Raw genomic sequence first — 57,671 nt, forward strand, 5'->3', positions numbered from 1 at the left:
GCAGCCAGAAGCACATTCTGTAAGCGGGTTCGGGACTCTTCCTCCCGCCGCCGCTCAAGCATGCGAAGCAACTTCCCGGTAACCACCCCATCGGCCGCCAGAACCACCAGCGCCAACAGGCCAACCATCACCATGGACCGGTACCAGGACGACAGGGCCTCATCCCGGGCAATGGTCACCATGATAATCAGGGGAAAGCCTTCAATCCGCCGTTCGGAATAGATGCGTATGATGCCATCAAGGGGTGATCTCAACTCGGCTGTCCGGCGGTCTACAATCACGCCGCGCCGGTTCACAATACTCGGGACCACCTGCCCAATGCGTACCCCCATTTCCGGAACCCGCACCATCAGGATGCCACTGGCATGGAACAACGCAACCGTGGCCGACTGATTTTCCAGGATCGCCCCATAGGCGTCGGCGAAGCTTTTCTGGTCGATCAGGGCCACCACCGCGCCGCCATAGCTCCCATTGGCCGTCATGATCGAATGACTGACAGCAAAGACCCACCGCCCACCATCATCTGGAGATCGGAACAGGGGAGAGATCACGGCCCGAGGTGAGTCCCGCAGGGCCGAGAGGGCCTTCGCCTCGCTGAAGACTTCGGTCCCGGACATGGGAAGGGGGCGTGTCCAATTGACCACGCGATCCGAGGCGTCCAGGATCAACATTTCCAGGATCAAATCGTTGCCATCGACCACCTGCCGCATCGCCGCCTGAACGTCGAAGGAAGAGCCCTGCCCCCCCTTCTGCGACACGGCGACTTCCGTCACGGAAGCCGAAATCCGTTGGATCACCTGCTCGGTAAAAGACTTATAGGTCAGGGCGAAACCTTGGGTGACCGCCTTGGTCCGCACGATCGAGTCTTGGAAGGAGGACCAAGCCCAAAAAGCAGCGAGGCCCGCAACAACCAGTCCGAAACAGACACCTGTGGCCAGGATTGTTCGACTTTCTCTATCGGCGAGTCGTCCCCTCGCTTCCCCTGATCGCACGTGGTTGTCCTCTTTGCCAGCGACAAGACGGGCTGTTCCGTCCTTGCTAAGCGTCTTTGGTCAGCCCAAACTATCACAATTCGGGCCGACTGATAAAAGACCCTAGAGTGCTCCGAGATCAAATTGGGCCGCTTCTTAGCCCAATTTGATCTCGGAGCACTCTAAAATCTATATAAATAGAGTGAAACTGAGCCAGCTTGACTCAAGCTGATCCAGTTTCACTCTCGTGAAGCCTATCCGGTGAAAAAGGCAAGAGCCAGCTTTCCTCAACACACACCAAGCTGCTCCGCTTCTCGTCCAACCGCAATAACAGACCTGCACAATTTGGCAACTCACGAAAGACAACGCACAAAGAAATACCGAATTTACTCTCCAAGCAACGGCTCATATCGCCGATCAGTGAGGGTTTTGAGGAAGGCCACAAGAGCGTCGATCCGCTGATCATCCAAGGCCGGACCCATTTCCAGCTTTTTCAGGGAGAGGGTCCCGTCCACTTCTGGCGGGCTCCAAGACTCGCCGGTTTCCGGATTGATCTGACGGGCGGGATTGCGACTGTTGTACTTGTTGTAAAAAAGGATGACCGTTCGCAAATCCTTGAAGACGCCATTGTGCATATAAGGACCCGTCACTGCCACATTGCGCAGGGTGGGCACCTTGAACTGACCCTTCATGGCCGGATCGTCAACTTCGGGGTTTTCGAACAAACCCAAGTCTACGACATCGGACTGACGGGCCGCATTTAAGGCCTTATTCGCCGGAACACCAATGTTGTGATAACTGTGGTCGGTGAAAAGTTCCCTCTCCTTGCCAGGGAGATCATTGAGTTGATGGCACTGATTGCAGTTGGTGAACTGCTGGGAAAAGAACAGAGTCCGCCCCAACTCTTCCTGGTCGGTAAAGTGATCCTCGCCACGCAGGACCCGGTCATATTTTGAATCGAAGGGGGAAAAGGTCTCCGTTCCTTCGTAGGCGGCGATGGCCTCACCCATGGCGGCATAGCCCGCCTTCGGATCGTCCAGCACACCCGGCTTGAACAGCCCGTCAAAGGCCGCGACATAGGCGGCGTTTTCCTTCAGCCGCGCCACCACCGATGCCGCATCGGGCATGCCCATTTCCGCAGGGTTCAACGGCGGTCCCACGGCCTGATCCGCAAGGGTGGAGGCCCGACCGTCCAGGAACTGGCCGCCCATATAGGTTCCATCCGGACGTTTCGTGAAAGGGGGAGTCAGCGCCGCATAGGTCGCCGTTGGCGCATTTCGGTTGCCCAGGGACACCCCATCATCCCCAAGAGACGCGGCCCCGCCGGGTTCTGCACCGCGCGCATCGACAAAACCGTTATCCGGCATGTGACAGGTGGCGCAGGCCTCGGTTCGGTTCTTGGAAAGGGCAACATCATGGAACAGGGCCTCTCCCAAGGCTTCCTTGGTCTTGAATCCCTCGTCCGCCAGGGCGGGGGCGACCAAGGCGCCACTGAAACCGGCAAGAAGTCCAAAAGTCAGGGCGAAAACCGGACCAATTCCGGTGGCAGAAAGTGACGGCATGGCGGACCTATCCAGGAAAAAGGCGCCCCAGAGAACGGCGCGTTTGATAGTGACTCTCAATCGCCGACCATAACCCTTGAAACCCCATGGTCAATGGAAAAGGAAAACCCCATTTTTCTGAGTTGGTCTTTTTTCCCTTGCCCTATCTGGTTTCAGGCCTTCGCCCTTTCGAATTCCCTCTTGAAATGAGTCCGCATGGCGTCCGGGTCAAAGTCGAGAACCGCACCACCGGACTCGAAATGGACAATGAACAGGTGCCCCAAGACCCGGGTGAAGGCTCGGGCCAGTAGGGAGACGGTGGCCACGCCAACCCCAACCCCCAGAAGAGGGACGGCCTTGGCGACCAGTCCGCCGAGCCCGACACCCGCAGCATAGGGCGCAAACCCACCGACCAGGCTACTCACGATGGCACGGGCGGCGTTTTCATCGAAGGGCCGCTCATAAAGGGCGCTCAGGTCCGCCAGCATTGAGAGTTGAACACCGGAGATGGCCGCCGCGTCCAAGAAGGGGACCGGCACCGCGCCTCCCAAGGTCGCCCAATTGACTTTGCGCGCCACCAAGGCCTGAGCCTGCCCCAGACGGGACGCCCGTCCCCCTTCGGTCTCACCGGTGGGCGAGAGAACCTCGGCCCGGATATCCACGCCATCCTCCCCCCTGGCCGATGCGTCGCGCTCCATATGGGGAGCCGTCTCGCCCTGCTTATCCATGGTTTGATCTTTTCCCTTTCCCGATTCCATCTGATTTCCCCCGTCGGCAGTAGGAGCTTGCCCCCCCTTTGGGGCGCTTTTGGTCTGTGCACCTGGGGCAGCCTTCGCTTGCGCGCCAGGGGCAGCCTTCGTTTGCGCGCCAGGGGCGGTCTTCGTTTGCGCGCCAGGGGCGGTCTTCGTTTGCGCGCCAGGGGCGGTCTTCGTTTGCGCGCCAGGGGCGGTCTTCGTTTGCGCGCCAGGGGCGGTCTTCGTTTGCGCGCCAGGGGCGCGACGCCTCAATCCAGGTAACGTCTTCACCATGGTCACCACATCCTAGACAGGGTTGGCAAAAAGGGCATCCACCTCCGCCCGGATGGCGCCATCGACCAGGGCCAGCCGCACCGCCTCGGGCACGCCATGGGGATCCGTCTCGATCAGAGGAATGGGGAGCAAAGCCTCCCCCGCCGCCCGCCATCGGGTGACAGGTCGCTGTCGATCGCCGTCGATCAGAGCCACCCGCTCTCCCGCCGCGCCCCAGGCCGCAGCTAGACAGACCGCCAGAGTGCTCTTGCCACTCCCCCCCTTCATGGTGGCCAGGGCCACCGTCTTCGGAGTCGTCGCCGGTCCCTCTGCCATAGGCTCCCCTCCCTTCCCTCACCCCACGCCGCACTCCGACCGCCCAGGTTCTCGACGATCAGGGCGCGATGGTACCGCGAATGGGGGAAAAACCCAAATGGCGCGACGCGTCAGGCTTTGGATGCCACCGCCTCCACCAAAGCCTGAAAGCGGGGATGGGAGCGGAGGGAGTCCATATCGGCATCCTTGGCGAGATGCTCCGCATCCGGGAGTGTTCCCTGTGCGGCACAGTCCTCCAGGATATCCAACGCATCTTCCGTTTCACCCCGTAGCGCGAATAGGCAAGCGAGATTGTAATTCGGTTTTCCAGATAGACGGCTTGCTTCTCGCGTTCTCTCTTCCGCCTCGCGTAATTTATCGAGGCGGGCCTCCCCACTCAGCTCCCCCGCCTCCTCCAAGAGTGCAGTCCCCCAATTAGAGAATGCTTCACACTTATCTCGTTTGATCCCGACAGCGTCAGCATACTTCTCATTGGACTCTCGGAAATTGGCCGCTCGGGCCTCTCCACTCAGACCCTGCGCCTCCTCCGAGAGCGCATTCCCCCAATTATAGAGTGCCTCATGGTAATCAGGCTTGATCTCGACGGCAGCGGTATATTTCTCATAGGATTTTCGGAATTTGTCCACACGAGCCTCCCCACTCAGATCTTTGGCCTCATCCGAAAGCGCAGCCCCCCAATTGTTGAAGGCCTCATGCAGATCCGGCTTGATCCCAATCGCAGCGGCATACTTCTCATAGGACTCTCGGAATGTGGCCGCCCGGGCCTCCCCACTCAAACCTCTGGCCTCTTCGGAGAGCGCATTCCCCCAATTGTAAAAGGGCTCTTGCTCGTCCGGATTGATCCCTACGGCAGCGGTATACTTCTCATAGGCCTTTCGGAATTTGATCACCCGAGCCTCCCCACTCAGCCCCCGCGCCTCTTCGGAGAGCGCATTCCCCCAATTGGTGAACGGCTCCTGCTCATCGGGCTTGATCCCAATGGCAACAGCATACTTTTCCCCAGCCTCACGGAATTTGGACGCCCGGGCCTCCCCACTCAGACCTTCGGCCTCCATCGAGAGCGCATTCCCCCAATTGTTGAAGGCCTCATGCATATCCGGCTTGATAGCAATCGCAGCGGTATACTTCTTTCCAGCCTCTCGGAGTTTGGCCGCCCGGGCCTCACCACTCAGACCTCTGGCCTCGTCAAAGAGTCGATTTCCGTATTCGACGAAAATCCAAGCCCGCAGGATCCGCTCTTCCTCCGTCATGTCCTCTGGCAGGGTCGCCTGACCCGACGACAGACCAGACATCAGATCCTCCGCCGCGTTGCCCACGCCCGACCGGCCCCTCTCCCATGTGTTCGCGTCTTCCTCGAGACGGATCCGAGTATCGGATAGCGTATCCACGCCCAGATCATCGCTCACCGGATAGTCCGGCAAGGGCGCCAACTGCCCGAGAACATGCGCGGGAGGATTGGTCAGGATCAGAGGTGGCCAGCACCCCAGACCCGTAGCGATTTTGATCATGGTGCGGTCGAAATCGCAGCCGCCGGCATAAGCTGTGTAGTCCTTATCGAGCAGTGGCTTTAGGTGCCGTTTCGGCTCCTTGTCGTACCCCAGCCAGATGAAATCGTTTCTGGAATCAAACGACTCCGCCATCACGTCAAAGGCGGCGTCGGCCTCTCCGCTGTAGCCAATCACGATGGTGAGGTGATGGCGGATACTGTCCTCGACCACCGGACGGATCGCCTCGGCGTGTGCCTTCGTTTCCTGCTCGGAGTTCAGGAGCTTCAAGCCATAGCTCTGTCCGTGCAAGTGAAAGATCGCCTTGTCCGACAGGTTTTGAATTTCCCGGGTGGGCGAGACGCCGAAATCGTAGACGGGCAGGTGGTCCCCCAGAAGCGCGGTCGCCCGTTCCAACAGGAAATCGAAGTTAAAGGTCAGAATCCGCCGCACCTGGGAGGCCTGAATAACGCAAGCCAGAGCAATATGCCCCCAATTCATGCGGGAGCCGTCGAGATAGGGCTGGATCAGATCTTGCCGAACCCGGGGGGAGAGGGCGTGCATGACCTTGCCGTAGTGTTTCCGGTCATCCGGGCTCAAGTGCCCCAAACAATGGCCGTACTCGGCGTTGATCCGCTCCACCAGTTCCCATGCGAGAGGGATCCCTGCAGACTTCGACGCGCCCGCACCAATGATGAAGGTGATATCCCGCGCCGTCCGAATGTAATCGGTAACTTCCTTGACCCGCACGCTTGCCCCCGGAATCCCATCATCCCCAAGGGCAGCACGTTAAACGGTTATTCAGATCCCGGACAAGGCGAGAGGTGTGGACGAGTGGCAAAAAATTTGTTCCCCGCAGATTGGCGGGACTCATGCCTGTCCATATTCAGGGTTCCTCATTTCCGCATATGCGTTGTGGGATTCACGTTTCTCTGAGCCGCACCAAAGTTAAAGAATACGGTGTTTTCCTTCGTCATCCCCGTGAAAACGGGCAACTGTTTATTCAGGTATGGGCGCTTTGCGCGTCAGGATACGTCAATCGCCGCCGCTGGTTCTTCCCACCCTGGATTCCCGCGTACGCGGGAATGACGAGTAAAAACAAAACGTTACGTCCGCGCCACAGTGAACTCGAGAAACGTGCATCCCTTAGCGCCTACGCGGGGATGACGGGGAGAGGAGCGGGGAATGCCGAACGCAAACAAAACGTTGGCTCTATTCGCGTGCAACCTCGCTCCTCCCCACCAAGGACTGGGGTCCGGGGCCTTTCGGCCCCGGCAGGGGGCGGGACAGCGTCCCGCGTTTTTCCCCTTCCTAAAACCCCGTCTCGTCCGGATAAATCCCCGCCGACGTGGGCAGGCCGTCATCAAATTTCGACAGGTAGTCGACGATCATCGGCCGGTTCACCGTAAAGCCCTTGTAATCCGACAACTCGTCCGGCAGGTCCCGGATCACCCGGTGCAGACGACGGCCCCATTTGGGCACGGTCGTCAGGTCCTCAAGGGAGGCCAGATAGCCCCGGATGGGGAAGGCGATGGCATTGGAGCGGGGCAGACGCCACAGGGTTTGCAACTCCACCCGCAGGTTTTGCTTCCTGCCGACATTTTCCGGTGTCAGCGTGCGCTTTTCCGGACCCCATTTGTGGTAGTTCTCCGGGCTGGTATCCAGGCGAGGATTGACGGTCATGGTCCAGTTCAGGCGCCGCGACGGCTTGCCCAGGGGAAGCGCCAGCAGGAATTTCAGGGCCCGTTGGAAGATGCCCATTTCGTGGGCCTTGGGCACGGGGGCGTGCCATTCATAAAAGTTCATGCCCACGTCAAAGTCGAGCGACCAATCGGCCTGACTGGTGACCATGCCCGCATCCATCCACAGGTTGTCTTCGCGCTGATCGAGCAGCGCGTGGTCTCCCTGGGTCTGGCGGGTGATGTACTCCAGGGGACCGCATGGAAGCGTGGTCGGGTCGAGGAAGGTGAAGCGCTGCTCGATCTCCATGGGTTTGTTGATCCAGTGCCAGCGGTCGCCGTCCTTGGTCAGGCTGAACAGGTCCGGATAATCCTCGGCCTTGGACTCCATCACCAGTTCTAGGAAATCCCAGCCCGCCAGCTCCATATGGGGCAGGGATTGGCAGCGAAGCGGGTCCTCGGCCAGGGTGATGGCCCGGTCCCGCATCTCGGAAACATAGTGCTCGTCCACGTCGAAGCGCTTGTTGAACGGGGTGCCCTCCCGTCCGCCTGCGTGGGGCTCCAGATTGACCGAGTACATGTAACTGTCCTGGTCAAAGGGAAAGGGGAAGCGGCGGATGGCCTCGGGCGAATTGCGGTAGGTGTAATCGTCCCGGAAGGTCTCGTCATTGAACTGCATGGTCATGGCGGTGGCCTATCGATCCAAAAGGAGCTCTTCGCCCTCAAAGCGCGAAACACAGGGCATGATCTTGGTCTGGGCGGATTTTTCGTCGTCCTCCAGCCAATGGTCGTGGTGGGCGATCCGGCCCTTGCAGGACCGCACTTCGGTCTCGCAGCGCCCGCAGGCCCCGCCCCGGCAGCTCCAGGGGATCTCCACCTTTGCGTCCTCCAAGGCCTCAAGCAGGCTCTGGTTGGGACCGACGGTCAGGGTCAGGCCGGAGCGCGCCAAGGTCACCGTAAAGGGCTTGCCCGGCGGCGGGGACAGGAAGGCCTCGGAATGGAGCACGTCCTTCGGCCAGTTCAGGCGTTGGGCCGCGTCCTCCACGCCAGCGATCAGTCCTTCGGGGCCGCAGGTGTAGACATGGGTGCCGAGCGGTTGGTGGGCGAGGATCGCCCCCGGATCCATGCGGTTGCCTTCCTCGGACAGATGGATCTTGATCATCGGGGCTTGGGGCAACAGCTTGAGGCCCGCAGCCTCCGCTCGGGAGCGGGCGGCATAATGCAGCTCGAAGGGCTGTTGCAATCGGGTGAGTTGGCGCAATTGGGCCAGAAACGGCGTGATGCCGATGCCTCCGGCAATGAGCACATGTTTCCGCGCCCGCAGGTCCAGGGCGAACAGGTTGACCGGCGCGTTGATGCGCAGCAGATCCCCCTCGGACACCTGTGTATGCATGAAGCGGGAGCCGCCCCGGCCGCGATCTTCCCGACGCACGGCAATCTCGTAGCCGGAACCGTCCAGGGGGTCGGAAATCAGGGAATAGGCATTGCGACGCAGGGTTTCGCCATCCTGCATTTCCACCACCACATGGGCGCCACCGGAAAACAACGGAAGCGTTTTGCCCTCGGGGTGTTCGAAACGGAACCGCTTGACCAGGGGAGTCAGGGCCTCCACCTCGGCCACGCGCAGCATCAGGCTGGTCATGGTTGGATCTCCTGGGTGGGGGGCACGACGCCCGGGGTTTCGGCATCGACGCAGACACCCTGGAAAGCTCCCAGGCGGCGGGAGAAATGGTCGCGGACGAACAGCGTCAACCCGCAATGGGAGCAGACGAAGGGATCCGTGGTGACGTTTTCGGTTATCCCCTTGCAGTGGACACATTGCATACGCCGGGCAATGGAGCCCCGGTGTTCGGCCTGGATAGCGCCCGAAGGCAAACCAGCGGCAGCGGCCAGGGCCACGGCCTGACCAATCAGCCCCTCGGTCCCGGCAAGGTAAAGGCTGGTGCCCATGCGCGCATCGGCCAGGGCCTTCTGGAACCGCTCCAGGCAGGCGGCGAAGCTGGGGCTTTCGTGATAGCTGGCGGCGCCCAGGGCTTTCAGCCGGGCACCGTGGTCCGTCCCCAAGGGGATGAACATCACATGGGCCTGCTCCATCACCGAAGCGTCCCGGGTGGCCAGGTCGATCAAGGCCTCGGCGCCGACGCCGTCGGCCAACATGATCGCGGGGGCCGGGCCCCGGGACACCAAGTCCGCATAGACCGGACGGGTGGTGATGGAGGGGGAAAATTCCGTACTTGGCATAGCGGTGTCCTGTCCTATGGAACAAACGGGACAACGCTGCTTCCGCGCCGCCCCGTTTTCACGGCGTCTCAGCCCTTGGCGGTCCGACGCTTCTTGTCCGGATCGTAGAAGGGCATGGGGTGGGCGATGGCCGGGATGGTCTTGTCCGGGTTTTGGATAACCAGCGGGGTCCCTTCCACGGCACAGTCCACGGGCATACGGGCGATACCGACATTGTGGTTGTTGAGCGGGCTATAAAAGCCCATGGTCACGACACCAACCGGCTTGCCGTCCTTCAGAATCGGCGCGCCCTCCGCAGCCGCTTCGGTTCCGTCCAGCTTCACGCCGTAGATCTTGAAACGCTCCTTACCCTTCAGGCGGTAATGCTCCTCGGCACCACGGAACCCGGTCTTGCCCGGAGAGACGGTGAAGTCCAGGCCCAGCTCCCAAAGAGTGTCTCCGCAAGGCTCGTCCTCAAAGGGGTACATCTCGGAATTATCGTAGGGGAAGAACAGCAGGTAGCTTTCCGCCCGCAGCATGTCCAGGGTCGTGAAGCGGGTGGGGATGATCCCCATCTCGGCGCCCTCGGCGACGATCGTGTCCCAGATCTCCACGGCATCCTGGCGGCGGCAGAAGATCTCGTAGCCGCGCTCACCGGTGTATCCCGTGCGGGAGATGGTGACCGGCTTGCCAAACAGGGTGGTGTGAATATGGCTGAAGTACACCACATCCCGGATACCCGGCACATGCTTCTCCAGGTAATCAACGGCCAGCGGCCCCTGTAGAGAAATGTCGTGCAGGTCATCGTCGAACAGGACCGTCACATTGCGACCGGTGGCGGCCATGGTCAGTTGCTCGTGGCCCCTGCCGGAGCCATGGACAACCATGAAGCTATGGGGTCCCATCCGATAGACCACGCAATCGTCAACGAACTTGCCCCGGTCATCGAGCATGCAGCAATAGGTCGAGCGGCCCGGCTTCAGCTTCTCGATATCCCGGGTCACGGCCCGGTCGATCACATGACTGGCATGGGGACCCATGATGTGGACCTTTTTCAGGCCCGAGACATCCATGACCCCCGCCTTGGTCCGGATAGCCATGTATTCCTCGAGCTGGTCCTTGTCATAGGTCCAGGCGGTGCCCATTCCGCTCCAGTCTTCCAGGGCGGAGCCGAGCGCCCGGTGCCGGTCGGCCAACGCCGAAAATCTCCACGATGCGGTCATGATGGTCCTTTCCTTTGAGGTCGGTGACCGAAGGGGGTCCCGGGACCCCCTTCAGTCGTCGATTGGATCCCGGGCGAGGCTAAATCGCCCGGGAACCCCGATTACTTCTGGCCTTTCGTGGCGGCCTCGTAGGCGTGCTTCTCGTGGCGCCAGCCACCGATGATCGCCACCACCACGCAGGCCAGAGACAGCAGGATCCACAGCCATTCGACCGAGCCGTATCCGGCGTAGATGGCACCGGTGATGCCGTCCCAGGATGTCGCGTCAAAAGGAGCTTCCATGGGTTTTACCTTTCGATAGGGGAGAGGACCGCCTTACTCGGCGGGGCTGACGGAGGCTTGCAGCCCCTCGGGATAGGCAGAAGCGGGCACCTTGGTCTTGTCCAGCCCCTGGACTTCCGCCTCGGCGGGCACCCGCAGCTGACCTGTCACCTTGAGGATCCAGGAAATGGCATAGCCCGGGACGAAGCCCAGCGCGCCCATGACGACGGCGCCAACCAACTGGCCGGTGAAGGAGGTCTCGATGACGTCCTCGCCAAACATGGCGGGATAGCCCTGGGCGGCGATGCCGACGGCGAGAAGCCCCCACATGCCCAGGAAGCCATGCACCGCGAAGGCGCCAACGGCGTCATCAATGCCGCGCTTTTCAATGAAGGAGGCAACAAACGGCATGGCAACGGCGCCGAGGAAGCCGATCACGAAGGCCATCGGCGGATACCAGACATCCAGGCCAGCGGCGCAGGAAATGATACCGCCCAGGGCGCCGGACATCATCCAGAAGGGATCCCGGGTGATCATCCAGGCGCCGATGATGCCACCGGCGAAGCCCATCAGGGTGTTGAAGCTCATGCCCGCCAGGGTCATCGGCGTGCCATAGATGGTGCCCTCGATGGTGGAGGACCAGCTCCAGGCTTCGCCGGGGACGATGACACAGCCCATCAGGAAGCCCCAGAACCCGGCGATGATCAACATCAGCCCGATCAAGGTCATGGGCATGGAGTGGCCGGGGATGTGATTGGCGGACCCGTCGGGATTGAACTTGCCGATACGCGGTCCGAGATTGATCACCACGCCCAGGGTGAAGAAGCCGGCGATCATATGCACGACGCCTGCGGCACCGAAGTCATGATAGCCAAACTTGGTCACCAACCAGCCGTCAGCATGCCAGCCCCAGGCCGCGGCCAGGATCCAGACGAAGGAGCCCAGGACGATGGCCAGAACAACAAAGCCGGTCAGCTTGATCCGCTCGATGAGCGAACCCGACAGGATGGAGGCAGTGGTGGCCGCAAACAGGACGAAGGCGCCCCAGAAAACACCCGATGACCGGTCATCCAGGTTTGGCCCCATGGCCGGGCTCCAGGGCAGAGCCACATCGTTGGCGTAAGCCAAGCCCGAAATCCCCATGGGTCCTTCGGACAGGTCCAACCCCGTGGGGAAGGCCCAATAGATCCACCAGCCGATAAAGTAGAAAAAGGGAACGATCAACGCGAAGGCTAGAATGTTCTTGATGCCGGACGCCAGCGCGTTCTTCGACCGCGAGGCGCCCATTTCGTAGGCAAGGAATCCCGCATGGATCAGAATCATCAACGGGATCGTCAAAAAATAGAATGTTTCAGAGAAGGTGGTGCCAGTGGCATCCGCCTTCGCCTTCAAATCCGCCACCGTGGCGGCTAGAGTCGCAAGGTCCTGTTCCACGTCAAAGCTCCTTATGGCTGTGGAATGGGGCGGTTACGGGTCTTTCCTCGCCTTCATTTGCCCGGATTTCCGGGCTCTACCGGGGTTGCCCCCCCGGACAGTCACCCCCGGTCAAGACCGGGGACGTTCCTTTTTCGGGTCGTAATGCGGAAAAGCGCTGACGGTCGCCGGGATCCGCTTCATCTGTCCGTCGAGACGTCCCACCTCGACAGCAGTTCCGATTTCCGCATGGGTCACATCAATCCGGGCCAAGGCAATCCAGGTCCCAGTTCGGGGCGAGCGCATGGCCGAACAGACCACACCCACTTGGGCACGACCTATTCTTACGCAATCACCGTGCCAAACTGGCTCCTGCCCCTCGATTTTGAGACCCACGAACCTGCGGGCGGGGGAGGTTTTCCGCCGTATCAGCGCCTCCCGCCCGATGAAATCCGCAGCCTTGGATTTCAGAGGTACGGTGAAGCCGACGCCCGCTTCAAAGGGATCGGTCTCCTCGGAGAAGTCATAGCCCGCAAAGATCAACCCAGCCTCGATGCGGACCAGGTCCAGCCCACTCAACCCCATGGGACGGATGCCCAGGGGCTGGCCTGCGGCCCAGACCGCCTTGAAAACCGCATCTCCGTCCTTGGGGTGGCAGAAGATCTCGTAACCCAGCTCGCCGGTGTAGCCCGTGCGGGACACCACCACCGGTGCCCCGGTCGCCCCGCCGATTCGACCTACCGTAAAGCGGAACCATCCCAGGTCAGAGACGGCGGGTTGATGGGGCGGGGTCCAGAGGATTTCGGTCATCAGCTCCCGGGACTTGGGTCCCTGGACGGCCAGATTGTGCATCTGGTCGGTGGAAGACCGAATACTGACCTCCAGCCCCAGAGCCTCGGCCTGTTCGCGCATCCAGACGCCACCCTCGTCCGAGCCGCCGATCCAGCGGAAATTCTGGTCGCCCAGACGAAACAGGGTGCCATCGTCGATCATGCCGCCATGGGGATAGCACATGGCGGAATAGACCACTTGGCCGTGACCCAGCTTGCTGACGTCCCGGGTCAGAACCCAGTCCATCAGGGCCGCCGCATCCGGTCCGGTGACCTCGACCTTGCGCAGAGCCGACAGGTCCATTGCCACGACACCTTCGCGACAGGCCCAATAGCTTTCGACCGCGTCACATTCCGGAAAAGAATTGGGCAGCCAAAAGCCGCGATACTCGACAAAATCCCGGGTCAGGGCGGCGAAATTCTGGTGAAAGGCGCTTTCCCGCGTCATGACAGGCTCCGCGTCGGGGGTGGCGCGCCAAGCCACGGAGCGCCGGAAAGGCTCCTCCGCGTCGTAACAGCGCACATGGATATCGGTGGGATGCCAGCCATTGGCGGGCGAGGTGTCGTCCGGGCAGGCAGAGGAGACACAGACAATGTCCGTCAGGGCCCGCAACAGCACATAGTCACCTGGACGGGACCAGGGTTCGTCCGCGACCATGACCCCATGGGCATCAATGGCCGTATTGAAGAAGAAATTGGCAGCCATCCAGCCCGCTCGTCCCGGAACTCCGTAGGACGCGAGGGCGGTGTTGAAGTTTTCGGAACAATTGGCATGCCCCGGATAACCAATATCGTCGTAGTATTTGGCCGCGCAGGCCAGGGCGAAGGCGTCATGGCGACCGCAGGTATCCTGGACGACTTCCACCAGGGATGTCATCTCCTGGTCCAGGTACTTGGCGTGCAGACCGGGCATGGGATAGGCATGGCCCTGGATAGTGCGGGTGGTGGTCACATCCAGGGGGTGAACGAGACCCCGGTCCAGCTTGCGGGCGTCAAAGCACTGAAAATCCGTACACTGACGGCCATCCACGTCCATGATCTGGATGAATTGACCGGCCTTCACCAGATAGGCCTCGGCAGTGCCCGAATGGACCCGCAGGTCAAACAACGGATCGGCCAGGGGGTCGGGCAGAGCAAATTGCTCCTGTTGGCGAGGCTTGGCCCGGATCAGTCTGACGGTCAAGGGCGTCGTGGTGTCCTGAGCCAGGAAATCCATCACTCCGCCAGGGGCAGCGATCACCACCCATCCCCTCGCCTGAGCGGCGAAACAGGCTTTTACCCCCGCCTTGGTATTGGCACTGAACAGACCAACGGCCCGGGCTCCGGCCAGATCGATCTTCCGCTTTGTCAGCCCCGCAGCCACCCGCGCCAGACTGGGCTCGCCCGACGCCAACAGAGTTTGCAGGCCCTCAGCGGGGATATCGGCATTCAGGCCGAGAATCCCCGCATCCAGGCGCCCGTCGTCATGGGCGGCGAGCAATTCGCAGCGCTGCCCTCCCTCGGCATTGGTGATCTCGATCCCATCCCCCGGCGCCACTTCAACGACAAGCACACCCCGCCCCGGAACGGTATAACGTTCCTCCGCCGACCCCAGGGAGAAGGCAGCAGCCCGGCGGGGACGGGTCGGCCGGGGAGGACCCGCGCGAAAAGGATTGAGAACAAGGGGGTGTGGCGACACAGACGTCATTACACGAAAACCTCTCGGGGGGATACGAAAGGAACGGGCGCCCTTCCCAGGAAGAAAAGGGCGCCTGCAACACTCAGTTTTGCAGGTAGGTGGCCATGGAATCGTCCAGGGCGTCTTTCCAGGGGGTGTGGTGCTTGGGTGCCATGGTGCCGGTGATCACCGACAGGTAGCAGTTGTCGCGGAAGGCCATGATGTCATCGGCCTTATGCTTCTTCCATTGGTAGAAGGCCTCGCAGGCCCCATCCACGTCGAAGCTGGGATAGTCGGTGTCGGCGATCAGCTCCTTGACGTAGTCGCCCTGATATCGGATGGCATATTTCACGTCATCGGAGACATCTTCCCGGGCCACGCGCTCGTTCACATCCGCAACCAGGACCTCCTTGTCCTCGGGCACGGCGATGCGACCCAGGATGATGTCGCGCACATACCAAGCCTGGGCGTCGAACATGTTGAAGGTGAACCACTGGTCCTGCATGCCCAGATAGAACATCTTCGGATTGTTGACATAGACCACCCCCTTATAAAGATCGGCGGTGGCCAGCCGATTGGCCGTCTTCAGGCGCAGATCGTCGGGCAGGAAGGGGAAATAGTGGCGATACCCGGTGCACAGGATGACCGCATCCACTTCCTTGGAGGAGCCGTCCTTGAAAAAGGCCGTCCGGCCCTCAAGCTTCTCCAGGGCGGGCTTTTCTTCCCAATTCTCGGGCCACTTGAAGCCCATGGGCGCGGTACGGTAGGAGGTCGTGACCGACTTCGCACCATACTTCCAGCACTGGGAGCCAATATCCTCAGCCGAATAGGACGCGCCCAGCAGCAGAACATCCTTGCCCGAGAACTCGCGGGCGTCCCGGAAATCATGGGCATGGACGATGCGACCGTTGAACTGCCCGAAACCGGGGTATTCGGGAACATTCGGGCTGGAAAAGTGACCGGACGCACAAATAACGGTGTCAAACTGCTCTTTGTAGACCCGGTCTTCGACCATATCATGGACGGTGACCGTAAAGTCCTGGGTGGCCTCGTTGAACTCAACCCAACGGATGACTGAGGAAAAGCGGATCCAATCCCGGACACCGGCCTTCAGCACCCGACCTTCGATATAATCGACCATCACTTCACGCGGAGGGTAGGAGGCGATTTGCTTACCAAAATGCTCCTCGAAGGAGTAGTCGGCGAATTCCAACCCTTCCTTGGGACCATTGGTCCAGAGGTAGCGGTACATGGAGCAGTGGACAGGCTCGCCGTTCTCGTCGACGCCAGTGCGCCACGTGTAATTCCACAGCCCACCCCAATTGGACTGTTTTTCGAAGCAGACGATTTCCGGTATCTCCGCACCCTTTTGCGCAGCGGATTGGAAAGCCCGCAATTGCGCGAGACCAGAAGGGCCTGCTCCGATGATGGCAACGCGTTTGGTCATGGTTATCTCTTTCACTCCGGTCCGGTTCATTTGCGTAAACTGGTTCCCTTGGACTGAACCAATGATTCTCGCCATACGCCCTAGCAGTCAATTATTTTTCTTCACCGGAATATAATTGGCTAATTTTTGGACTATTTTCTAAAATTTGAACAGCAAAAGGACGCATTTATGAGCAGATCTTCCTTTGCCCAACGCCTTGCAGTCACTGGTTCACTGCCCCGAATCGCAACACAGAGTCGCGAGCCGGTTTGCATTGGCGTCCTCACCCCCCTTTCCGGGCCGGAAGAAGCCTGGGGGCGGCCCGGCCTGGATGGCTGCCATTTGTGGTCTGATTGGATCAATAAGCACGGCGGACTGATGGTGGCCGGATCCAGGCGACCCATCGAAATCATCGCCCGGGACAGCGGCATCAACCCGGATGCCACCCTGGCCGCTGCACAGGACATGGTCGAACGGGGAAAGACACCCCTGATCCTCACCCTTGGAGGCGACAGCTTCGGCCCCGCCCTGCCCTATCTGATGGCCCAGCGGGTCCTGGTCGCAACTCTTCTGCCAACCGACCTGTCACCGGACACCCCCACTCTGGTTGCGCTTTCGGAGGTGCATCCCCTGTTCAATGTCACCGGGGTGTCCTGGTTGGCCCGGACCCATCCGCAGGCCGGTCGCGTCGCCCTCTGTGGCCAGACCGACAGCCTTGGGTTGTCCTCCATCGCCGTTTTCCGGGCGGCCTTCGAGGCTGAGGGACTGGATCTGGTCAAGGAGGTGCGCTATCCGCCCGAAGGCGGGGACGCCAAGGAAATCGTCGCTGCGATGGTGGCTGAGCAGCCCGATGTCCTCTGCTGGTGTTCCTCCCCTCCCCCCATGATGCAGGCCCTGACGGAAGCTGCCCACGCCCAGGGGTTCACCGGTCGGATCATCGCCTGCACGGCGGACAACTATCCGCGCATGATCGAGCGGACCTCAGCGGCGTTCATGGAACGCTACACCTTCCAGTTTCCGGATTTCGACGATCCCATGTTGTCCGAGACCGTGTTCTTCTTTCACCAGCCGAAAACCTTCTTCGACAGCTACAACGCCCGCTTTCCCGAAGCTTGGAGCGCGGTGAGCTGGGAATATGCGTCCATGCTCGACCTGTGGCATGGGGCCGTGGAACAGGCCAACTCCATCACTCCAATCTCCGTCCTCTCGGCCATGAAGCGAGCCCGGCAAATGTCCCACGTTTTCGGGCTGGCCCAATGGTGGGGGCATGAGATTTTCGGCATCGACAATGCCCTAGTGGGGGATTGGCCCGTGGTTGGAATCCGCGAGGGGCGGGCGCGCATTCTCGAGTTCGGCTCGGTTCTCGACTGGCTGAACCAACATGGCGCCCTGCTCTCCCGCCACCTGGAGGCTATGGGACAACTTTGGCACCAACGTCTCCTGCCCAGTCTGAGGCAGTAAAGCCGCGCACCATCTACTCTTCCTGGAGCAGAAGCTTTTGGTCCTCGATCAAGGTGAGTTTCATGAACTCGGTCGCCTGCTCGATATCCCGTGCGGCGATGGCGTTGAACAGGGCGTTATACCCCCGCTGGTAGGAGGCGATGCGATTGGGAGTCAGGTGACGGCGGTACATGGCCGCCCGGAAGGACTGGTGACGGGCCTCCAGGACCAAATTGTAACAGGCGACCAGCAGGGGGTTTCCTGTCCCCTGGGCGATCTGACGATGGAATTCCTCCTCCAGCCGGGCAAACGCACCGGCGTCGGTTTGAACCGTCTCCATCCGCGACAGGGTCTCCCCCAGGGCTTCGATCGCCCGGGGAGGCATATTGATCACCGCCAACCGCACCATTTCCGGCTCCAGAATGCCACGAACCACCTGCAACTGAAGGGGCCCCGTCTCTGCAGCCACAGGTGCAAGGGGTTCGGCAATGCCATTGGGATCATAGGTGACAAAGGACCCAGAGCCCGCCCGGCGCCGGATCATCCCCCGCTCCTCGAGTTGATCCAGGGCTTCGCGCAGGGTGTTCCGGGCCACGCCCAAATCCTGGGCGAGTTGCCGTTCCGACGGCAGCCGCTCATCGACCCCATACTCCTGGGAAACGATCCGCCGGGTCAGCGTATCAATCACATATTGAACCGTCGAACCGACGACGGTCTCGGCCGGGGTCGCCGCCGAGGAACGTCCGAAAAATACGGGCACGTTGCATTCCTTTGATCACACCCGGTTTGGGCGACCAAAGCATAGCCCCTGTTCGCTCTGAAAATCCAGTTGGAATACAGGGAAACCGCTTGGTGGCGATTGGCCTATCACGGGACACGACAGGGGGTTTTGTCCCGTCACGGGGCTTTGCCCCGTCCCCCACTGGGGCCGAAAGGCCCCAGACCCCAGGCAGTTGCGGCCGAAAGGCCCCAGACCCCAGGCAGTTGCGGCCAAAAGGCCCAAGACCCCGGGCTAAAGAAAAAGGGGGGGTTGGGGGCATTCGCCCCCAAATGGGCTTGGGCTATCGCCCAAAAAAGACGAGACACTGTCGTGTACCGTATTGGCCTGCATTCCAACTCTTCCCTGCTCGTTCCCCCGCAATCACCCCATGCGTTCGGACGCGTGAGAGCCCGGCGAGGCGGGGAAGACCACGGTTTTGTTGCCGTTCAAGAACACTCGGTGGTGGATATGGGCGTGGATGGCCCGGGCCAGCACCTGGCTTTCCACGTCTCGTCCAAGGGACACATAGTCATCGGGGCTTTGGGCATGGGTGACGCGGATGGTGTCCTGCTCGATGATCGGACCCTCGTCCAGGTCCGCAGTCACATAATGGGAGGTGGCGCCAATCAGCTTCACGCCCCGCTCAAACGCCTGCTTATAGGGGTTGGCCCCCTTGAAAGACGGCAGGAAGGAATGGTGGATATTGATGATTCGGCCAGACATCTTCTTGCACATCGCATCGGACAGAACCTGCATATATCGGGCAAGGACGATCAACTCAGCCCCGGAGTCTTCGACGATGCGCATCTGGGCGGCCTCGGCCTCGGGCTTGTTCTCCTTGGTCACTTTGATGCAGTGGAAGGGAATGTCGTGGTTCACGACCACTTTCTGGTAATCCATGTGATTGGAAATCACCGCCACGATATCGATGGGCAGGGCGCCAATCCGCCAACGGTACAACAGGTCGTTCAAACAATGGCCAAAGCGGGAGACCATGATGATGACCTTCATCTTCTCGGCCTCATCATGGAACTTGGACACCATATTGAACGCCTTGGCCGTCTCCTCAAACCCCTTCGACAGGAAGGCCAGATCCTTCCCTTCCTCGGATGTGAAACTCACCCGCATGAAAAAGCCGCCGGTCTGGACATCGTCGAACTGGGAACTGTCGGTAATGTTGCAGCCATTCTGTGCGAGATACCCGGCAATGGCGGCAACAACTCCACGGGTGGAGGTACAGGTGACGGTCAGGCAATACTTGCTCATGGAACTCTCCAATCAGAGGACGGCGGCTGAAGGTGGACCTCTTCCGGTCCCGGCTCCCTGGCGCCGAAAGTCTGGATCTAGAGTGAAACGGGATCCGCTTGGAACAAGCTGGCCCCGTTTCACTCTAATTCTATAAACTTTAGAGTATTTTCGAGGCCAAGTTTGGTCGCGAAGCGACCCAACTTGATCTCGCAATACTCTAGCAAAGGATGGATCGGTGAAGCCGGTAAGGAACCGTCAGGCGGTCAGGCCCTGCGGCTCCGGCAGACCGTTCGCCCGATGGCAAGCGGTCACCGTATTGGCGAGCAGACAGGCGATGGTCATGGGGCCGACGCCGCCGGGAACGGGGGTGATCGCGCCCGCAACAGCCGCCGCACTTTCGAAATGCACGTCGCCGACCAGCTTCATCTTGCCGTCCCGCTCGATCCGATTGATACCCACGTCAATGACCGTGGCGCCGGGCTTCACGAAAGCGCCAGTCACCATTTCCGGCCGCCCCACGGCGGCAACCAGGATGTCGGCCCGCCGACAGACCTCGGGCAGGTCCTTGGTGCGGCTATGGGCGATGGTCACCGTGCAGCTATCGCCCAGAAGCAACTGGGCCATGGGTTTCCCCACGATGTTCGAGCGGCCCACGACCACCGCGTTCAACCCGGACAAGGAGCCCAGGTGGTCCCGCAACATCATCAGGCAGCCCAGGGGGGTGCAGGGCACCATGGCCTTCTGCCCCGTGCCAAGCAGACCGACGTTGGAGATGTGGAAGCCGTCCACGTCCTTGGCAGGGTCGATGGCGTTGATCACCAGATCGGCGTTCATATGTCCCGGCAGGGGAAGCTGCACCAAAATGCCATGGACGGCGGGATCAGCGTTCAACCGCGCGATCAGAGCGAGCAGATCCGCCTCCGAGGTATCAACCGGCAGCTTATGCTCGTAGCTGTTCATGCCGACCTCGACGGTCTGCTTGCCCTTGTTGCGCACGTAGACCTGGGAGGCAGGATCCTCGCCCACCAAAACGACGGCCAGACCTGGGATAATACCTCGTTCCTTCAGACCCGCCACATAACCCGCCACCTGACCGCGCACCTTCGCCGCGAAAGCTTTGCCGTCGATGATCGTGGTCGTCATAGTCGTTCTCCTTCTAGGGTGGCGCGCGAAAAGGCGGGCAGTGCCTTTACGCGGCGCGCTGAAGCCGCGACGCGGCTTGGGTCAGGGTGTGCCAAAGGGAATTGGCGAGCGTTCGCATGCCGAGAATAGCCAGACGATCCTCGGCACGGCGAATGATATAGCAGCTCATATGCTCGATGGCTGTGCGCGTCGCCTGGCCAGGGCCGAAAAGGTCCGCATCCAGGTTGGCCAGCTTTTCCAAAAGGCCAACCAGCGGCCCCGCCCCCTGAGAGGACGTGACTTCAAAGGCCACCCAAGCATCGGTCTGCTCGGTAACGGAGCAATCGGGAGCCGCCGTTTTGACCAGGGCCGCAAAATCCCCACCTGCGGCCTCCTCGGCCTCAATCATCCATTGGCCGGGACTGGTCCAAAAGGCGCCCACGCCCTGAAGTCCGACCCAACCGCCCGGGTCGGGCAGGTCCAGCCCCAGGGGGGCAGGACGTCCTGACCCCACGATTGAATCTCTCCGCAAGGCCAGGGAGGCAAGGGCAAGGTCCGCGTTTTCCGTCAGGGTCAGGGCACCAAGGGTCAGGCGGGCGGGTTCCGCACCACCCAAGGCGGTCAAGGGGGTCAGGTCAGACACGAAGCCGTCCTCCTTCAGGGTCGACGAAATGGGGGGATACGACACGGAGGCGGATCGCCTGGCCCTCCAGCGGGTTGGCCGCGATGATGACCTCACCCTGGCGCGCCTCGCCATCGGTCAGAAAACCCAGACCGATGGCCGAGCCCACATGGGGGGAATAACAGGCCGAAGTGATCCAGCCCTGATCCGTTCCGGTATTCTGAACGGCCCCCTCGGTGAACAGGTGGGAGCCCGCAACCACCGGATCGGTGGCCGTGACGGGCACCAGTCCCACAAGGCGTCTGGTATCGGCGACCATGCCCTCCCGCCGCGACTGAACCGCGCCGATGGAGTCCTTCTTCACGCTGACCATGCGCCCCATGCCCAGCATTTGGGCCGTGGTCTGGCCGTTGAGCTCGTTGCCCGCAGCATGGCCCTTCTCGATGCGCATCACACCCAGCGCCTCTGTGCCATAGGGAGTCGCCCCCAGATCGGCGCCAAGGCTCACCAAGCGCCCCATCAGCGCCGCTCCGTAGCGGGCAGGCACGGCAATCTCATAGGCCAGCTCACCGGAGAAGGAGATGCGGAACAGGCGCGCCCGCAGCCCTCCGGCGATGGTCAATTCCCCGCAGGCCATGAAGGGGAAGGCCTCGTTGGACAGATCAAAGCCGTCGACGATCCGCTCCAGCAGCACCCGGGCCTTCGGTCCCGCCACGGACAACTGGGCCCAGGCGTCGGTGGTGGAGATGAGCTGCACATCCAACTCCGGCCAAAGGCATTGGCGGCAGAACTCCATATGGCGATAGATCGGCCCGGCCTGAGCGGTGGTCGTGGTGACCACGTAATGGTCCTCCGCCAGACGGGCACAGGTGCCATCGTCCCAGGCTTGGCCATCCTCGCGCAGCATCAGGCCATAGCGGACCATACCCACTTTCAGGGATCCCATGGCGTTGCAATAGATCCGGTTGAGAAAGGCTCCGGCGTCCTTGCCCTGCACGTCGATTTTCCCGAGCGTGGTGACATCGCAGATGCCCACGCCCGCGCGGGTGGCGAGAACCTCCCGATCCACCGTCTCGCGCCAGGTCTTTTCTCCCGGACGGGGAAAGTACTGGGCACGCATCCACTGCCCGACCTCGACGAAGACGGCTCCCTGGCTCTCGGCCCAGGTGTGGGTGGGTGTCAGGCGGCGGGGGCGGAAATGGATCCCCGTATTGCCCCCGCCCAAAGCCGAGAGCGACACCGGCGTATAAGGCGGGCGGAAAATGGTCGTCCCGGTCTCGGGAATGGTCTTGCCGGTCAATTCCGCCATCACCGCAAGCGCGGTGACATTGGCCGTCTTGCCCTGGTCCGTGGCCATGCCGAGCGTGGTCCAGCGCTTCAGATGCTCAACGGGACGCATATTCTCCTGGTGGGCCAAGCGGATATCCTTGACCGTCACGTCATTCTGGAAGTCCACCCAGGCCCGCGCCTTACCCGGCACATGCCACAGGGGTTTCAGACCCAAGGGCCGGTCCTCGGCTTCGGGCAGGTCCGGCATACTGGCCTTGATCCCCAAGGCCTCCAGGGCTTTGACCGCAGCCTGGGCGCCGGACATCAGAGCTGCTTGGGTAGAGCCCTCGCCCACCGCAGCACCGGCCGGGATCAGGCCCGGGGGCCCTTCCTCCCCGGGCAGGAAGATCTGTTGGGCCTCGTCCCAGACCGGACGCCCCCGGTGGTGGGAAGCAAGGTGCACATTGGGGTTCCACCCCCCTGACACGCCAAGCGCCCCGCAGGGGATCCACTGGTCCCGCCCGTTTTGGGCAACCCGGATCTCCTTGAGCCCCAAGCGTCCCTTCGAGCCGGTCACAAGGGCGCCCGCCAGCAGGGGATAATCCCCCAGGGCCTTGGCCTCGGCCCGGGAGTCGACCACGGCGGCCACCTCCACCCCCTTGGCCCGCAGGTCGAGGGCCGTCCGGTGCCCATCGTCGTTGTTGGTGAAGATCGCGACCCGCTCCGCCGGGCAGGCCGCCCAGCGGTTGGCATAGGCGCGCAGGGCACCAGACAGCATGATCCCCGGACGGTCGTTGTCGGCAAAGGGGATATGCCGCTCCGTCGCGCCCGCCGCCAGGATGGCCCGCTTGGTGGTGATCCGCCAGAGGGTTTGCCGCACCCCGTCGCCCGGAGTCGGCAGGTGGTCGGCCACCTGCTCCAGGGCAGCGAAAATCCCGTGATCGTAGGCGCCCCAGACCGTGGTCCTGCGCATGACCCTCAGGTTCGGCAAGCTGGCGAATTCAGCCTCCAGCCCCGCGATCCATTCCCCAGCAGATTGGTCCGTGAAGGGCGCGCTTTCGGCCAATAGCCGCCCGCCCAGGCGGAAATCCTCGTCGGCGAGGATCACCCGCGCGCCGCTCCGGGCCGCCGTCAAGGCAGCGCTCAACCCCGCCGCACCACCGCCGATCACCAGCAGGTCACAGTGGAGGAAGCCCTTATCGTAAGCGTCCGGATCCGGGAGCATGGAGAGACTCCCCAATCCCGCAGCGCGACGGATGGCAGGTTCGTAGACCTTCTCCCAGAAGGCCTTGGGCCACATGAAGGTCTTGTAATAGAAACCCGCAGCGAAAAAGGGCGCGAACAGGTCGTTCACCGCCAAGGCATCGAACGACAGAGAGGGCCAGCGGTTTTGGCTCTTGGCCTCAAGACCGTCGAACAACTCCACCACGGTGGCCCGGGTGTTGGGCTCTTGGCGGGCACCGCTGCGCAGCTCCACCAGGGCATTGGGTTCCTCGGACCCGGCAGACAGAACGCCCCGGGGCCGGTGATATTTAAAACTGCGCCCCATCAGGCGGACGCCGTTGGCCAGCAGGGCCGAGGCCAGGGTGTCCCCAGGATGACCCTGATAGGTTTGCCCATCAAAGGTGAAAGACAGGGTGCGCGAGCGGTCGATCATCCCACCGGATAAACGGGTCATTTCCCGGCCTCCTTCCGCGCCAGGACCACATCCCGGGCCAGTTCGGCCTTCAGGATCTCATGGGTCAGCGTGTTGCGTGTGACCACCAGCCAGGACCGGTCGCCCTGTTCATGGAACCACAGTTCGCGTTGAACACCGGCAATGTTGTCCCGAAGGTAGACATAATCGTGGAAGGCCGCCGGAGCGCCCTCGTCCATGCCATCGGGGCGCTCCAACAGACGGGCGTCACCCAGGTAGGTGAACTCCCCCGCGTCGCGGGGGCCAAGCAGGGGATGCGGGATCAGCATGATGCTCTCTCAGTGCAAGTTGGGCGAGGCGCCCACGCCCTTCTCGTCGATGACATACCCCCGCTCGAAGCGGTCCAGGCGCATGGCCTTGGCCGTGTCGTGGGGGGTATCGGTGGCCAGCAAATGGGCGAAGCAGTACCCGGACGCCGGAGTGGCCTTAAACCCGCCATAGCTCCAGCCGCCGTTGAAATAGAGGCCGTCAACCGGTGTCCGATCGATGATCGGCGAGCCGTCCATGGACATATCCGCGACACCGCCCCAAGCCCGCAAAAGACGGGTCCGGCCAATCATGGGCATCAGGGCCATGCCGCCTTCCACCACGTCCTCGATCACCGGCAGACCGCCCCTTTGGGCATAGCTTTTGTAGGTTTCGATATCGCCGCCAAAGACCAAACCGCCCTTGTCGGACTGGCTGACGTAGAAATGCCCGGCACCGAAGGTGATCACTCCCGGAATGGTCGGCTTCAGGCCTTCGGAGACGAAGGCTTGCAGGCCGTGGCTTTCGATGGGCAGCCGCATCCCCGCCTTGGACATGACCCGGCTGGAGGATCCGGCAACGGCCACACCGACCTTGCCCGCACCAATATATCCGCGGGAGGTCTCCACCCCCTTGACCCGCCCCTGTTCGATACGGAAGCCGGTGACCTCGCAGTTCTGGATGATGTCCACCCCGCCCAGATCGGCGCCCCGGGCAAAGCCCCAAGCCACGCCGTCATGGCGCGCCGTGCCCGCCCGGGGTTGCAGCAAGCCGCCCTTGATGGGGAAGCGGGCGTTGTCGAAGTTCAGAAACGGGGCCATCTCCCGCACCTGATCCCGGTTCAGTAGAACCGCATCAGCCCCGGACAGAATCATGGCATTGCCCCGACGCCGGTAGGCGTCACGCTGGGCATCAGTATGAATCAGGTTGAGAATTCCCCGCTGACTGACCATGGCGTTCAGGTTGAAGTCCTGCTCCAACCCTTCCCATAGCTTCATGGAGAACTCATAGAAGGGCTGGTTCCCGGGCAGCAAGTAATTGGAACGGATGATGGTCGTGTTCCGCCCCACGTTGCCCGATCCCAACCATCCCCGCTCCAGCAGAGCGACCCGCGCCTGACCGAAGACCTTGGCCAGGTAATAGGCGGTAGCCAACCCATGCCCACCACCGCCGACAATAACGATGTCATAGGCGGGTTTGGGGTCTGGATTTCGCCACAGGGGTTTCCAGCCCTTATGGCCGGTCACCGCTTCCTTGAACACACGAAAACCGGAAAAGCGCATGGCGCGGGTCTTTCCTAAAACGCCGAACAATGGGAAGAGCACGGTTCGAGTGGAAAACAAACTTTTCGTCAGTGCCGCGCAAGCGGGACTCCAGGGTTGATTTCAGTGTCATCGGCGACCTGCGCACCCGTTGCGCCGAACGCTTCCGTCACCTGTCCCTCCCTGGGTCCCCGCATGAGCGGGGACGACGCAACATGGGAGGGTTTGACCTTTTCCACAGCCTGTTGGCGCCCTCTTCGGGAGCGATCAGATGTCGAGGGTGTGCTCGCGTTCCCACCGGGAGAAGTGGGAAACGAACGAATTCCACTCCTGCATTTTCATCTTCATGTAGGACGCCGAGAAATCCTCTCCGAGCATGGCCTTCAACGCGCTATCGCCATCGAACGTCCGGATGGCGTCCAGCAGGTTCAACGGCAGCTTCGGCGCACCCTCGATCTTGTGGCCCTCTGCGTACATGTCGATGTCATAGCGGGGGCCGGGATCCGCATCGGAGCGAATGCCCGACAGGCCGGCAGCGATAATGACCGCCTGCAGCAGATAGGGATTCACCGCCCCATCGGGCAGGCGCAGCTCGAACCGGCCCGGTCCGGGCACGCGGACCATATGGGTGCGGTTGTTGCCCGTCCAGGTCACCGTATTGGGGGCCCAGGTGGCGCCGGAAATGGTCCGGGGGGCATTAATGCGCTTGTAGCTGTTCACTGTCGGGTTGGTGATGGCAGCCAGGGCCGAGGCATGCTTCATGATGCCGCCCAGGAAGGCCCGCCCCTTGTCGGACAGGCTGAGTTCCTTGGTGGCGTCGACGAAGGCGTTGGTTTTGCCCTCCATGTCCCAGACCGAGACATGGGCATGGCAGCCGTTGCCGGTCAACCCTTCGATGGGCTTGGGCATGAAGGTGGCGCGCAGGCCATGCTTTTCGGCCACGGACTTGACCATGAACTTGAAGAAGCTGTGCCGGTCGGCGGTCACCAGGGCGTCGTCGAACTCCCAGTTCATCTCGAACTGGCCGTTGGCGTCCTCGTGGTCGTTCTGATAGGGACCCCAGCCCAGCTCCAGCATGTAATCGCAGATTTCCGCGATCACATCGTAGCGACGCATCACCGCCTGCTGGTCGTAACAAGGTTTCGCTGCGGTGTCGGCGGGGTCGGAGATCGCCATGCCGTCGGGCGTGAGCAGGAAGAATTCTGCCTCGATACCCGTCTTGACCCGCAGGCCCTCCTTGGCGGCCTCGGCAACCAGACGGCGCAGGACATTACGCGGGGCCTGATCGACCTCCTCGCCTTCCATGACACAATTGGCCGCGACCCAGGCCACCTCGCGCTTCCAGGGCAATTGGATAACCGTATCCGTATCGGGCACGGCCAGCATGTCCGGATAGGCCGGTGTCATGTCAAGCCACGTGGCGAAACCCGCAAAACCGGCCCCATCCTCCACCATGCCTGAGATTGCCGGAGCCGGGACAAGCTTGGCCCGCTGTCCACCGAACAGGTCGGTGTAGGAAATCATGAAGTACTTGACGCCTTTTTCCCGGGCGTAGGCTGCGAGATCTATCATGCGTTCGGTCCTCAATTGGATCCGGAGGGTGGGTCGGGAGCGGAGCCCCCGGCCCCGCCCGTTTTCTCGGTCGGCCACTCTTTCGAGCAACACACCTGTCAGGGTCAGAAACCGCCCTGACCAGGGATCCAACTGGTCCCTGCAAGCGGCACGCCAGCCATGGCCGCAGCTTCGATGGTCAGGGCGCACAGATCCTCGGGCTCCAGGTTGTGCACGTGGCTTTTGCCGCATGCCCGGGCCAGGGTCTGGCATTCCAGCGTCAGCACCGACAGGTAATTGTGCAGCCGACGGGCCGCATCCACGGGATCGACCCGCTTCATCAACTCGGCGTCCTGGGTGGTGATGCCCGCCGGATCCTTGCCCTCGTGCCAGTCGTCATAGGCGTCCGGTGTGGTGCCAATGGCATCGTATTCCTTGCCCCAGCGGGGATCGTTCTCGCCGATGGCGATCAAGGCCGCGCTGCCGATGGAGACCGCGTCTGCGCCCATGGCCAGGGCCTTGGCCACGTCGGCGCCGGTGCGGATGCCGCCGGAGACGATCAACTGCACCTTGCGATGCATACCCAGGTCCTGAAGCGCCTTCACCGCCGGGCGGATACAGGCCAGGGTGGGTTGCCCCACATGTTCGATGAAGACATCCTGGGTGGCCGCCGTGCCGCCCTGCATGCCGTCGAGCACCACCACGTCCGCGCCAGCCTTCACGGCAAGCGCCGTGTCGTAATAGGGACGGGCGCCACCGACCTTGATGTAGATGGGCTTTTCCCAACCCGTGATTTCACGCAGTTCGAGGATCTTGATTTCCAGGTCGTCGGGACCGGTCCAATCCGGGTGACGGCAAGCCGACCGCTGGTCGATCCCCTCGGGCAGATTGCGCATCCCCGCGACCCGCTCGGTTATCTTCTGGCCGAGCAACATGCCGCCACCACCGGGCTTGGCGCCCTGGCCGACGACGATCTCGATGGCATCGGCCCGGCGCAGGTCGTCGGGATTCATGCCATAGCGCGACGGCAGATATTGGTAGACCAGGGTTTGGGAATGGCCGCGCTCTTCCTCGGTCATGCCCCCGTCACCGGTGGTGGTCGAGGTGCCCGCCATCGTCGCGCCCCGTCCCAGGGCTTCCTTGGCCGGTCCGGACAGGGAGCCAAAGCTCATGCCGGCAATGGTGATGGGGATCTTCAGCTCAATGGGCTTCTTGGCGAAACGCGTGCCCAGGGTGACGTTGGTCCCACATTTCTCCCGGTACCCTTCCAGGGGGTAGCGGGACATGGAGGCGCCCAGGAACAGCAGATCGTCGAAATGGGGGACGCGGCGCTTGGCGCCACCGCCGCGAATGTCATAGATGCCCGTGGCTGCGGCGCGGCGGATTTCCGCGTTGACGTCGGGGCTGAACGTCCAGCTGTTCCGCGGTGGAATGGTGGGGGTCTTGTCCATCGATGGACTCCTCAATAAGCGCCGGCGTTATCGACGTGGAAGTTGTACAGCTGGCGGGCCGAACCGTAGCGTTTGAAGTCCTCGGGTTTGGCGTCGGCACCGGAGCGTTCGAGCAGGTCGCGCAGGATCTCGAGATGTTCGGGCCGCATCTCCTTCTCGATGCAGTCCGCGCCCAGGGATTTGACCGAACCACGCACAAACAACCGGGCCTCGTACAGGCTGTCGCCGAGAGCGTCCCCGGCATCCCCAAGGACAACCAAATTGCCGCTTTGCGCCATGAAGGCGGACATATGGCCGATATTGCCATGGACGACGATATCGATGCCTTTCATGGAAATCCCGCACCGGGAGGATGCATTTCCTTTGATGACCAGCAGGCCACCATGGCCGGTGGCGCCCGCATATTGGCTGGCGTCCCCCTCGACGATGACCTCACCGGACATCATGTTCTCCGCCACGCCGGGTCCCACGGATCCGGTCACGTGGATCGTCGCGGCCTTGTTCATTCCCGCACAATAATACCCGGTGGAGCCCTTGATGGTGACAGCGATGGGACCATCAAGGCCAACGGCAACGGCGTGGGAGCCCTTGGGGTTGACGACCTCCCATTGTCCCTCGCCGGAGGCCGCAGCCGCCTGCAGGGCTGAATTCAGCGCACGCAGGGGCGTGGTGGCCATATCAATCGTCTGCATGTCTCAACGCTCCCAGAAATAGACGGTGGCGGGCTCGGGTTCCCAAACCCGGGCGTCCTCGATGCCCGGCAGGTTGGCGAAAGCCCGGTATTCGGAGCCAAAGGCCACATAATCATCGGTTTCCGCCATAACGGCGGGCTTACAGGCAATCGGATCGCGCACGACACCGAAGCCGTTTTTGGTTCCCACCACGAAGGTGAAGAAGCCGTCCAGATCGTCCAGGGTTCCCTCCAGGGCTTCGCCCAGGCTCACACCCTCGGCCAAGCGGGAGGAAATGTAGCAAGCGGCCACTTCGGTATCGTTCTCGGTGGAGGGCGGGAACCCCTTCTGGGTCAAGCTCCGGCGCATATGGTTGTGGTTCGACAGAGAGCCGTTGTGCACCAGACACTGGTCATCGCCGGTGGAAAAGGGGTGAGCCCCCAGGGTGGTCACGGCGCTTTCCGTCGCCATCCGCGTATGGCCAATGCCATGGCTGCCACCCATGCTGCGCAGACCGAAGCGCGCAGCCACATCCTTGGGCAGCCCCACTTCCTTGAAGATCTCCATGGCATGGCCCGTACCCATCACCCGGATCCCCTTCTCGGCCATAAAGGCGCGGGCTGCGGCCTCTGTACCTTCGGGCAGGGTCAACACGGCGTGGGTATCGGCCACACGCAGGGGAACGGCCGCCCCCAAGGCCGCCGCCAGAGCCTCATCCAGACCGGCAAAAGTCTCCTCGGGGGTATCGGACTGGATCGTCATCTTCAACCCAGGCGCCTCATCCCCATAGATCGCGATACCGGCACTGTCCGGGCCGCGATCGGTCATGGTGATCAGCATATCCGTGAGCAGATCGCCCAGTTGGGGGCGCAGATCTTCCTTCTTCAGGAAAAGGCCAACGATGCCACACATAGTCATCTCCGTTTCAATTCGGCTCCGCGCCGCAGAGAATTGACTAACAGGAAACTAAATTGCTCTTCAAGACATTTTTCTCTGAGAGAATAGAATTCGCCAGCAAAGAAAAGATCGCCCAATCTCTAGGCGATTTTCGGGGTCGAAAGGCAAAATTTTGGCGCTTTTTTATGCGAAAATCCCTTATTTTACCTGTGGATATGTGATGATGGAGAGATAGCGGGCTGGTAATGTCACCAGAGTCTCCGGACCATGGGGAGCATCCGAGTCAAACAAGAGGCTGTCACCCGGCTCCAACCGGTAAACCCGGTCGCCATGGCGGTAGTCGACGACACCTTCCAACATATAGAGCATCTCGATGCCATCATGCTGGAATGCGGGGAAGCGGTCGCTGGCATCATCCAGAACCATCAAATATGGCTCGACCACCACACCGGAATTGTTCGAACCGATATGACCCAACAGATGGTATTGGTGCCCGGCGCGCGTGCCCGCCCGCTCTGTTTCCACCCCCTCGCCTGCCTTGACGTGCATGGCGCCTCGGGTTTCCTCATATCCGGAGAAGAGCTGGACCAGAGGGACGTTCAATGCGTTGGCCAAGGTCTGCAAGGTGGTGAGCGAGGGCGAGATCACCCCGTTCTCAATCTTGGACAACATGCCCACGGACAGCCCCGTTTTTGCTGCCAGATCCGACCCGGTCATGCGCTGGTGCTTGCGCAGATCGCGGACCTGTCGACCAATCGCCACTTCGAGATTTTTTTCCTTGTTCTCGCGCACCGCGTGAGGATTTTGCGCGAGCCGCCCTTCGACGGTCTTAGGCCTGCCTGTCATGGATCGTGTGCTCCAGTGATCGAATGCGGGGATCTGGAGCGTTTTATGCTCCTGAATAAACAACTTGGGCCACTTTTTGGTCACAGTATACGACAGTGTCTCGTCCTTTTTTTGGGCGATTGCCCAAACCCATTTGGGGGCCAATGCCCCCAACCCCCTTTTTTTTTCTTTTACAAATAAGGCCATGGGGTCTGGGGCCTTTCGGCCCCAGTGGGGGACGGGGCAAAGCCCCGTGACGTGTACCGTGCTTTTTGGCCCAACTTGGCCTCGAAGGCCCTCTAAAGTCTATAGAATTAGAGTGAAGCTGGGCCAGCTTGACTCAAACCAGTCCAGTTTCATACAGTTGCTATCCGCACAGGGCTTCGAAAGCGGCAACGATTCGCCGACCGTAATCATCCCACCCTCCCAGGGTTCGGGTCCGCTCCTCTGCGGCCTTGGACATGCGATCCAGGAGTTCAGGGTCAGCATGAAGACGAGTCAAGCGGTCGGCGATGGCGTCGGGATCGCGAATGGGTGTGATGAAGCCCTCCACCCCGTCGGTAAACAGGTCTGCGGCACCAGTGTTCTCCGTGGCGATAACAGGGCAGCCGCAAGCCATCGCCTGAGCCATAACCGTGGCCATCCCTTCCTCCAAAGAAGGCAAAACCATGACGCTGGCCCTGGACATCTCCCGCGCCACCCCCTCCAAGGACAGGTGGCCGGTGCGCTCCAAGGCCGTCAGGGGACGTCGCGCGAGCAGGGTGGCCGTTTCCAGCATGGCCCCTCCCGTCAAAACCAGACGGGCTCCGGGCAAGTCGGCCCGGTGGAAGGCTTCCTGCAGGTCATGAAGCCCCTTGCGCACGGACAAACCTCCCACGAAGAGGACCCGAAATTCCCGATCCCGGGGTACCCGCCGATAGAATTGAGACAAGTCCACGCCATAGGGCACTTGAATGAGTCGGTCCGCAGACACGCCTTCGGCGAGAAAACTGTTCCGCACGAAAGTGGAGGGCACAGTGATTCCATCCGCAATCGCATATTCCGAGAGTTCCCGGACGATGGCATCAGGGTCCACACCCCGCCAAACCAAGCCAACACGATCAAATTCCTCTCTCAGAATCCGATCCTGAAAGCGAATATGGCTTGATCCCCGGTCACAGACATACCGCGCCCCCCGGGCCTGGGCCACGAGACCGGACCGCCCACCAGCCCCCGACAGGATGGACACCACGTCACAATCGGGCAAAACCCGGGCCACATAGGCGTCAAGGGTTCGCGCAGCATAACGGGCCATAGGTCGCTCCAGGGTCTGCTGAAACCAAGCCCTCTCGACAAGCGCCATATAAGGGGCACGGATCCAGGGGAACGTCTTCAGACGACCCGCAGGAATTTGACACTCTTTCAGCTTGAAGCGGGGATACCCTGTAAAGATGGCTTCCAGGACCCCATGCTTAAGAAGCTGACGAGCCAAATCGAAACTATGGAAGCGTCCAATGGTGGAGACGACAACACGCAAGGCTTCCCCTCCTATTCCTGTCTGCCGACGACATCCAGCCGATTAATATCCAGCTTCACCAGCTTTTCATTCAGCGTCCGCCGCCCAATCCCCAGGGCATCGGCCGCAGCATCCATCCCCCCTCCATGAACCTTCAAGGCCTCGATGATCAAGGTCCGTTCATAGACGGCCATGGCTTCCTTCAAGGGCCGACCGCCCCCCTCCCCCATCCGAGCCCCGCTGGCGGACCCGAGAACGCCCACCCCCCTGCCCCGGCGGGCGGCCAGCACCCGCCGCTCTGCGGCATGTTTCAATTCCCGCACATTGCCAGGCCAGCCGTGCGCCATCAGAGTTGCCATGTCCTCGGTGGTCAAGGCCGGTGGTTCAAGCCCATAGGTCGCCGCATGGCATTCCAGGAAGTGCGTGAACAACAGGGGAATATCCTCCCGCCGGTCCCGCAGGGGGGGCAACAACAGCTCCACGGTGTTCAGACGATAATACAAATCCTCCCGGAACCGGCCCGCCGCCACGGCCTCCTCCAGGCCTTCATTGGTGGCAGAAACCAAACGGATATCCACACTCCGGGGACGGGTGCCGCCCACGGGCACAACCTCGCGGGTTTCAATCGCCCGCAACAACTTGGCCTGGAGTTCCAAGGGACAGGCTCCCAATTCATCAAGGAAGAGGGTTCCGCCCCGGGCCTCGACGAAATAGCCATCCTGGGCCCGCGTCGCCCCGGTGAAAGCCCCGCCCAGATGGCCGAACATACTGGCCTCGAACAGGGTTTCCGGGATGGCTGCACAATTCACGGCAACGAAGGGCCCCGCCCCCCGCGAACTCAGGTCGTGCAGGGCGTGGGCGACGACCTCCTTGCCCGTCCCTGTCTCCCCCAGGATCAGCACCGGTGCCTCGGTGTCCGAGACATCCAGGATGTCCTCCCGCAGGTCCTTCATCACCCGGGATTCGCCCAGCAACGTATGGTCCAGGCCCACCAGATCGGCGAGGCGGGCGCGCAAGCGGCGGTTCTGGTTGGACAGGGCATGGGCTTCGGCCGCATGGGTCAGAATGGTCAGCAGGCGGCGCGGCTCAAAGGGCTTTTCCAGGAAATTATAGGCCCCATCGCGCATCGCCTCCACCGCCATGGGCACATCGCCATGGGCAGAAACCAAGACCACAGGCGGCGCACCGGGGATGGCCCGGACCTTGGCCAATAGGTCCAATCCCGACAGGCCGGGCATACGCAGATCGGTAACAATCACGTCCGGTCGTTGGTCTTCCAGGGCGGAGAACGCCGGTTCGGCCCGATCAAAGGCCGAAACCAGACACCCCGAACGGGTCAGGAACAATCCCAGGGACTCCCGCATTTCCCGGTCGTCATCCACCAGCATGACATGGATACTTGCTTGCTTGGGGCCCTCAGTCATGGCCGCGCGGTCCTTGTACTGTCTCGTCATGGTCCAGGGGCAGGCGGACACGGAATTCGGCCCCCCCATCCTCCCGGTCCCGGGCGGTCAGGCTGCCTCCGTGATCCTCCAGGATAGACGCGGAAATGGCCAGCCCCAAACCCAGCCCGTCACCGGAGGCTTTGGTGGTGAAAAAGGGTTCGAAGACCTGATCCCCCTGCCCCTCCGGCAACCCTTCGCCCCGGTCAGCGACCAGGATATCCACCCAGGACTTGCCCTCCGCCCCTTCTATCCGAATGGTGATGCGCATCCTTGGCCGCTCCATCCGGCCCATGGCGTCCAGGCCATTGCGGATCAGGTTGATCAGAACCTGTTCCACCCGCACCTTATCGCCCCGCAGGGGAACGGGATCGTCGGGCAGATCCAGCTGGAGATCCAGGCGGGTGGCCATGGTGTCGGCTCCCATCAACTCCAGGGCATCGCGGACCGCGTCCCGGGCGTCGAAGGGCGCGAAGACCGTCTCCCGGGTCTGGCCAAAGAACTTGAGCTGCTTGGTGATATGGGCCATGCGATCGGTGATCCGCCCCACATGGGACAGGATGACCCGGGTGTCGTCGTCCATTTGACCACCGGGCAGGTCTGCGGCAGCAAGGTAGTTACGGATGGCGGCAATGGGTTGCCCCAGTTCATGGGAAACCGAAGCTGCCAACTGGCCCAAGGCCGCCAATTTGCCTACGCGACGCAGGTCGGCATGGGCGCGCTCCAGGCGTTCCTCGGCCGCTTTGCGCTCCTCCACTTCCCGGGCGAGATCCCGGTTGAGCAACCGGAGTTCCCGCCGGGCATCCTGGGAGACCCCCAGGGCACGACGCACCCGGGCGGCATACAGCAAGAGCGCAAAAGCCAAGAGGGAAACGATCGGCACCGCCACATAGAGCACTGCCTGCCCATTGCGAACCACCACATCCCGCCGGGGCAGAAGGTAGTGAAGCGTCCACCCCAGGTGCCCAACGGACAGCGCCTGCTGCAGGTATTCCCGACCCTCCAGGGTGACGGCAGAGCCTCCCATTTTGCTGAGGGGAAGCGGTGGCAGAGGTTCATCCAGGAACTGCCGGTGGGCATCCATGGCCCGTCGTGCCTGTTCCCCCAAGGGCACCGTGGTGGCAAATTCCCAAGCGGGACGGGTCGCGAGCACAACCACTCCATTGGCGTCTGTCACGTAGACCTGTTCTCCAGCATTTCGCCAGGACTCGAGCAAGCGGTCAAACTCCACCTTCACGGCCATGACAGCGGCCACCGCCCCGCCCTCTCCCCGCACGGGCGCGGCAATGAAATACCCGGGTCGCTTGGTGGTGGCACCGATCGCGAAATAGGCCCCGCGCTCCCCGCGCATAGCCTGGGTAAAATAGGGCCGGTAGCCGTAATTCTCCCCAAGGTAACTGGGGTCCTGGTTCCAATTTGAGGCGGCCACCGTCAACCCCGACGGGATCATCAGGTAAATGGCGTTCAGATCGGTCATGGCGGCGAAGGCCTCCAGACGCCGGTTCAAGGGATCCACACGGGCGGGGACGGGATCCTCGGCGGCAGCAATGACGAAGGGATCCCGGGCGAGAATGGCGGGTAAATGCTCGTATTGCTCCAAGGAGGAAATAAGGGAGGCCTTGTAAAGTTCTGCCCTCTCCCCGGCGCGGCGCAGGGCCGCGTCGGTGTAAAAATGATCGGCCACCATATAGGTCGCAACCAACACCCCCGCCCCAAGGGCTAAGGCTAGGGCCAAAACGAGACCAAAACGGGTAGGAGGGCGTGGCGGCATGGACGAAAAAGGGACCTCGAAGGACAGGACCGCCCAACTTACTCCGCAGGTGCCCAAGGCCACAAGGGAGTGGGTTTCGCCGGTGCCTTAAAGTGCTCCGAGGCCAAGTTGGGCCACTTCTCGGCCTCGGTACACGACAGGGGGAGCCAGTCACGGGGCTTTGCCCCGTCCCCCACTGGGGCCGTAAGGCCCCAGACCCCAGGCGGTTATTTTTAAAAGAAAAATGGGGGTTTGGGCAATCGCCCAAAAAAGACGAAACTCTGTCGTGTACCGTGACAAGGCAAGAACGCAAGCACGGCGGCCCAGGGAAGTTGCCATTCTGTTCCAGACGCCCCATAGTTTCCTCCTCCCTACGTTTTGGACCGAGGCCCCTCCCCATGGATTCCGCTCACCCCGACAAGATCGCCCAATTCCGCAAGCTGCATGCCTCCGGCGCCCTGTTTGTCATGCCCAACCCCTGGAACGCGGGGAGTGCCCGTCTGCTCTCCACAATGGGGTTTTCGGCCCTGGCTACGACCAGCGCGGGCCATGCCTTTTCCCTGGGCATCAAGGACTCCAACCGGGGGCTGTCCCGGACCTCCATCCTCGACAACGCCCACGCCATCGCCGAAGCCACAGATTTGCCCGTATCCGCCGACATGGAGGACGGCTTCGGCCCCACCCCAGAGGACTGCGCGGAGACCGTCCGCCAAGCGGTCGCTGCGGGCTTGGCCGGAGGCTCCATTGAGGATGCGGTTGGCGCAACCGCCTCTCCCATCCTCGACCTGGGTTCGGCCCGCGACCGCATCCAGGCCGCAGCGGAAGCCGCACGGCCCAGCGGATTTGTGCTAACGGCGCGGGCAGAAAATTACCTGTGGGAGCGGCCCGACCTCGCCGACACCATCGCCCGTCTGCAAGCCTATGCGGAAGCCGGAGCGGATGTCCTCTATGCCCCCGGCCTGCCGAATCTGGAGACCATCCGTACGGTCTGCCGAGAGGTCGACAAGCCGGTCAACGTGGTCATGGGGCTCCAGGGGGCGACCTATACCGTCGAGGCCCTCGCCGAAGCGGGCGTGGCCCGAGTCAGCCTGGGGGGATCCCTGGCCCGCGCGGCCTTCGGCGCCCTGGTCCGTGCCGCCCGGGAAATCCTGGAGGACGGCACCTTCACCTACGCCCGGGATGCCCTGCCCGACCGGGAAGTCTCGGCGATCATGGCCGACCAGATCGAGGATGACCGGACCTGATGGCCACACCCGAAATCACAGCCATGCGGCGCATCCTGGTTCTGGGATGCGCGGGTGCGGGCAAGACGGTTTTCTCGGACCAACTCGCCACCTTAACCGGATTGCCTGTCATCCGCCTCGACCAGGAATACTGGAAACCGGGATGGGTCGAACCAGAGACGACTGAATGGCGAGAGCGGGTCGCCACCCTCGCCGACCGTGACAAGTGGATCATGGATGGGAACTACGGTGGAACTCTAGACCTTCGCCTGAAACGGGCGGACAGGGTCTATATCCTGGACGTATCTCGCACCCGAGCGCTGGCCCGCGTCGTCTGGCGGACAGCCCGGAATTGGGGAAAAACCCGTGCTGATATGACACAGGGCTGCGTCGAGCGAATCGACGGCCCATTCTTGGCCTATATCTGGACCTACAATCGGGTTCACAGACCGCGCCTGATGGAGGCTCTCGCGTCCCACAAGGGGCGGAGCCAAATCTTGACAGGCCCAAAGGCCGCGCGCGATCACCTCCGCCTCCTCGCCACTGCCCTTTCTTCTCCTCCGTCCCCACCGCCAACCATGTGACGGAAAATGCCTTTCCTCCATTGAGGCGGCGCCCTCTCCCACCCCACATGTAAGGACAAGAAACGCCCCCGTTTTTCCCGGAGCCCAGCCTGTGATCGAATCCCTCTTTCCCGTAATCCTTGTCGGCGCGGGTTTGGTTGTTATCTCCATCCTGACCAGCCTCATCTCTTTCCGGGTGGGCGCACCCCTGCTGTTGGTCTTCCTGGTCATCGGCCTGCTCGCCGGTGAGGACGGCCCCGGACAGATCCCTTTCGACGACGGCCATACGGCCTATTTCATCGGCTCCATTGCGCTGGCCGTGATCCTCTTCGACAGTGGGTTCGGCACCCGGATGCGGTCCTTCAGGATCGCAGCCTGGCCCTCCCTGACCCTGGCCAGTCTGGGAGTCGCCTTGACCGCCGCCCTACTCGCCCCTTTCGCCCACCTGTTCCTGGACCTCAGCTGGCTGGAGGCCTTCCTGCTAGGCGCCATCGTCGGGTCAACGGACGCTGCGGCGGTGTTCTTTCTGCTGCGGGTCGGCGGCATCAACATCCGCGACCGGGTCCGCGCCACGCTGGAGGTCGAGTCGGGGTCCAACGATCCCATGGCCATCTTCCTGACCGTAACCCTCGTGGAACTGGTCCGAGCCGGTGGCCTGGGTGAGGGCATGACCCCCGTCATGCTCCTTCAGGCCTTCGGCCTCCAGATGGGACTGGGACTGGTGGCCGGTCTTCTGGGAGGCTGGGTCATGCTTCAGGGCGCGCGCCATCTGGCCCTGGAAGCCGTACTCCACCCCCTGGTGCTGACGGGCCTGGCCCTTTGCCTTTTCGCGGCGGTCTCCATGGGCGGAGGCAGCGGCTTCCTGGCCGTTTACGTGGCCGGTCTGGTGGTGGGCAATGGCGCCCATCCGAACCGCACCACCATCCGCCGGTTCCAGGAAGGGCTGACCTGGCTGGCGCAAATCACCATGTTCCTGACCCTTGGACTGCTGGCTACGCCCTCGCAGTTTCCGGCGCTGGCCGTGTCCTCCGCCGTTGTCGCCATTGTTCTGATTTTCTTCGCCCGGCCACTGGCCGTTTGGATCTGTCTGCTCCCCTTCGGCTTCAACCGGGATGAAACGGCCTTTGTTGCCTGGGTGGGGTTGCGCGGCGCGGTCTCGATCCTGCTGGCGATCTTGCCCGCGCTCGCCGAACTGGATTCCAGCCGGACCCTGTTCAATGCGGCTTTCATCATCGTCCTGTTCTCGCTGGTTATCCAGGGCTGGACCATCCGACCCATGGCGAAATGGCTGGGGCTGGTGGTCCCCCCGAACCTGGGGCCGGTCAACAAGGTGGAATTGGACCTGCCCCACGGCAGCACCCACGAATTGGTGGTCTACCGGGTGACCGAGGGGAGTCCCGTGGCCGAAGGGGAACGCATCCCCCGTTGGGCCCGCCCTTCTCTGGTGATCCGCGAGGGACGCTCGCTGAAAGGGCCTGAGGCGGGGCGCCCCCAGGTTGGCGACCAAGTTTACATCTTCCATGCCCCCACCTACGCGCCCCTGCTCGACCGCCTCTTCGCCAAAACCACGGCCCTGTCCGCAGAGGACCGGGCCTATTTCGGGGATTTCTCCCTGAACGGCGGGCACCCCATGACGGCGCTCACGGCCTCCTATGGCATCGAAACGCCCAAGGACGCCGAAGATAAGACCATTGCCGCATGGATGGGCAGTCAATTGGGAGGCACAGCAACCCGGGGGGACCGGGTGCACCTGGGGGACATCGATCTGATTGTCCGGGCCGTTGCCGATGGGGCCGACGGCCTGATCACCGAGGTCGGCCTGTCCCTCGACCCGGAGGGCAGCCGCCAGGAGCCCCCCATGGTCGGTCGGATGCGCCGCTTCCTGGCCGGACCACGCGCCTGGGCCAAGCGGGCGCGCTCAACGGGATGAGGGAAGCGCGGGAGTCGCCACCGGCACCCACAACACCTCCTCAATACTCTTCGCCCCCGTACAGAGCATCACCAGCCTGTCGACCCCCAAGGCGATTCCCGAACAATCGGGCAGGCCCTGCTCCAGGGCCGCCAGAAAGTCTCCGTCGATGGGATAGCGCTCCCCGTAGAGGGCTTCCTTCACATCCATGTCGTGGGTGAAGCGCGAGGCCTGTTCCGCGGCATCGGTCAACTCCCCAAAGGCATTGGCCAGTTCCAGACCGCCCACATAGACCTCGAAGCGTTCGGCCAGGCGCGGGTCCCTGGGGTCGCGGCGGGAGAGGGCGGCCATGCAGGCGGGATAGGCATGCAGGATGGTCACCCGCTCCCGCCCCAGCTTGGGCTCCACCCGGTCGAGTACCACCCGGAAGAAGACGTCCTCGAACCGGTCGTGGTCCTGACAGGTCACGCCGATGGCTTCGGCCTGGGCACGCAGGGGGCCGGGGGCCGGCTCCATCAGGTTGCCACTTTGGGCAACGCCCGCGTCCAAGGCGGCCATAAGGTCTATGCCCGCATACCGATCCAAGGCATCGGCCACGGTCAGGCGCTCCCAGGGCACGAAGGGGTCGATGGCGACTCCGTCCCAGTGCAGCAGCTCAGCCCCGGCGGCTCGGGCAGACAAGCGGACCAGTTCCTCGGTCTCGGTCATCATCCCCTCAAGCGGCAAGCCCACGCGATACCATTCCACCATCGTGAATTCCGGATGGTGGGTCGGTCCCCGCTCGCCATTGCGGAACACCCGGGCGATCTGGAAGATGTCCGTCTCTCCCGCCGCCAAAAGCTTCTTCATGGCGAATTCGGGGGAGGTATGGAGCATCAGGGTCCGCCCCTCTTCCTCGAAGGGCTCCAAAAGCTCGGTTTTAAAGGCTTTCAGGTGTGGCTCCAGGCCCGGGCTGATCTGCAGGGCGGGGGTTTCCACCTCAATGCAGCCCAAGCTCTCCAGGAAAGTCCGGATGGCGCGGATGATGGCACCCCGGGCCCGCAGGGTCGGCCGCTTTGCCGCAAGACGGTCCGGATGGAACCAGAGGGGTTGGACGGGGGGACGCATGGTTGGGTACACTCCGCTTCAAGGCCAGTTGCCAGCGCTGGGGAAGCCTGATAGGTTCCGGGCCTTCCGAAACGCAAGAGATTTATTTGGGATCTCCCCATGAAAATGAATGCCAACCTGATCCGGCCCGGAATGGTGCTGGAGCACCAGGGTAAGAAGTGGTCCGTCCTGAAGCATCAGATTGTCCAGCCCGGCAAGGGCGGCGCCTTTATCCAGGTGGAAATGCGCGATCTGGACGCCGGGAACAAGACCAACGAACGCTGGCGCACCCAGGATACCGTGGAGCGCCTTGAAGTCCGTTCACATGACTGCCAATACCTGTTCAAGGACGATAGCGGCTTCACCTTCATGGATACCGAGACCTTCGACCAGTTCACCATGCATGCCGACTTGCTGGGTGAGCAGGCCGCTTTCCTGCAGGAAAGCATGGAGGTGACCGTGTCCTTCATCGAAGGCGTACCCGTATCCCTGGAGCTGCCCTCCCAGGTCATCCTGGAAGTGGTCGAGGCAGATGCCGTGGTGAAGGGGCAGACGGCCTCTTCCTCCTACAAGCCGGGTATCCTGGAGAATGGCCTGAAGGTCATGATCCCCCCCTTCATCGGGGCCGGGACCAAGATCGTCGTGTCCACCGTTGATTGCAGCTACATTGAGCGCGCCAAGTAACCCTGGGGGTTCGCGCCGTTGGACGCCAAAGCGCCCCCCGTGGATCCCATCTGCGGGGGGCGTCGTTTTCCGACGAACACCATGTCTCATGCCTATCGGGGCCTTAAGCCCACCTATGCCCACCTAAGAAGGAAAAACCGGCCATGGCCATCCGCTCAGCCACCATGAATGTCATGATCGGCGCCGCCAAAAAAGCCGCCCGCGGTCTGGTCCGCGACTTCGGAGAACTGGAAAACCTCCAGGTGTCGAAGAAGGGACCGAGCGACTTCGTGTCTGCGGCCGATATTCGCGCCGAACAGGTCATCAAGGCCGAACTCATGAAAGCCCGGCCCAAATTCTCCTTCATGATGGAGGAAAGCGGCACCGAGGAACGGGAAGACACCAAGCGCCGCTGGATCGTCGATCCCTTGGACGGCACCACCAATTTCCTGCACGGCATCCCCCATTTCGCCATCTCCATGGCCCTGGAGGAATTCGACGAAATCACAGCCGCCCTCGTCTACAATCCCGTCCTGGACGAGTTGTACACCGCTGAAAAGGGGGGCGGGGCCTTCATGAATGACCGGCGGTTGCGCGTTTCAGGCCGCAGAGAGTTGTCCGACAGCCTGTTCGCTACGGGTATCCCCTTCCAGGGCAAGGGCGGTCACGCCCGGTTCGTGACCCAGCTCGCCGCTGTCATGGCCAAAACCTCTGGCGTGCGACGCATTGGCGCTGCGGCTCTGGACCTGGCCTATGTCGCTTCCGGCCGGGTTGACGGCTACTGGGAAGAAGGCTTGAGCCCCTGGGATTGCGCCGCCGGCATCTTGCTGGTCCGCGAAGCTGGAGGCTACGTCACCACACCGGACGAAGTCGGCAACCCCGTACACAAAGGCAATGTGGTTGCAGCCAATACGCATCTCCACCCCCAACTCATGGAACTCATCCGCACCACCAAAGAAGCGGAAGCCGTTCAAGGCGCATGAACTCCGTTCCCCTCTTCAAGAGCATTGAGCGGAAAAGTGGGGGCCGCAGGGAAGGCGGAGCGGACAACCGGTTTTCCGCTCCACGTGATGCTTCAACCCTATGAGTCTCGATCAAATGATCCGCCCTCAATCGATTCCGATTTAGGGCGGATTGAGCTAGGTGGCCGCCGGCCTTGCCGCATTGCCTCGTCATGGTATAGTGCCCTCCCATGGATCGCGGGGCCAAGGCGACCACGCCACCGCAGCCAAGGTAGTTCACGGGCGTTGGGTGGCAAAACGGTATTCCCCTGCATATCCGACGCTTTAACATATCCGGGAGGTTCGTCCATGGGGCGTCAGGCTCGCCAAACCCACCGTGTCCCGTCTGTCCGGGGACTTTATCCTGCAGTCGGCACCTTGCTGCTCTTGGCGGGGTCCATTTCCACGGGTATGGCTCAAGGGTATACCTACGCGGGAACGTCGAATAACGCTGACCCTTATGCTTACCTGTCAGATCTTGCTGAAAACTCCTCCTCCGGCGTGATCGTGAACAATGCGGGCATGAACGATGGGCTGCTGATGCCCAACGGCACCTACCCCCGGTCCTATGGCCCAACCCTGGTCATCGGCGGCGGTGCCCTGGCGGGGAAATCTCCGGTCGACGCCATGGGCAACCCCGTGTCCCGTTCCTATTTACCTGGCGGCACCGTCGGCAGAGGGGCGCCCATGGCAGCCCTTCCTCCCAGAACGTCCGAACCGAAGGCGCCCGCCCCCAGCCGTCCGGCTGCTGTTCCCGTGGAACGCACCGAAAGCCGCCCCGCCCCCATGCGCGCCGCGACGGTCGAACCGAGCCGTATCACCGTACCCGACCCAGAACCCGTCCAGGCAGAACCCAAACGCATCCCCAAACCACCGACCAAGACTGCGGTCATTGAGCCCCCGCCCCCCTCACCCGTCGTCCAAGAGGCACCGGCCAAAGCCAAGCCTGAGGTCGAGGAGGTAAAGGTGGTTGAAGCTCCCAAGGCCGCCCCTCCGGTTCGCCTCAGCAGCGGACAGGGTCCGATCCGGTTGAGCGCGGGCGTAGGCCCCATTCGCGTCCCCGAGGAGAGTGCCGCCCCCCGGAAACAAGCCGCTCCGGCGCCAAAATCCGGTCCCGTCAAACCTGCGCCCCCGAAACCTACGGTGGCCGATGCAGAGCCGGTAAAAACGGCTCCGGTCCGGACTCCGCCGATCCAAACGGCGGCGGCTCCGGCACCGGCCACTCCGCCGCCTCCACCACCCGTCACCCAGACGCCCGCAGCGCCTGCCACCTCGGTACCCCAGCCAGCGGCAGCGTCGCAAGCCGCCTCGGATCCCCAGGTGGCCGCGCGAACGGCGCCGGTCGTGCAAACAGACGGAGTCGTCTCCCTGTCCTTCGCTGAAGGGACACCGGACCTGCCACCTGATTCGGAAGACAGACTGAAGCGGATCGTGAAGCTCTTTTCCAAAGATGCAGGTCAGCGCATCCGAATATTGGCCTACGCGAACGATGCAGAGGGCACGAGCAATCAGGCCAAACGCCTTTCCCTGACCCGGGCATTGAACGTGCGTGCTTATCTGATGGAGCAGGGGATACGCAGCCCCAACATAGAGGTGCGGGCCATGGGCAGCCAGGGCGCAGGTGCCAATCCGGACAGGGTCGATATCAGTGTGACGCCCTAGACTGTCTCTGGCACAGATCAGCCCAACCTTGGTCGCGGACTGCTCTCCGCCATTTGTGTGATGGATCAAGCTCGTGGGACATTCGTATCAGATCCTACCTTCTTTCCAGTCCCTCCTCAGGGTCAGGGACGGGACGATTCCCGTTGAACCACCAGCGTCCACGACTGCAGTCCGGGGAAAGACTTCCCCATATGAAGACCCGACACTGCGACGAGGCCCGATTGTTTCAAGGGGGATGCCCCCCGCCATCCGGACCTTTCCCTCTCGGTTCCAATCAACGAGTTTCGCCCCATGAGACGCCCCCGCCGTTTTTTGCTCCGCATGGCCATCTTCCTCGCCGCCGTGGGCGCGGTGGTTGCCGCCCTTGCTCCAACCATGGCCGAGTTTTTCCTCTCGAACCCTCCCTTGAACGGGTTGATCTTGGGGGTCGCCCTTGTCGGCATCCTGCTGAACTTCCGACATGTGACGAGCTTGGAGCCTGAGGTGCGTTGGTTGACCGAGTTCAGCCAGGGCCGTGCTGCGGTGGATTCGAAGGCCATGCCCCGTTTGCTTGCTCCCATGGCCACCATGCTCTCCGACCACAAGGAACGGGGCCGCGACCGGGGAGACCGGGGGCACTTGACCCTCTCGGCAACCGCATCCCGCAGCCTGTTGGACGGCATTGCTGCCCGACTGGATGAAAACCGGGAAACCTCCCGCTATTTCGTCGGCCTATCGGTTTTCCTGGGGCTGCTGGGAACCTTCTGGGGCCTGCTGGATACGGTGGGCTCCATCGCCAATGTCATTGGCGACCTGTCCATTTCCGGAGATAACATCGGCACGGTCTTTTCGGACCTGAAGAGCGGTCTTCAGGCCCCGCTTTCTGGCATGGGCACGGCCTTTTCCTCCTCTCTTTTCGGTCTTTCAGGCTCTTTGATCCTGGGCTTCCTGGACCTCCAGGCGGGTCAGGCCCAAAACGCCTTCTTCAACGGGCTAGAGGATTGGCTTTCTGACCGTACCAAGCTTGGGTCCAGCTCAAACCTGGGAGATGGAGACCAATCGGTCCCCGCCTACATTCAAGCGCTTCTGGAGAAAACGGCGGATAGCCTGGACGACCTGCAGCGGACCATTGCCCGGGGCGAGGAAAGCAACCAGACCAATGTTTCCCAGGTCCGGGAAATGGCCGAGACCATGGCCGTGCTGGCTGACCAGATGCGCACGGAGCAGGCTGTTCTGTTGAAACTAGCCGAAACCCAGGCGGACCTGCGCCCCGTTCTGCGAGACCTGTCCGAAGGCTTGGCCAAGGGCGGCCCAGCCAAGAGCGATGACCCCACGCCCACCCACATCCGCAACATGGACGCTGCCGTGACCTATATCGCCAACCAGATGGTTCAAGGCCGGGAACAGTTGCTGAAGGAGTTGCGGGCCGAGATCAAGCTTCTCGCGCGCACCATAGCGGCCACGTCCAACCAGCAACAGCCGCCTCGCGGCGAGCGCTGAGCGGGGGCCCGGAACAATGGCCGGACTTTCCCGCAGGCGCCGCGCTGCTTTCGACATTTGGCCGGGGTTCGTCGATGCTCTGGCTACCCTGCTGATCATCATTATTTTCGTGTTGATGGTCTTCGTGCTGGCCCAGTTCTTCCTGGGCCAAGCCCTCTCTGGACGGGAGGCCGCACTGGACAGGCTGACGCGCCAGCTTTCAGAAATGGCCGACATGCTCTCCCTTGAGCGTCAGGCCAACGATGACTTACGCCTTTCCCTCTCCCAACTCTCCGGCCAGCTTCAGGATGCCAATGCCCGTGCCGAGGCCATGGCGGCCCAGCTGCGAGACGCCAAGGACACGGCATTCGAGAACGACCAACTCCGCGACCGCTTGGCGTCCGTTGCCAAGCTCGAGCAGGACGTCGCAGCTCTTAAGGCCCTTCGGGACGAACTGGAGAAACAGGTCAAGGAGATGGGCGCAAAACTGGCCGAGAAGGAAGGCCAAATCGCCGATGAGCGGAAAATTTCCGACGAAGCCAGAGCCCATGCGGCCCTTCTCAATGCCCAGCTCGAACAATTACGGAACCAGCTTGCCGCCCTGCAAGACGCCCTGGATGCCAGTGAGGCCCGCGCGGCCGAGCAGGACGTCACCATCGCCGACCTGGGCAAGCGCCTGAATGCAGCGCTCGCCGAGAAGGTGCAGGAGTTGCGACGCTATCGGTCGGAGTTCTTTGGCCGTCTGCGGGAGGTCCTGGGCAACAGGGAGGACATCCGGGTTGTCGGTGACCGCTTCGTCTTCCAGTCTGAGGTTCTATTCCCCAGTGGATCGGACCAGCTACAACCCGCAGGCGCGAGCACCCTTGCCAGCTTGGCCCAGACTCTGATTGAACTGGCCAAGGAGATTCCCGATGACGTGGACTGGATCCTGCGCGTTGATGGCCATACGGACAAGCGCCCCATTTACACCTCCGACTTCAAATCCAACTGGGAACTCTCGGCAGCCCGGGCCATTTCCGTGGTCAAATATCTGATCGAACAGGGTGTCCCTCCCAACCGCTTGGCAGCGGCTGGTTTTGGCGAATATCAACCCATTGACCCAGGCGACGACGAAGCTGCACTTGCGCGCAATCGACGCATTGAAATGAAACTCGACCAACGGTGAGGGTGGAGGTTTGAAAAAACCCCCTATTTCCCTTGCACCCCCCCAACCCGTTCTGTATAAGAGCCGCTCGTTTCGCGGGAGATTTAGGCGATGAAGAAGGACATTCACCCGGATTATCACGAGATCACTGTCGTGATGACCGATGGCAGCGAGTTTACCACTCGTTCTACTTACAAAGGCGAAAGCCTGCGCCTGGACATTGATCCGAAGTCGCATCCGGCTTGGACCGGCGTTCACCGTCTGATCGACAGCGGCGGACAGCTTGCCAAGTTCAACAAGAAGTTCGCTGGCTTTGGTATGAAAAAGTAGTCAGCGGATTTGAGACTGGATTAGTCAGAAACGGCGGCCCCTTGGGGTCGCCGTTTTCATTTTTACCCTAGAGAGAAACGGGATCAGCTTGAGTCAAGCTGGCCCCGTTTCACTCTCATTCTATAAGTTTTAGAGTATCTTCGAGGCCAAGTTTGCTCGCGAAGCAACCCAACTTGATCTCGGAATACTCTAGACAAAAGTGACGTTCGATTGGGTTGCACGACTTGCTTTTTTCAACTTATGAAAACAATCATTATTCAGTTGGAATTAACCAACAGACCACCAAACATGCTATAGGATGAGCTCTTCAAGGAGCCAAGATGGGTCACAGACAGCCCCTCCACAAGACATGGCCGTCTGCGAAAAAGAAGGGAAACCAAGGGGTCATGCCTCCCCTCACGCACTACGAGCTTTACGCGTTTGAAGGACACAACTGGACCCTTCAGCAACGCTTCGTTGGTTCCGAGCGAGAGACGGCTATTCAGGAAGCCAAATCGCTGGAAATTCACTTGGGCATGCCAACAAAGGTTATTCGGGAATACCACAATCCACAATCAGGCATGTTCGACGAACACGTGGTCTATATCAGTCCGCGATTCAAAGAGGTAAAGGATCAGGCCAAGCAAGCTCGGGCCGGGAAGGCCCAAAGCCTGGGCTCTCGCCCCCATGCCAGCATGCCCGAAGGGTTGGAAAGCTACTCCAACTACAAATATACAGAGCAAGAATTGGCCGACAGGCGCTACGCAAAGTCCGTCGGAGACTTAATGGGGCGGGTTCTGTTGGTTCTAACCGCCAGCCTTATCCTTGCAGCCATGGGCACATCGTTAGTCCCAGCCGTACTCAACCTTCTCAATGCCGGCGGACAGATTGGCATTGGGAGTTTGGGAAATGTGCTTTTCGGGATTTTCTTATTCCTGTTCTTGGTTTCGACCGTCGTCATCGGGCGCAAGCTCATCCCCTTTGCAGGAATCCTGGCTAAAGCTCCGACTCCCAAGGGCCGCAGGGAACGCAAATACACCCCCTCAGCCGCAAAGGAGCAGGACACCAGGAAGTCCGCTCCTGAAGACCGTGATGAAGACGGAGAAGAAACAGATCCGGACTTCGACCCCATCGCCCTAATGGACGAGCATGCGGAACTGGTCCATCAACCCGCCCCGCCTCCCGATCCCAAGGACCAGCAAAAGCAGCGTGACGCCGAGCGCCTCGCAAAACGGAAGGCGGAAGCCGAAGAAAAACTCCGTAAAGCCCGGGAAGAAATCGAAAAGGCCCGGGGAGAAGATGCCCCCCCCCCGGATCCGGAAGAAGCAGAAGCCAGTCAGACCGACGACGACAGTCCCCAGGCCGATCTGGCCCGGACTGCGGCCATGACCTTCCTTGGGGGCACGGTGGCGGCACTGAAGAGCATTTCGATCAAAATGGATGTCTTCACCCGCTTTGGCGTGAACCTCTATCTGGCGGGCGCCTGTGAGGCCTTGGCGGGCCACCTGGGTTTCCCCCAAAGCCTTCAACACGGCCTTCTGCGGGAAATGCTGGAAGTCATGGGGACCCGTCCTGCCCTGGCATTGATGTTCATCGAGAAGCTCGAAGAATATCTGATGGAACCCCGCTATATGCTGATGGTGCAGGCGGGCCGTGAAGCCATGCTGGTTCAGCTTGCCGGAGGAAGTGACCCTTTCGGTGCCCTCCCCCAGATCATGGCGGACTGGAATACCCCGATCGCCAAAAAGCCGACGACCAGCACCATCGCCATCGTCTTCACCGACATGGTCGGCTCCACTGACATCAATTCCAAGGTGGGGGACTTGGTGGCCCGGGAAATCACACGGGTTCACAACACCATTGTTCGATCTGCCCTCTCCCGCTTTGACGGACGGGAGGTCAAGCACACGGGTGACGGTATCATGGCCACTTTCCAGGTCATTTCCCAGGCAGCGGAAGCAGCAGCAGACATTCAGCGGGCTGTGGCAACTCACAATACCCGGCGACCAGACCTGGCCATCGGCCTGAGGATTGGCATCAACGCAGGCGAACCGCTGGTCGAGGAAAATGACTACTATGGCATCGCGGTCACCTTGGCGGCACGGATTTGCGCTGCGGCGGAGGGAGGGTCTATCCTCTGCTCAGGAGTGGTCAGAGACTTGAGCCAAGGCAAGGACCTAAGGTTCCTGGACAGGGGACAGGCCAAGCTAAAGGGAATTTCCGACCCCCAACGCCTCTACGAAATCGTCTGGGATTCCAACGCTCCGATTACTGACCAAGAAGACAGGCCCCACATGACGGAGCCCCCTGATGAAGAAGGGATCACCACCCCGGGGGCCAATGCCGAGTTGGAAAGCCCCCCTCATACCGACGGGGAGACGGCACCCAAACCGACGGAAAATCCCGTCTAATTTTTTAAATCGGCCCCTTGATCCCAAAATTTCTTAGACTTACATTCTAACCGTGACCGGGCCCATTGTGGGGCGGTCACGGGGAACGGCGCCACCTGCGGGCCTTTCGCCTTGGGTTATTGAGAGCTTGGCAGCATCCCGTCGGACGGATGTCGTCTCCCCGCTCGCTAAAGCGATGAAGCCGGTCTCCGGTTCGTCGTTGTAAGTTGTGACACTCGTATCGCTCAATGGAGGATATGACCATGCGTACTTTTGATCCGACCCCCCTGCACCGTTTCGCCATCGGCTTTGACAATATCAGCCGCATTCTCGATGCAGCGACCCGCCTGGATGACCAAGCCGTCGCCTACCCACCGTACAACATCGAGAAACTGAGCGAAAACGACTACCGCATTACCATGGCCGTTGCCGGGTTTGGCGAGAGCGACTTGGACGTTATCGTTCAGGAGAACACCCTCATCATTTCGGGAAAAATTCACCGCGCAGAGAGCGAATCCAAGGCTCCCGAGTTCCTGCACCGAGGCATCGCAGGCCGTGCATTCGAGCGGAAGTTCGAATTGGCTGATCACATACAGGTCAAGGGTGCTGCACTCGAGAACGGCCTGCTCCATGTGGACCTGGAACGTCTGGTCCCCGAGGAAAAGCTGCCCCGCAAGGTCGCCATTCAGTCCTCGGGCACGGGCGCTAAGGCCATCGAGAACAAGGCCGCCTAGGCGGTCTGATCACCTCCCTCATGCATCCTCCAGACGAGAAGTTTGGATCGGTGATGCATAGGACCAGATCTCCTGCGCCGTCAGATGAATCTTTCCAAGCCGTCGGTGTACGGGGAGAAAGGGCCGAGCAGTGTTCGGCCCTTTCAACGTGTCTTTGAAAGAAGATGCCTTGAAGCCCCTTAAGGTTTTTTCTGAGCCAACACCCGATTCTCGACCAACCATTTCAGGCCCCGCCGCCAAGCTTGGTCGGTGTTGCCGCGAATATCCGTTTGATATTGGGCCACAACCTGACCGCTTTGCGCGTCTCGCTCTCGGATGATAACGGTCTGAATCAAAACAGAGATCTTTTGAACCGCACCGGTGAAGGATCGCTCCGCGCCGACAGCCCTGGCCAGACCCGCCTCGCATTCATTGCAAGAAAAAACGTTCCCTTGTTTTGCGATGCGTCCCGTCAGGGGAGAGATGTCCTGAACCCCATATCGACCACTCTCGCTCAGCAACTGGCGGAAATAATCGGAAAGCATGGCGATCCGGGCGTGTTCGGCCTCGTTCTTTTCCCCATAGTCCACCTCCTGACTGTAATTGATAAAAGCCATATCAAAGACTGCCACAGGCTCCGGCTTGTCGGCCCTGGCGGTGTGCGACGCAAGAACCAATCCTGCGGCTGCCCCCACAGCTGCAAAAGCAATCGTCCAGTTTCTCATTTTTTCATCCTCCCATTTGTCCGGGTTCTCCCGTTGAACATACGAGCCTACCAGGGTCTCGGATCCCATGTTTGCTATTTGGGACCCAGACCTCATGCAAACCGCCCATCAGTTCGTGATCATGTCCCCGATAGTGGTGTAATTCCAAGGTGCGGTGAGTTTGCCTCACCGCACCTTGGAAGCGGCCAAGTGGCCGCCGCGCCTTATGGCGCGTAAAAGCCCGCCTGGCGTTTGAACGCAAGAAAAGCGGCCTGGGTTTCAACCCGCGCCGCTTGGTATAAGAGGGGTGGTCACCGGGAAATCTCGGTAAGGTTTTGCTACCACACCAAACCACGTCAGCCTCTCTGAAGCTGAAGTCTTCTTGGGGGAATTTCTCCGGCGCCAGGGGTTATCCGGGGTAAAGCGGGTGGTTTCCGAAACGAGGAAACATCGTATCCAGCTCAACCAAATGGAAAACAGCCGTTTCCAAAAACACCCCACAAACGATCATGGTTCCGCTTTAGGCTGATCATCAACCGGTTTGCCTGGAAAATACTCACTGATATCCACATCATCCAATTGATCGGGTCGCAAATAACTTTCCGCGTATTCACGCCAAACCCCTGATCGCAAGAACAGCGCGTACAAGTCAGGGTCGATATGGCCTCCCGCAACCATGCTCGCCATGATCTTCAACGCTTCCGAAATAGTCTTGGGCGTCTTATAGGGGCGATCCACCGCAGTCAGCGCCTCGAAAATATCGGCGATGGCCATGATCCGAGCAGGAACGGACATCTCGCCAGCCTTAATGCCTCGCGGATATCCGGTCCCGTCCATTTTCTCATGGTGCCCGCTCGCGTATTCAGGCACCCGCTTCAATCCCTGCGGTAAGGGGAGGTTTTCCAACATCACAATAGTCTGCGTAATGTGGTCATTGATCTTGTAGCGCTCTTCTTCTGTCAAGGTGCCTCGGCGAATGGACAGGTTATAGAATTCCCCGTGATTATATTGGACTGCAGGGGGCATCATACGGATACCGTACCTGTTCTCCTCCTCAAGCGGTGGCTTGCCATCCGGCCAATGGAAAATATGGTTCGGTCGATCTGCCAATAGAGTCTCCAAAGCAGGAGCGGGTATCCTTGGCACACCCTCCAACCGTTGTTCTTCAGCAATGGACAGGCCTTGCCGATCATCGAAATGACGCACCCAGGTCCGCTCGCCAATGGCCCTTAGGCGTTCGATCTCCCCATCATCCATGGATTCACCGCCAATATTGGTCTTTGCGACAAAGGCGAACTCCTCCAACAGGCGGGCTTGCTCCTCCGCCATGCGCGCCCGGGCCTGGGCGGGGTCGGCTCCGGCCAACAGGCTGTCCCGATAGCCGATCTCCGCGTCGCGCCACAACACCTCAAACCGCATTCGAACCTCGTGAATGCGGTTGTAGATCGTCTCCAGCTTGGTGGCTTTATCGACCACGTATTCAGGGCTCGTCACCTTGCCGCAGTCGTGCAACCAACTCGCGATATGCAGCTCACGCCACTCCTCATCGGTCAAGTCAAAGAGGGCGAAAGGTCCTTCTGTCTCAGCACAGGCAGCCTCGGTCAGCATGCGGGCGATTTCCGGCACCCTGGCGCAATGCCCACCCGTATAAGCGGACTTGGCATCGATGGCCGAAGCGATGAGCTCGATAAAGCTGTCGAGGAGATCGCGCTGGGCTTCGATAAGCAGTTGAACTTCCAAGGCAACACCGGCCTGGACGGCCATGGACTCGACCACGGGGATTTTACTCTCGTCGAAGGGAATCACCTCGCCGGTCTCCGGGTCCGAAGCGTTGATCAATTGCAGGACGCCGGTCACCTGCCCCTGCCGGTTCCGCAGCGGTATGACCAAAAAGCTCATGGAGCGATAGCCATTGGCTTCGTCAAAGCGCTTGGGTCCGGTAAAGTCAAAAAGCGCTGAGTCATAGGCATCGGGAATATTGATGACGTTCCCGGTCAATGCTGCATGGGTCGCCAATTGGGAATGATTTTCGGTCCCATCCGGATTCCTCAACTTCAAGGGCGGAAAGGGAATGTCATCCCCCGTCTCCCCGCCCAACCGAATACCCAGAGATTGATTCAGAATAATACCGAAGGTCAGCTCCTCCCGATCGGGATCGAGAACATAGACCGTTCCGCCATCGGCCCCATGGATATCCTTTGCCGCCATCAGCAGGGTTTCAATCAACCGCTTGGCATTCCTCTCAGACCCCATGAGAATGCCCAACTCGATCATCTTGGAACGGCTATATTCCAATTCCTTCCGTCGGCTTTCCATAAGGTTATAGGTCCGGATCACCTCACCCAGCTCATCACCGCTGGTCCAATCGACATGGCGCGTTCCAGATTTATCCTGGTTGGCGAGCATGGCTTGCCGCAACCGTTCCAGGGGCACAAAGATCAAACGGTCCGTCGCAACCCAGATAATCAGGGTCATCAGCACAACCAGGGCAACCCCGGTGATGGCGTAACGTTTGACCGTGGATCGCACCTCTGCGTCGATGACATGTTGGTCAAATGCAACCCGCAGGAAGCCGACCCGATGGGCCTTCTCTCCCTCGTAATAGGTGATCGGCTCGGAGACGACAAAATCCAGGTCGCTTTCCATCGCGCTCACATCGCCCCCGGTCGCCAGGATTTGGGTATCGGCATCCAGGACGATCAGGCCCTTGAATTCCGGATGCGCCATCATCACCGAAATAAAATCCTTCAACAGAGCATCATCATAGGTCCAGACGGGTTGCGCCAGGACGACAGCACTGCTTTGTGCGAAACGGACCAACCGCTCCCGCAGTTGCGCCAGTCTCTCCGCATGATTTTGGCTTTCCAAAACCGCGAAGACAGACATCAAAACCAAAATGATGCCAGGGAGAACGATCGCCAGCAGCTTGATCCTCAACGAGGCCCTTCCACAAGGCGCTGTCATTGCAGATCTCCCAATGCTTGGTTAAAGCGGGCAATCAGCCCAGGATCCGTCGCCTTGGAACAGATCAAGTGCCGGTCATTTCCCGGCGGAATGTCGGACATGGTCAACAGCACGATGTCTTCCGCCGCAGCGGCCAGGCTATCCATCAGAACCATGGCCTCCACTTCAGATACGATCATATAGTCGAACCGACCGCCCAATAGCATTCGGGCCATACCCGTTTCATCCTGTGATACTGTCACACGGGGTGGATCCAAGCCTGCAACCAAACCGTCCAAATATGACCCATAGGAATAGCCCAGTTTGCCTCCCATACGCAGACTCTTATCCGCCAGCATTCCCTGAGCCGTCTTATGGAACTGAACGGCGACATTGTCGGCACGTGTCATGATCCTTGATGGTTTATCCGTATAGATCACGTCAGAAAACTGGCCAAAGACCTCCCTGTCGGCCCGCTTGAACCACCCCAGGGCACAAAGGGGACCTCTATTGGCCTCAATGGCCCTGAGATGACCATTGGGTTGCGTCTGAACCCATTCAAAGAAAATTCCGGCTTTGTCAAAAGCCATCTTGGCAGGTGTCGCCACCAGACCAATATAGCCACCGTCTGCTCTGGACTCATAATAAGGAGGTCGCTCGAAGACCAGGACCTTCAAAGGCTTCTCAGCAGCTCGAGCGGGTCCGGCATTGCCTGCCACCGAACCCAAAACAACCACGCTCAAAACAAATACGCCCAAAACACATCCGCTCTGGACGACACCTGCCAGAGCGGCGACGGACCAGCCCTTCATCCTGCCCTCCAGTTGTCCGATCTCAAATCACCTTTTGTGCTCACACAGGCCACTAAAACAGTACTCCAAACACGGTCTGGGCGCGACGGGAAGAAAAAACCCCAAGGCGTTTCTTTTTCCACCCTTATAAGGACGCTCAGAAATAGCTCTACAGCTGGAAGCAAATCCTGTTCTTTTCGGACCCCCTCCCCCTGATCAAACCGATCGCATGGGCCCGGTATCCTCCCCCCCCCTTACAACCGCAACATGGTCGTCTTCATGGCGCGGGGGCTGGAGCGGGACGCGATGCCAGAGGGGAAGACGCTCTGGACCGAGTAACGCCGAAGACCTGAAATGCTCTCGTGGTTGCAACCTTATTTGGGAACCAATTCCCTCGACACCCATTATTCCAAGCAAAACTTGGAAAAGGATCCCCATGACCGACGAATCCACCCCCCGCCTGGTTGTCCGCCACGCCACCCTCTCGGACATTCCGGCCATCCGAGAGCTTTGCGCAAAGGTCTATGCCGACTCGGCTCCCTATTCGACAGCCCAGTTGCGCGGCCAACTTCAAAACTTCCCTGAAGGCCAATTCGTTGCCGTGCTTGAGGGAAACATTGTCGGCTATTGCGCCACCTTCCGGGTCACGGGTGAGATCGCCCTCGCCCCGCACACCTGGACGGAGATCACGGGTGGAGGGTTCGCCAGCCGCCACGATCCGGAGGGAGATTGGCTCTACGGTATGGAGGTCTTCGTCGATCCGGAAAATCGGGGCCTGCGTCTGGGACAGCGCCTGTATACAGCGCGGAAGTCCCTTTGCGAGTCCTTGGGGCTACGCGGCATCATCTTCGGTGGGCGCCTACCGGGATTGGTTCGACGCGCCGCCAAAGTCGGGGGCGCAGAGGGCTATGTGAAAGCTGTGGTGGAAAAACGCCTCCGCGACCCTGTCCTTTCCTTCCAATTACGCAATGGCTTCGATGTCCACGGCATCCTGAAAGATTATCTGCCGTCGGACAAAGAAAGTCTGGGATACGCAGCCCACCTGGTCTGGCAGAACCCCACATTCGTCGAGCCCGAGGTCGTTGGACGCCGTCGCCGACCGGCACGGGAGCCAAACACCGTGCGTGTCTCCATTGTCCAATATCAGCAACGCCGGGTCAGCTCCTTCGAAGAATTCGGTAAAAACGTCGAGTATTTTGTGGACGTGGTCGCGGATTATAAGGCTGACTTCGTGGTCTTCCCTGAGCTGTTCACTCTCCAGCTACTCTCCATCGAAAACGAGCCGATTCCGGCCAACGAAGCCATTGCCCATCTGACCAGTTACACCGAGCGCCTCAAGAAGCTGCTGTCAGATCTGGCTGTCAGTTACAACATCAACATCATCGGCGGATCCCACCCAACGCGAGTGGAGGATGGGACAATCCAGAACATTTGCTATGTCTGCCTGAGGGATGGCTCGATCCACAGCCAAGTCAAGATCCACCCCACCCCGAATGAACGGTACTGGTGGCGGATTGAAGGGGGTAACGAAAGCGACACCATCATGACCGACTGCGGCCCAATCGGAGTGATGATCTGCTACGATAGCGAATTCCCGGAACTGGCCCGTCACCTTGTCGACCAGGGGGCCCGCATGCTCTTCGTTCCCTTCTGCACTGACGAGCGGCAAAGCTACTTGCGTGTCCGCTACTGCTGCCAGGCGCGAGCGGTAGAGAACCAAGCCTATGTCATCATGTCGGGGAACGTGGGCAACCTGCCCAACGTCGAGAACATGGATATCCAATACGCCCAAAGCTGCATTCTAACCCCCTGTGACACCCCTTTCGCGCGGGATGGTATCGCTGCGGACACAACGCCGAACGTAGAAATGGTTGCCTTCGCCGATCTGCGATTGGATGACCTAAACGCCGCGCGGGACTCAGGGACGGTGCAAAATCTCAAGGACCGCCGGTTCGATCTATATACGGTCGACTGGAAACGAAAATAGCCCAACGGCGCATTCAGTTTGAAACCGGGCGGGGATCGGGGTGGGCTTAACCCGCGTTTCCTATCCTTTCTCCCTTGCCTGGGACCTTAAAGCCCAACCCAAAATTCATCCCGTAAATTCAAAGAGTTCCGTCATGCCCGTGAACACGGACCAGAATACACGACAGTGTCTCGTCTTTTTTTGGGCGATAGCCCAAGCCCATTTGGGGGCAAATGCCCCCAAACCCCCATTTTTCTTTTATAAATATGGGCCTGACGTCTGGGACCTTTCGGCCCCAGTTGGGGGACGGGGCTTTGCCGCGTGACTGCCCCCATTAACGATTTCACTCCGATCCTAAGTCATACATGAAAACATATTGGACAAAATTCACGCACTCCTCCTTTATCCAGCCGTTGCGCCTCCTCTGGCGAGCGCTGCGGCATTCCAAGGACAGAGAAACCATCCTGTTGCGGTTGCGGTCCCCGCCCGGTTTATTCCAACCCGATGGTCACACCACGTGCGACCGCTACCCCATTTGTTTCAAAGTCGTTTGCACCGAACTCAAAGACCAGAAAAATCCACGGTTACTGTCTTTCGGGTGCTCCACGGGCGAAGAAGTCTTTAGTCTTGCCCGCTTATTGACTGATGCCACTGTCCGGGGCCTCGACATCAACCGTCGCGCTGTTGATAAGGCGCGCCTTTCGACGCCCCCTATCTGGGCAGACCGAATTTCCTTTGCCGTCGCGTCATCGACCAAAGCAGAGCCATCAGAGACTTATGACGCGGTTCTCGCCATGGCCGTATTTCGCCACTGTGACCTTCAAGGTCTGCATCCTCAACGGTGTGATCACCGAATTCGGTTCGCGGACTTCGCCCAAAGCATTGAGGATCTGGCGCGCTGTATCAAGCCGGGAGGCCTTCTGGTTTTGCGCAACAGCCACTTCCGCTTCAGTGATACGGCGACATTTCACCTGTTCCAGCCAGTCCTCACCCTCGCTCGCGTTCAGACCACCCCCCCAAACCCAATTTACGGACCGGACAATCGGCTCATTTTAGACGCGCCGCCTTCGACCGAGGGGATCTGGCGTAAACATCCGACACCGTGATGCCAGAGTGCTCCGAGATCAAGGGGGCCGCTTCCAAGACCCTTTCCGACACGGTACACGGCAGTCTTTTATATTTTTTGGGAGACTACCCAAGCCCATTTGGGCGCAAATGCCCGCACCCCCCCATTTTTCTTTTACACATAAGACCCCGAAGTCTGGGGCCTTGCGGCCTCAGTGGGGAACGGGGCAAAGCCCCGAGACGGGAAAACATCCCCTGTCGTGTACCGGGCATTTCCGAGGAATGGA

Annotated in this window: 46 protein-coding genes (1 of these 46 running past the window's edge); 14 read left to right on the forward strand and 32 right to left on the reverse strand. The window is 60.9% G+C overall.

Annotated elements, in window-relative coordinates; all coding sequences use genetic code 11:
* The 13 genes from ACLIRY_RS03285 to ACLIRY_RS03345 all read right to left on the reverse strand — a co-directional run.
* Nucleotides 1–992, reverse strand: partial view of a PAS domain S-box protein gene (locus ACLIRY_RS03285; RefSeq protein WP_413203903.1) — the 5' portion only. 3,226 nt of this gene lie to the left of the window's left edge; the window shows 992 of its 4,218 coding nt (coding positions 1–992); its start codon is at nt 990–992; its stop codon lies beyond the left edge, outside the window.
* A 365-nt stretch (nt 993–1,357) separates the two neighbouring features.
* Nucleotides 1,358–2,533, reverse strand: coding sequence for a cytochrome-c peroxidase (locus ACLIRY_RS03290; protein ID WP_413203904.1), 1,176 nt, complete (start codon nt 2,531–2,533; stop codon nt 1,358–1,360).
* Between the two features lie 152 nt (nt 2,534–2,685).
* On the reverse strand, nt 2,686–3,240 hold the full coding sequence (locus ACLIRY_RS03295; RefSeq protein ID WP_413203905.1) for a YcjF family protein: 555 nt from the start codon (nt 3,238–3,240) through the stop codon (nt 2,686–2,688).
* Between the two features lie 312 nt (nt 3,241–3,552).
* Nucleotides 3,553–3,855, reverse strand: coding sequence for a ParA family protein (locus ACLIRY_RS03300; protein ID WP_413203906.1), 303 nt, complete (start codon nt 3,853–3,855; stop codon nt 3,553–3,555).
* 110 nt (nt 3,856–3,965) lie between these two features.
* Complete coding sequence (locus ACLIRY_RS03305) at nt 3,966–6,089, reverse strand: TPR end-of-group domain-containing protein (RefSeq protein ID WP_413203907.1); 2,124 nt, start codon at nt 6,087–6,089, stop codon at nt 3,966–3,968.
* Between the two features lie 561 nt (nt 6,090–6,650).
* Nucleotides 6,651–7,703, reverse strand: coding sequence for a heme-dependent oxidative N-demethylase family protein (locus ACLIRY_RS03310; protein WP_413203908.1), 1,053 nt, complete (start codon nt 7,701–7,703; stop codon nt 6,651–6,653).
* 9 nt (nt 7,704–7,712) lie between these two features.
* Nucleotides 7,713–8,660, reverse strand: a complete 948-nt coding sequence (locus tag ACLIRY_RS03315; protein WP_413203909.1) for a PDR/VanB family oxidoreductase — start codon at nt 8,658–8,660, stop codon at nt 7,713–7,715.
* Nucleotides 8,657–9,259 carry a dimethylamine monooxygenase subunit DmmA family protein gene (locus ACLIRY_RS03320; protein WP_413203910.1) on the reverse strand — a complete coding sequence of 201 codons (603 nt, stop codon included), beginning with the start codon at nt 9,257–9,259 and terminating at the stop codon, nt 8,657–8,659. Before ACLIRY_RS03320 ends, ACLIRY_RS03315 begins: the two co-directional genes overlap by 4 nt.
* 68 nt (nt 9,260–9,327) lie before the next feature.
* Complete coding sequence (locus ACLIRY_RS03325; RefSeq protein WP_413203911.1) at nt 9,328–10,461, reverse strand: aminomethyltransferase family protein; 1,134 nt, start codon at nt 10,459–10,461, stop codon at nt 9,328–9,330.
* Between the two features lie 101 nt (nt 10,462–10,562).
* On the reverse strand, nt 10,563–10,742 hold the full coding sequence (locus ACLIRY_RS03330; protein WP_413203912.1) for a hypothetical protein: 180 nt from the start codon (nt 10,740–10,742) through the stop codon (nt 10,563–10,565).
* Nucleotides 10,743–10,775: 33 nt separating this feature from the next.
* Nucleotides 10,776–12,155, reverse strand: a complete 1,380-nt coding sequence (locus ACLIRY_RS03335) for an ammonium transporter (protein ID WP_413203913.1) — start codon at nt 12,153–12,155, stop codon at nt 10,776–10,778.
* Nucleotides 12,156–12,266: 111 nt separating this feature from the next.
* Nucleotides 12,267–14,651, reverse strand: a complete 2,385-nt coding sequence (locus ACLIRY_RS03340; protein ID WP_413203914.1) for a DUF1989 domain-containing protein — start codon at nt 14,649–14,651, stop codon at nt 12,267–12,269.
* Nucleotides 14,652–14,724: 73 nt separating this feature from the next.
* On the reverse strand, nt 14,725–16,068 hold the full coding sequence (locus ACLIRY_RS03345) for an NAD(P)-binding domain-containing protein (protein WP_413203915.1): 1,344 nt from the start codon (nt 16,066–16,068) through the stop codon (nt 14,725–14,727).
* Between the two features lie 168 nt (nt 16,069–16,236).
* Between ACLIRY_RS03345 and ACLIRY_RS03350 the strand changes: the two genes are divergently transcribed.
* Nucleotides 16,237–17,508 (forward strand): ABC transporter substrate-binding protein, encoded by a 1,272-nt coding sequence (locus ACLIRY_RS03350; RefSeq protein ID WP_413203916.1) that lies wholly within the window; start codon nt 16,237–16,239, stop codon nt 17,506–17,508.
* A 13-nt stretch (nt 17,509–17,521) separates the two neighbouring features.
* On the opposite strand, the gene ACLIRY_RS03355 is transcribed toward ACLIRY_RS03350, so the two are convergent.
* From ACLIRY_RS03355 to ACLIRY_RS03425, 15 genes are all read right to left on the reverse strand, one after another.
* Complete coding sequence (locus ACLIRY_RS03355) at nt 17,522–18,247, reverse strand: FadR/GntR family transcriptional regulator (protein ID WP_413203917.1); 726 nt, start codon at nt 18,245–18,247, stop codon at nt 17,522–17,524.
* A gap of 381 nt (nt 18,248–18,628) precedes the next feature.
* The gene (gene purU / locus ACLIRY_RS03360) at nt 18,629–19,513 is read right to left on the reverse strand and encodes a formyltetrahydrofolate deformylase (protein WP_413203918.1); all 885 of its coding nucleotides are present in this window, start codon (nt 19,511–19,513) and stop codon (nt 18,629–18,631) included.
* A 237-nt stretch (nt 19,514–19,750) separates the two neighbouring features.
* The gene (folD, locus tag ACLIRY_RS03365) at nt 19,751–20,638 is read right to left on the reverse strand and encodes a bifunctional methylenetetrahydrofolate dehydrogenase/methenyltetrahydrofolate cyclohydrolase FolD (RefSeq protein WP_413203919.1); all 888 of its coding nucleotides are present in this window, start codon (nt 20,636–20,638) and stop codon (nt 19,751–19,753) included.
* Nucleotides 20,639–20,684: 46 nt separating this feature from the next.
* Nucleotides 20,685–21,260 (reverse strand): sarcosine oxidase subunit gamma, encoded by a 576-nt coding sequence (locus tag ACLIRY_RS03370; protein ID WP_413203920.1) that lies wholly within the window; start codon nt 21,258–21,260, stop codon nt 20,685–20,687.
* Entirely contained in the window at nt 21,253–24,186 is a 2,934-nt protein-coding gene (locus tag ACLIRY_RS03375; RefSeq protein WP_413203921.1) for a sarcosine oxidase subunit alpha family protein, read from the reverse strand. Before ACLIRY_RS03375 ends, ACLIRY_RS03370 begins: the two co-directional genes overlap by 8 nt.
* A complete protein-coding gene (locus ACLIRY_RS03380; protein WP_413203922.1) occupies nt 24,183–24,473 on the reverse strand; it encodes a sarcosine oxidase subunit delta in 291 nt (96 codons plus the stop codon). Before ACLIRY_RS03380 ends, ACLIRY_RS03375 begins: the two co-directional genes overlap by 4 nt.
* A gap of 9 nt (nt 24,474–24,482) precedes the next feature.
* Entirely contained in the window at nt 24,483–25,733 is a 1,251-nt protein-coding gene (locus ACLIRY_RS03385) for a sarcosine oxidase subunit beta family protein (RefSeq protein ID WP_413204191.1), read from the reverse strand.
* Nucleotides 25,734–25,979: 246 nt separating this feature from the next.
* On the reverse strand, nt 25,980–27,284 hold the full coding sequence (gene glnT, locus ACLIRY_RS03390) for a type III glutamate--ammonia ligase (protein ID WP_413203923.1): 1,305 nt from the start codon (nt 27,282–27,284) through the stop codon (nt 25,980–25,982).
* Nucleotides 27,285–27,388: 104 nt separating this feature from the next.
* On the reverse strand, nt 27,389–28,714 hold the full coding sequence (locus ACLIRY_RS03395) for an FMN-binding glutamate synthase family protein (protein WP_413203924.1): 1,326 nt from the start codon (nt 28,712–28,714) through the stop codon (nt 27,389–27,391).
* An 11-nt stretch (nt 28,715–28,725) separates the two neighbouring features.
* A complete protein-coding gene (locus tag ACLIRY_RS03400) occupies nt 28,726–29,406 on the reverse strand; it encodes a protein GlxC (RefSeq protein WP_413203925.1) in 681 nt (226 codons plus the stop codon).
* Between the two features lie 3 nt (nt 29,407–29,409).
* Nucleotides 29,410–30,303, reverse strand: a complete 894-nt coding sequence (locus tag ACLIRY_RS03405; RefSeq protein ID WP_413203926.1) for a class II glutamine amidotransferase — start codon at nt 30,301–30,303, stop codon at nt 29,410–29,412.
* Nucleotides 30,304–30,480: 177 nt separating this feature from the next.
* A complete protein-coding gene (locus tag ACLIRY_RS03410; RefSeq protein WP_413203927.1) occupies nt 30,481–31,128 on the reverse strand; it encodes a helix-turn-helix domain-containing protein in 648 nt (215 codons plus the stop codon).
* 346 nt (nt 31,129–31,474) lie between these two features.
* Nucleotides 31,475–32,623, reverse strand: a complete 1,149-nt coding sequence (locus tag ACLIRY_RS03415; protein ID WP_413203928.1) for a glycosyltransferase family 4 protein — start codon at nt 32,621–32,623, stop codon at nt 31,475–31,477.
* An 11-nt stretch (nt 32,624–32,634) separates the two neighbouring features.
* Nucleotides 32,635–34,026 (reverse strand): sigma-54-dependent transcriptional regulator, encoded by a 1,392-nt coding sequence (locus ACLIRY_RS03420; protein WP_413203929.1) that lies wholly within the window; start codon nt 34,024–34,026, stop codon nt 32,635–32,637.
* Nucleotides 34,019–35,779, reverse strand: a complete 1,761-nt coding sequence (locus ACLIRY_RS03425; protein WP_413203930.1) for a sensor histidine kinase — start codon at nt 35,777–35,779, stop codon at nt 34,019–34,021. The genes ACLIRY_RS03420 and ACLIRY_RS03425 overlap by 8 nt, the downstream gene beginning before the upstream one ends.
* 413 nt (nt 35,780–36,192) lie before the next feature.
* Between ACLIRY_RS03425 and ACLIRY_RS03430 the strand changes: the two genes are divergently transcribed.
* The 3 genes from ACLIRY_RS03430 to ACLIRY_RS03440 all read left to right on the forward strand — a co-directional run bounded on the left by ACLIRY_RS03430 (nt 36,193) and on the right by ACLIRY_RS03440 (nt 39,510).
* Entirely contained in the window at nt 36,193–37,038 is an 846-nt protein-coding gene (locus tag ACLIRY_RS03430; protein ID WP_413203931.1) for an isocitrate lyase/PEP mutase family protein, read from the forward strand.
* The gene (locus ACLIRY_RS03435) at nt 37,038–37,601 is read left to right on the forward strand and encodes a hypothetical protein (RefSeq protein WP_413203932.1); all 564 of its coding nucleotides are present in this window, start codon (nt 37,038–37,040) and stop codon (nt 37,599–37,601) included. The genes ACLIRY_RS03430 and ACLIRY_RS03435 overlap by 1 nt, the downstream gene beginning before the upstream one ends.
* Before the next feature lie 91 nt (nt 37,602–37,692).
* A complete protein-coding gene (locus tag ACLIRY_RS03440; protein WP_413203933.1) occupies nt 37,693–39,510 on the forward strand; it encodes a potassium/proton antiporter in 1,818 nt (605 codons plus the stop codon).
* On the opposite strand, the gene epmA is transcribed toward ACLIRY_RS03440, so the two are convergent.
* Nucleotides 39,499–40,596 (reverse strand): EF-P lysine aminoacylase EpmA, encoded by a 1,098-nt coding sequence (gene epmA / locus ACLIRY_RS03445; RefSeq protein WP_413203934.1) that lies wholly within the window; start codon nt 40,594–40,596, stop codon nt 39,499–39,501. The two genes, ACLIRY_RS03440 and epmA, sit on opposite strands and share 12 nt — an antisense overlap.
* A gap of 99 nt (nt 40,597–40,695) precedes the next feature.
* Between epmA and efp the strand changes: the two genes are divergently transcribed.
* The 8 genes from efp (at nt 40,696) to ACLIRY_RS03485 (ending at nt 49,936) form a co-directional block, all read left to right on the forward strand.
* Nucleotides 40,696–41,259: an elongation factor P gene (gene efp / locus ACLIRY_RS03450; RefSeq protein ID WP_413203935.1), complete on the forward strand. Its 564-nt coding sequence runs from the start codon at nt 40,696–40,698 to the stop codon at nt 41,257–41,259.
* Nucleotides 41,260–41,402: 143 nt separating this feature from the next.
* Complete coding sequence (locus ACLIRY_RS03455; protein WP_413203936.1) at nt 41,403–42,221, forward strand: inositol monophosphatase family protein; 819 nt, start codon at nt 41,403–41,405, stop codon at nt 42,219–42,221.
* A gap of 327 nt (nt 42,222–42,548) precedes the next feature.
* Nucleotides 42,549–43,901 carry an OmpA family protein gene (locus ACLIRY_RS03460; RefSeq protein ID WP_413203937.1) on the forward strand — a complete coding sequence of 451 codons (1,353 nt, stop codon included), beginning with the start codon at nt 42,549–42,551 and terminating at the stop codon, nt 43,899–43,901.
* A gap of 291 nt (nt 43,902–44,192) precedes the next feature.
* Nucleotides 44,193–45,380, forward strand: a complete 1,188-nt coding sequence (locus ACLIRY_RS03465) for a flagellar motor protein MotA (protein WP_413203938.1) — start codon at nt 44,193–44,195, stop codon at nt 45,378–45,380.
* A 16-nt stretch (nt 45,381–45,396) separates the two neighbouring features.
* Entirely contained in the window at nt 45,397–46,524 is a 1,128-nt protein-coding gene (locus ACLIRY_RS03470) for a peptidoglycan -binding protein (RefSeq protein WP_413203939.1), read from the forward strand.
* Between the two features lie 90 nt (nt 46,525–46,614).
* Nucleotides 46,615–46,833 carry a 50S ribosomal protein L31 gene (gene rpmE, locus ACLIRY_RS03475; protein ID WP_413203940.1) on the forward strand — a complete coding sequence of 73 codons (219 nt, stop codon included), beginning with the start codon at nt 46,615–46,617 and terminating at the stop codon, nt 46,831–46,833.
* A 386-nt stretch (nt 46,834–47,219) separates the two neighbouring features.
* Entirely contained in the window at nt 47,220–49,223 is a 2,004-nt protein-coding gene (locus tag ACLIRY_RS03480) for an adenylate/guanylate cyclase domain-containing protein (RefSeq protein WP_413203941.1), read from the forward strand.
* Nucleotides 49,224–49,465: 242 nt separating this feature from the next.
* On the forward strand, nt 49,466–49,936 hold the full coding sequence (locus tag ACLIRY_RS03485; RefSeq protein ID WP_413203942.1) for an Hsp20 family protein: 471 nt from the start codon (nt 49,466–49,468) through the stop codon (nt 49,934–49,936).
* Nucleotides 49,937–50,115: 179 nt separating this feature from the next.
* Here ACLIRY_RS03485 and ACLIRY_RS03490 read toward each other — a convergent pair whose 3' ends face one another.
* The 3 genes from ACLIRY_RS03490 to ACLIRY_RS03500 all read right to left on the reverse strand — a co-directional run bounded on the left by ACLIRY_RS03490 (nt 50,116) and on the right by ACLIRY_RS03500 (nt 54,374).
* On the reverse strand, nt 50,116–50,640 hold the full coding sequence (locus ACLIRY_RS03490) for a DUF3280 domain-containing protein (protein ID WP_413203943.1): 525 nt from the start codon (nt 50,638–50,640) through the stop codon (nt 50,116–50,118).
* Between the two features lie 486 nt (nt 50,641–51,126).
* Nucleotides 51,127–53,583 carry an HD domain-containing phosphohydrolase gene (locus ACLIRY_RS03495; protein WP_413203944.1) on the reverse strand — a complete coding sequence of 819 codons (2,457 nt, stop codon included), beginning with the start codon at nt 53,581–53,583 and terminating at the stop codon, nt 51,127–51,129.
* Nucleotides 53,580–54,374 carry a substrate-binding periplasmic protein gene (locus ACLIRY_RS03500; RefSeq protein ID WP_413203945.1) on the reverse strand — a complete coding sequence of 265 codons (795 nt, stop codon included), beginning with the start codon at nt 54,372–54,374 and terminating at the stop codon, nt 53,580–53,582. The genes ACLIRY_RS03495 and ACLIRY_RS03500 overlap by 4 nt, the downstream gene beginning before the upstream one ends.
* A gap of 415 nt (nt 54,375–54,789) precedes the next feature.
* Between ACLIRY_RS03500 and ACLIRY_RS03505 the strand changes: the two genes are divergently transcribed.
* Nucleotides 54,790–56,340 (forward strand): GNAT family N-acetyltransferase, encoded by a 1,551-nt coding sequence (locus tag ACLIRY_RS03505; protein WP_413203946.1) that lies wholly within the window; start codon nt 54,790–54,792, stop codon nt 56,338–56,340.
* Between the two features lie 344 nt (nt 56,341–56,684).
* Complete coding sequence (locus ACLIRY_RS03510; protein ID WP_413203947.1) at nt 56,685–57,425, forward strand: class I SAM-dependent methyltransferase; 741 nt, start codon at nt 56,685–56,687, stop codon at nt 57,423–57,425.
* The last annotated feature ends 246 nt before the right edge of the window (nt 57,426–57,671 follow it).

The sequence above is a fragment of the Rhodospirillum sp. A1_3_36 genome (genome assembly GCF_047263945.1).
Classification (GTDB): Bacteria; Pseudomonadota; Alphaproteobacteria; order Rhodospirillales; family Rhodospirillaceae; genus Rhodospirillum.

Bases quoted from the DNA above. Each gene is read 5' to 3' on its own strand.
- ACLIRY_RS03290 (WP_413203904.1), bottom strand. From the start codon at position 2,533: ATGCCGTCACTTTCTGCCACCGGAATTGGTCCGGTTTTCGCCCTGACT.
- folD (WP_413203919.1), bottom strand. From the start codon at position 20,638: ATGACGACCACGATCATCGACGGCAAAGCTTTCGCGGCGAAGGTGCGC.
- ACLIRY_RS03485 (WP_413203942.1), top strand. From the start codon at position 49,466: ATGCGTACTTTTGATCCGACCCCCCTGCACCGTTTCGCCATCGGCTTT.
- ACLIRY_RS03410 (WP_413203927.1), bottom strand. From the start codon at position 31,128: ATGACAGGCAGGCCTAAGACCGTCGAAGGGCGGCTCGCGCAAAATCCT.
- ACLIRY_RS03295 (WP_413203905.1), bottom strand. From the start codon at position 3,240: ATGGATAAGCAGGGCGAGACGGCTCCCCATATGGAGCGCGACGCATCG.
- ACLIRY_RS03495 (WP_413203944.1), bottom strand. From the start codon at position 53,583: ATGACAGCGCCTTGTGGAAGGGCCTCGTTGAGGATCAAGCTGCTGGCG.
- ACLIRY_RS03310 (WP_413203908.1), bottom strand. From the start codon at position 7,703: ATGACCATGCAGTTCAATGACGAGACCTTCCGGGACGATTACACCTAC.
- ACLIRY_RS03350 (WP_413203916.1), top strand. From the start codon at position 16,237: ATGAGCAGATCTTCCTTTGCCCAACGCCTTGCAGTCACTGGTTCACTG.
- efp (WP_413203935.1), top strand. From the start codon at position 40,696: ATGAAAATGAATGCCAACCTGATCCGGCCCGGAATGGTGCTGGAGCAC.
- rpmE (WP_413203940.1), top strand. From the start codon at position 46,615: ATGAAGAAGGACATTCACCCGGATTATCACGAGATCACTGTCGTGATG.
- purU (WP_413203918.1), bottom strand. From the start codon at position 19,513: ATGAGCAAGTATTGCCTGACCGTCACCTGTACCTCCACCCGTGGAGTT.
- ACLIRY_RS03395 (WP_413203924.1), bottom strand. From the start codon at position 28,714: ATGGACAAGACCCCCACCATTCCACCGCGGAACAGCTGGACGTTCAGC.
- ACLIRY_RS03340 (WP_413203914.1), bottom strand. From the start codon at position 14,651: ATGACGTCTGTGTCGCCACACCCCCTTGTTCTCAATCCTTTTCGCGCG.
- ACLIRY_RS03380 (WP_413203922.1), bottom strand. From the start codon at position 24,473: ATGCTGATCCCGCATCCCCTGCTTGGCCCCCGCGACGCGGGGGAGTTC.
- ACLIRY_RS03330 (WP_413203912.1), bottom strand. From the start codon at position 10,742: ATGGAAGCTCCTTTTGACGCGACATCCTGGGACGGCATCACCGGTGCC.
- ACLIRY_RS03500 (WP_413203945.1), bottom strand. From the start codon at position 54,374: ATGAAGGGCTGGTCCGTCGCCGCTCTGGCAGGTGTCGTCCAGAGCGGA.
- ACLIRY_RS03420 (WP_413203929.1), bottom strand. From the start codon at position 34,026: ATGACTGAGGGCCCCAAGCAAGCAAGTATCCATGTCATGCTGGTGGAT.
- ACLIRY_RS03480 (WP_413203941.1), top strand. From the start codon at position 47,220: ATGCCTCCCCTCACGCACTACGAGCTTTACGCGTTTGAAGGACACAAC.
- ACLIRY_RS03300 (WP_413203906.1), bottom strand. From the start codon at position 3,855: ATGGCAGAGGGACCGGCGACGACTCCGAAGACGGTGGCCCTGGCCACC.
- ACLIRY_RS03385 (WP_413204191.1), bottom strand. From the start codon at position 25,733: ATGCGCTTTTCCGGTTTTCGTGTGTTCAAGGAAGCGGTGACCGGCCAT.
- ACLIRY_RS03315 (WP_413203909.1), bottom strand. From the start codon at position 8,660: ATGACCAGCCTGATGCTGCGCGTGGCCGAGGTGGAGGCCCTGACTCCC.
- ACLIRY_RS03375 (WP_413203921.1), bottom strand. From the start codon at position 24,186: ATGACCCGTTTATCCGGTGGGATGATCGACCGCTCGCGCACCCTGTCT.
- ACLIRY_RS03455 (WP_413203936.1), top strand. From the start codon at position 41,403: ATGGCCATCCGCTCAGCCACCATGAATGTCATGATCGGCGCCGCCAAA.
- ACLIRY_RS03460 (WP_413203937.1), top strand. From the start codon at position 42,549: ATGGGGCGTCAGGCTCGCCAAACCCACCGTGTCCCGTCTGTCCGGGGA.
- epmA (WP_413203934.1), bottom strand. From the start codon at position 40,596: ATGCGTCCCCCCGTCCAACCCCTCTGGTTCCATCCGGACCGTCTTGCG.
- ACLIRY_RS03345 (WP_413203915.1), bottom strand. From the start codon at position 16,068: ATGACCAAACGCGTTGCCATCATCGGAGCAGGCCCTTCTGGTCTCGCG.
- ACLIRY_RS03435 (WP_413203932.1), top strand. From the start codon at position 37,038: ATGGCCACACCCGAAATCACAGCCATGCGGCGCATCCTGGTTCTGGGA.
- ACLIRY_RS03405 (WP_413203926.1), bottom strand. From the start codon at position 30,303: ATGACTATGTGTGGCATCGTTGGCCTTTTCCTGAAGAAGGAAGATCTG.
- ACLIRY_RS03320 (WP_413203910.1), bottom strand. From the start codon at position 9,259: ATGCCAAGTACGGAATTTTCCCCCTCCATCACCACCCGTCCGGTCTAT.
- ACLIRY_RS03430 (WP_413203931.1), top strand. From the start codon at position 36,193: ATGGATTCCGCTCACCCCGACAAGATCGCCCAATTCCGCAAGCTGCAT.
- glnT (WP_413203923.1), bottom strand. From the start codon at position 27,284: ATGATAGATCTCGCAGCCTACGCCCGGGAAAAAGGCGTCAAGTACTTC.
- ACLIRY_RS03490 (WP_413203943.1), bottom strand. From the start codon at position 50,640: ATGAGAAACTGGACGATTGCTTTTGCAGCTGTGGGGGCAGCCGCAGGA.
- ACLIRY_RS03325 (WP_413203911.1), bottom strand. From the start codon at position 10,461: ATGACCGCATCGTGGAGATTTTCGGCGTTGGCCGACCGGCACCGGGCG.
- ACLIRY_RS03400 (WP_413203925.1), bottom strand. From the start codon at position 29,406: ATGCAGACGATTGATATGGCCACCACGCCCCTGCGTGCGCTGAATTCA.
- ACLIRY_RS03470 (WP_413203939.1), top strand. From the start codon at position 45,397: ATGGCCGGACTTTCCCGCAGGCGCCGCGCTGCTTTCGACATTTGGCCG.
- ACLIRY_RS03465 (WP_413203938.1), top strand. From the start codon at position 44,193: ATGAGACGCCCCCGCCGTTTTTTGCTCCGCATGGCCATCTTCCTCGCC.
- ACLIRY_RS03510 (WP_413203947.1), top strand. From the start codon at position 56,685: ATGAAAACATATTGGACAAAATTCACGCACTCCTCCTTTATCCAGCCG.
- ACLIRY_RS03505 (WP_413203946.1), top strand. From the start codon at position 54,790: ATGACCGACGAATCCACCCCCCGCCTGGTTGTCCGCCACGCCACCCTC.